Below are 57,671 nucleotides of genomic sequence, written 5' to 3'. Positions count from 1 at the left end.
ATATCGAACAAGCTGGCGTGCACTCTGGTGACTCGGCTTGCTCATTGCCGCCTTACTCATTATCAGATGAGCTTTGCGATAAAATGCGCGCGCAAACCGTGGCGATGTCAAAAGAGCTTGGCGTCGTCGGTTTGATGAACGTCCAGTTCGCGGTAAAAGGCGAAACGGTTTACATTCTAGAGGTGAACCCACGTGCCGCCCGTACCGTACCTTTCGTATCTAAATGTATCGGTACGTCATTAGCACAAGTCGCGGCGCGCTGTATGGCTGGTACGTCATTGAAAGATCAAGGTTTTACCACTGAAATCGTCCCAGCATTTTATGCGGTCAAAGAAGCGGTATTCCCATTTGCTAAATTTCCGGGTGTTGACCCAATCTTGAGCCCCGAGATGAAATCAACTGGTGAAGTGATGGGTGTGGGTAAAACCTTTGGCGAAGCATTCTACAAAGCGGTTATCGGTAGTAATGAGCGCCTGCCAGGTCTACCAACTGAGGGCGAAACCAAAACTGTCTTTATCTCGGTGCGTGATAGCGATAAAGAACAAGTTACTCCTATCGCTCGCCAGCTTCTAGATTTTGGCTTTAACATTGTTGCCACCACTGGCACGCAAAAAGTACTGGCGGAAAACGGTATTGAATGTAAGCAAATTAACAAAGTCACCGAAGGTCGCCCACATATCGTCGATGCCTTGAAAAATGGCAAAATTGACCTTATTATCAATACTACTGAAGGCAAACAAGCGCAAGAGGATTCATTCTCTATCCGCCGCAGTGCCCTACAAGGTAAAGTATTCTACGTCACGACATTAGGCGCGGCAGATGCAGTTTGTAAATCTTATGCGATTGACCTACCGTTTGATGTGTATAAGCTACAAGATTTGCATGAACAAGCAAAGACTATCGCTTAGTACTATTGACTTGGTGGTATAATTTCAGTAGATTAAGCATCATAGTGACGTTTATTTAAAAGCGTTGGCAAAAATTATGTCTGGTTTTTATACGACTATAGTACTTAAAAAAATTGTACTTTAGAAAAATAAAGTTTTTAAAAGATAAACCTAAAAAGCATAGTGGCTGAACTGCGACTATGCTTTTTATTACGTAAGGTTAAGGCGTCTTTTCGGTAAGTGTATCCGTACTGATAGTTAATCGCTAAGTGTGCAGTTACTTACGACGCAGCCTCAACCTCATTCTTTTTATATTACATACTCATTGCAACAACACTGACACCATCTCACTATTCACTAGGAGATGGTGTGGTGTTATTGGTTTAAGGAAAAAACATGCAACGTTATCCCATGACTCCACAAGGACATGCGGCGCTAGAAGCCGAACTAAAACAGTTAAAAAGTGTCGACCGTCCACGTATTACAGCGGCCATCGCTGAGGCGCGCGAACACGGCGACTTAAAAGAAAACGCTGAATACCATGCCGCTCGCGAACAACAAGGTTTTTGCGAAGCGCGTATACGTGATATCGAAGCCAAGCTTGGCGCTGCACAGGTCATCGACCCTACTACGCTACCAAATGATGGCCGAGTGGTATTTGGCGTGAGTGTGGTCATTGAAAATATGGATACCGAAGAAGAAAAACAATACAAAATCGTTGGTGATGACGAAGCTGACTTTAAAGCTGGCAAAATCTCAGTCAACTCGCCGATTGCGCGTGGTTTGATTGGCAAGTCTGAAGGCGACGAAGTCCGTATCGAAACGCCCAAAGGCATAGTCGAGTATGAAATCATGAAAGTGATTTACGATTAATCTTGCTTATTTTGTAGATAAATAGATCACCTTTAAGAAAAAGCTTTCGATAACAAAAGCTTTTTTTGTAGATAACCCCAGTTCGGGATAAGGGCTCAAAAAAAAGATAAAAAAAGAAGTCCAAAGTTGCTAAAGTAAGTTTACCAAGACCACTTAAGCAAAAAGGACTTCTTACATGGACAACCTAACCGAACTATACTGCCATATTGACGACTTTTATCAGCAATTCAAACCTGAGTTTGAGGCTCACTTAATCGCAACGGGACACCAAAGGTTAAGAGCATGCCAGATAAGTGTAGCAGAGATTATGACCATCTTGGTACTGTTTCATCAACTGCGGTATCGACAGTTTAAGTCTTTTTACTACCATCACATGCTTGGCATGATGAAGCGGGAGTTTCCAAATCTGCCGAGCTACTCGCGATTTATAGAGCTAGTGCCGCGCAGTATCATGCCACTGTGCAGCTACTTGCAAAGCATAATGGGTGACTGTACGGGTATCAGCTATATTGATTCAACCAAGATAGCAGTTTGTCATAACAAGCGTATCTACCGTCATAAAGTCTTTGAAAGAATGGCAACCCGAGGCAAAAGCAGCATGGGCTGGTTCTATGGCTTTAAGCTGCACGCCATTATCAATCATAAGGGCGAGCTTTTATCTGTTAAAGTCACTGCGGGTAATATCGATGACAGAGTGCCTGTTAAGGATATGGCAACGTCTGTGTTTGGCAAGGTGTTTGGGGATAGAGGCTATATCAGTAAAGCACTAAACGAGTGGCTCACAAAACACAGTGATACCATGTTGATCACCAAACTTCGGCGTAATATGAAACTCCAATTGCTTGAGCCTATAGATGAGGCACTACTCAATCATCGCTCTTTGGTTGAAACGGTGTTTGGAGAGCTTAAAAACTTGTGCCAAATCGAACACTCACGCCATCGTAGTGTCACGGGGTTTATCACAAACTTGCTGTCAGGTTTGATTGCTTATTGCTGGTTTCCCTATAAACCCACCATCAAAAACATGCCTCAGCAGGGACAGGTAGCCACATTGTAAATAGTATCAATGAGTTACAATGTGGCTTATCCCGAACTGGGGTTAGATAGGTATAGTTAATTAGATATAAAAACGATACAACTTTTCATTGAACGATTTGATAGCGACGTATCTAATTTATTTGTATTCAACTATATATTTTTAGTGCAACTTATAGATGCAAAAAATAGTACACAACGTCATTATTAGTAAAATATTAGTTACACAATGCAGCTTTTTTACTCAATTCTTTTTAGCGCATAATTGTTCACACATTAAGTGCTAAGCATTTGACTAAAATAATGATGGAATGATAGCAAGTGTTGGCTATCATAAGTACCTTTGCCCTCGTTATTTGACATGGTTTACATGCTCATTTGACGAGGGTTTTTTCTTATATAAGCGTTGTTTTTCTCAACCTTGTTTTTTTAAATTTTATTTTTTTGCTACTTCATTAGCGGCTTTATTTACTGCTACTTTAAAGGAATCTATTATGACCACGCCAATCAATACGCCAGCATTTCAGGCTACGAATAAAAAAGCGCTTAAACATGCCTTCATTAAAAAAAACACTATTCCTACAGCCATATCAATGGTCTTAGCGGGTAGTTTTCTGTCGCTAACTGCTGCCCATGCCGCACCTGAAGTCACGATCGTACCATCTGTGAGCAACAGCACCACAGTGGTCGAAAGTTACTCAGACGGCAAAACAGCGGTTATTACTGCAACGCCAAATGGCATTACCATGCAAGATGGCATGCCGTTTTACAGTACACAAGTGAGCAATGTGCCCCGTTATGTAGTTCGCTCAGGCGCTAATACTGTCGTTAATCAAGGCAATGCCACGGTCACGAGCGTACCTGTGACCAACCAAGTCACTAATCAAACTAGCAGAGTTGACGTCATAGCGGTTCCAACGACCAGCGTGACCGAAGTCTTACCTGTGACGCCGGTGACCCAGTTGCCCGTCATCAATGCACCAACGACCACCGTCGTCACTAACCAACCGGCAACGACGCAAATCGTTTCTACCTCTTTAGATACTCTGCAATTGACCCCAACTTTTAGCACGCCTGGTGTGGTTAATGCTCAAACCAAAGTCATGAAAATATTAAAAAATAAAGATGGTCGTGAAGTGGCCGTACCCGCCAATCATATCGCGCCTGGCGACGTCATCGAATATCACACCACTTATACCAACACTACCGCGCAGCCTGTTACTGATATCAATGCCATGGTTTCTCTGCCAAATGGTGTCCAATTAGTGTCACTAAACAGTCCATTACCAACGCTTGCCACTACGGGCGGCGATAGCTATCAAACTATTCAGCAAGTGGGCAATACAGTCGTGGTTAAAGAAAACTATTCTGGTCTTAAATGGAACTTGGTTGATCTAAGTCCAAACGCTGCTCAAACTGTGGTCATCCGCGCTAAGGTTCAATAAGAATTAGATTTTAGAGTATTATTATTTATAAATTCTAAAATTAATAAAAGGTCTTGCCAGCTAATACTTTAGTCGACAAGGCCTTTTTTTGCCGGCAGCTTGCTTATGAATATGGTAAGACGCTGCCTTAATTTTAGTATATAACTGCTTGATGCAGTTGCATAAATAGCTGAGCTTTTAGAAAATATCATTTTTCTTTATATAGAATTGGTCTATTGATCAAACTATTAAGTTTTGTCATAAAAAAAATAAAACTTAAACCTCCGAATAATGAAATTGCCCCTCTAATCATATTTGAATTAAAAATTAATTTTTTGGTATCTTCATAGGTTATTTGAAGATTTTTCTCTCCTCCTTCCACTTCTAAGGTTACTAGTTGCGGCAGTTTTATTGAGTTTCCCAAAAAACTAGGCTGATAATACCAACCAATTCTTGCATTCTTTCCAAGTCTGGGTTCAAGATATTTACCACCCATACAGGATCCAGATATGACAAATTAAATACATTATAACTACAGCCATATAAGGTTAGCTGATTCGGATCATTGAGAGACTGTAACGCTATACTAAATTCCGTATTAGCTATAATACCTTCACTGTAATGAAGCTCTGATTCTTGTGGGAAATCTCTACCTTGCCAGTCTAAAAAATTCCATGCAATAAAAAAAGTTATAAATAGTACATTTAAAATAGCGTCAAACTTTTGAGATGCTGATTTTTCTTTAAATTTCTTAAGCATAAGACTTTCTTTAAAATATTATTTTGATGAGTTTATAGACTCAAGGTTAGAATGGCTACTAGAAAATTGGCTTATGGATGAAGCTATAAAGCTTAGCTTCTGAATAAATGCGAAGCCAATGTTTACCATCTTACATGTTCACAGTACGACACTATCTGTCGCATTGTCTGCCAAATTCTCTTATAATTACAGTGACTTACAAGCCAATTTGCTAAAATAATAGCCAATAAATGAATTGGTAATCTTATGGCCACCATCAATTACGAAAGACTACAAGGCAAGCTCAATATCTTAGCGGACGCTGCTAAGTATGATGTCTCTTGCTCATCCTCCGCTGGTACGCGCAAAAACCAAGGCGGTGGTCTTGGTGATGCCTCCGCAACGGGTATTTGCCACAGCTACACCGAAGATGGTCGCTGCGTGAGCCTGCTTAAAATCTTGCTAACCAATCACTGTATATACGATTGCGCATATTGTACCTCGCGTAAAAGCAATGACACGCCGCGCGCCGCTTTTAGTGTCGAGGAAGTTGTTGATTTGACCATGCAATTTTATCGGCGTAATTATATCGAAGGGCTTTTTCTCAGCTCAGGTATCTTTAAAAGTGGCGATTATACGATGGAGCGCTTGGTCGAGGTCGCCAAGATACTGCGTACCCGCGAGCGCTTTAATGGCTATATTCACCTTAAGACTATTCCGGGCGCGTCAAAAGAATTGCTACTAGAAGCGGGATTGTATGCCGATCGCCTTAGCGTCAATATTGAGATTCCAACCAAATCAGGACTGGCTTTGCTCGCTCCAGAGAAGTCGCATGATGAATTAAAAGCGCCAATGGAAACGGTTAAAACTGAAATTATCACCATCAAAGAGAGCCGTAAAACCCATAAAAAAACGCCTAAATTTGTGCCAGCGGGTCAGACCAGTCAGATGATTGTTGGCGCCAGCAATGAGACCGATTTGCAAGTCATACAGCTATCGAGCCATTTTTATCAGCAATATGATTTAAAACGTGTTTATTACTCAGGTTACGTGCCGATGTTGTCCGATAGTCGTCTGCCAGCGATTGGGACGCCTGTACCGATGATACGTGAAAACCGTCTGTATCAAGCGGACTGGCTGATGCGTTTTTATGGTTTTGGTGCGCACGAAATCGTTGAGCCTGACTCGCCATTTTTAGATTTGGACTGTGACCCAAAGCTTGCTTGGGCAATCCGCCACCTTGAGCACTTTCCCGTTAATATTCAAACCGCCACTTACGAGATGATTGTGCGTATTCCCGGTATCGGTACCAAAACCGCTAAAAAGATAGTCAAAGCGCGTAAGTTTAATCAGTTGACGCTTTATCACTTGAAGAAAATGGGCGCGGCGGTCAATCGTGCCAAGTACTTTATTGCTACGACGGGTAAAAACGAGCATTTGGCGCATTTAACCCGTGATAACTTCCGTCAGTATGTACTGGCGCAAACGCAAACCAAATATAAAGACCAACGCAACGGACAATTGGCGCTGTTTTAATCAGCATGGTTTTAGTCGGCATGGTTTTAATTGCTACTATTTTAAATAGGAACATAAATGTCACAGCTGATGCAAAGTCACGATTACATTGTCGGTCATTTAACGCCTAGTATTGTGCTTTATGAGCCCAGTTTTGAAGGTTGGCTCAGCGCAGTATTTTATGTCTATGCCAATAAGTTACAGGATGATGAATCCCTACAACTAATTGCTCACGACTGCTATATACCATCGTTGATTGCGCAGGCAACAAGCGTAGCAATGGATGCAGACAACGCCGAACGTGTACTAACCAAGCTGCATAAACTCTTAGGTCGCTCAGGTATGCGCAATATCCTCTGGGGATTTTTATCAGAAAAAGCTCATATCGGCACCACTTTATTTCAAGTAATCAAATACGCCATTGACTACCCTAGCCGCCATATTATGGAAGATTTGGGTAACCTAAATGTTTTAGAATTGGTACAAACCGTCAAGTCTGTTGCCCGTGAAAAACATCGCATGGAAGCCTTTGTGCGCTTTGAGCATACCACTGACGATATCTACTTTGCCCGCGTTGAGCCTGACTTTAATGTCTTACCATTGATTGGTGAGCATTTTCGCCAGCGCTACCAAGACCAGCATTGGGCGATTTATGATGTGGCGCGCGGCTATGGTATTTATTATGACAAAAGTAAAAGCACGCCGTCGCGCCCTGCTGCCCTGCAAACCATCACTAACCTAGATGATGCGGTACTGCGTAATCCTGCCAGCATTCATAGTAAGGACGAACAGCGTTATCAAAAGTTTTGGCAAGGCTACTTTACTAATGTCAATATCAAGGAGCGTAAAAACCCACGGCTACATAAGCAATATCTGCCGCAGCGCTATTGGAAATATCTTAGTGAAAAGCAAGTGCTACCAAATGCTGAGCATTTACAAAAACGTCGCTAGTTTAGTAACGATACCTATTGCCAAATGCTTATTCTTAGCTAAAAAACTCTTACTCTCAGCTAAAAAAAGTATGGCAAATTTGACCTTATCTTTTTATCTTGGTGGTTGAGTTTTCAGTACTTTTAACTGACAATAGCAGCTTGATATCTTATTTGGTGACCGACGCTATTATGAAAGTTATGCGCTTACTGTCGTCCTTAAAGCATGATGAATCCGAGCGCGGCATTTTTCATCTGGGTCGCGCTTTGGTTAAAAATGGCCATACGTCTATCATTATCGCCAGCGCCGATGAAGAAAATGACTTGGTCAAACGCCTAAAGCGCGATGGTAATATTTACCATCAACTGTATATGAATAAGAAATCTTGGCTGTCGCTGCTACAAGTCGCCCCGCTGCGCCGCCTGATTGAAAAATATGACCCTGATGTCATTCATGTGCATTCGCGCACCCCTGCATGGATATTGCATTTGGCCTTGCGCCGCGCCCGCCTCAAGCGTCGTCCCAAACTGGTCTCGACCATGTACGGTTTTTATCCGATTAATAAGTACTCGCAAGCGCTGCTCGATGTCGATACCATCATCACGGTCTCCGATAGCGTCACCAATTATTTAAAAAAAGGCCTACGCCGTGAGGAGCTAGAACCTAAAGTTATTAAGCGCATCTACCGCGGTGTCGATACCCGTCGCTATCCGTATCGACACAACCCTTCTGTGTATTGGCTGCGGCATACGTTCGCCGAATACCCTGAACTTGAACATAAAAAATGGCTGGTTTTTCCGACTATTATTGGCAATGAATATGGGCAAGAATGGCTGATTGATATCTTGGGTAATCTGCAAGAACAATTTCCCAATATTCACGTCATTATTATGGACGATGATTACCGCGAAGGTGATGTGGCGCATGAAGATTTCCGCCAGCGCAGCAATACGCTTGGACTGTCTGAGCGCATAACTTACGTCGGCAGCAAACGTAATGACATGCGCGAATGGCTGTCGGCGGCCAATATCGTCATGGCGTTGGCCAACGAGCCAGAATCGATTGGCATCAATGCCCTGCAAGCAATTCACTTAGGTACGCCAGTCATTGGCTGGGATCAAGCGGCCTTTAGCGAGATACTACAGCCACTTTATCCGCAAGGATTGGTCAAAAAATACAACGCCAAAGCGCTCTGTAAAGCGGTGCGCAACCAGCTAGAGAGTGTCACCCGTCCTGAGATGACCAATAAATTCACCATGCGTGAGATGATTGAACAAACCCTACTCGTCTATCAAGAGTTATATGACCAATCGCTTGCAGAAGAACAAGCGCTGGCGGATGCAGCGGCGATTAAAAAAATTAAGAAAAGTCTGAAACCAACGATAAAACCTTTTGATAAACTTTCTGATCGTTTAGTCAATCAAGAGCCTGCGCTACCCATTACTCTCAAAAAGGATAAAATAATAGCGCAAGATAACGCGGTTATGAAATCTGATAAAGAAGTTGTGCAATATAAAGACAGTATCACTTTAAAGGATAAAAAACTGGATAATGCCTCTTTAGATAAGCACGCTTTAAAGAATGATGCGTTAGATAATAAACCGTTATAAAATGCCAATCTCGCTAACGGTTTGGTGCAAGATTATTGGTTGATAAGATTGATGCTGTGAATATGTAAAGAAAGCCTAACGCTTACGCTAGGCTTTCTTTATTTTGAACAAATCTTATTTTTATTTAGGCGGATTATCTTTCAACCATAGCTGATTGACGATTTTTAACTCGCGTAGCTCTTCTGCCATAATAGCTTCACTGATGCCTGGATATTTGACGACGGCATAGCTATAAAGACCGATACCGAGCGCTGTCCAACCAAAGAAAATCCACCACTCGATAGCGCTGAGCGCTGACGGCATACCCGGCATATATAAGATGAGCAAGCCAATGCCCAGTACGATGGTAAACATACCGACCAATTTGCCCGCTGGCACTCTAAACGGGCGCACCATATCTGGCTCACGGTAGCGCAAGACTAAGAAAGAGATGGCGACACAGGTATAAGCAATCACGATACCAAAACCACCAGCATCAACAATCCATACTAGCATCTTACGACCAAATAATGGCGCAAGCGTCGCTAGACCACCAATCAATAAAATGGCGTTTTTTGGCGTCTTATACTTCGGATGTAGCTTACCCAAAAATGCAGGCAACATATGGGCTTTTGACATGGCATAAAGTAAGCGACTGCCACCGATTAAAAACGCGTTCCAACTCGATAAAATGCCTAATACACCGCCAATGACTAGTAAAATACCCGCCCATTTGCCATGCCACGCATTGGTCATCGCGTCAGCGGTCGCCAAGGTTGAGCCTTGTGCTTGAATGAGCGGCAAAGTGCGACCGACACTCCATGCCACGCCGACATACCACATCACCGCAATAATAATAGAGACAATCAAAAACTTACCGATATTAGGACGGGTCAGATCAATCTCTTCGGCCGCTTGCGGAATCACGTCAAAACCAACAAACATAAACGGCACCATGACAATCACCGTCATCATACCGCCGATACCACCGATAAAGGCAGGCGCTTGCACAGCGGTTGAATTTGCAGGATTGTAAATTACCGCACCAATAAACAATAACGTACCGACAAATAAAATACCGAGTACGGCTGTTTTTTGGAACCAAGCGCTGACTTCCATGCCGCGAATATTAAGCCAAGTGACGATGATTGAGCCTAGCATACCGACGCCAACCCACGTGGCATAAACGTCCCAGCCCGCTATCGTCCACAGATAGCCTTGGTTATAATTGGGAATAAAATATTCAACTACCGTCGGCAGCGCTACTGCTTCAAAAGCAACGACCGAGAAGTAACCAAATAAAATACTCCAAGAGCAAATAAAGGAAACCGTGACCCCGAGCGCACGGTGGGTATAGGTATGCTCACCGCCCGTGACTGGCATTGATGACGCTAGCTCTGCATAGTTAACACCAATCATGATAACGGCCAGACCACCAATCATAAACGCTAACATCGCGCCCCATGTGCCCGCCGCTAAAATCCAGTCTCCTGCTAAAACGACCCAGCCCCAACCGACCATAGCACCGAATGCTAAAGCAATAATATCAAACATGCCTAGCGATTTTTTTAGCTCAGACATAACCTACTCCTTGTCCGTGTGTCATCCGTGTCAGCCCTTTTTAACGGTACTGATACCCACTATTTTTATGTAATAGGGCGCTGCCCTTTTTTATCTTTTACTGCCTATCGAGCGATAGGTTTAGTATTTAAAAAATGCTTAGCAGAGACAGCAACGGCGTCTTGATTTGCAAGGCGCCGTTGTAAAACTACCACTCAAAGCAGCACTGTCATTATCCTAAGCTTAAGCTTTCATTTTTTGAATTAACGCCTTGAGCGGTCAAAATACCTTTGATAATATCAAGGCCTTCTTGTAGCACTTCGTCCTCTACTGTGAGCGGCACCATCACACGAATGGCGTTGCCAAACATACCACAAGACGCAAGCAGCAATCCTTGCTCGAAAGCTTTGGCTTTTAGGTTGGCAGTCGCTGCCGCATCAGGCTTGCCATCGTTGTCGATTAGCTCAAACGCTAACATCGCGCCTTTATGGCGAATATGACCGATGCTGCTTAGGTTCAAATCTTTTAAAAATGCTTCGATTTTGTCACCAATCTCGATACTGCGCGCAAGTAAATCTTCTTCTTCAATCACTTCCATGACAGCAAGCGCAGCCACACAAGCCAATGGGTTTCCAGAATACGTACCGCCCAAACCGCCGACTTGCGGGGCGTCCATGATATCAGCGCGACCGATAACGGCAGAAATAGGATAGCCACCCGCTAAGCTTTTAGCACTGGTCATCAGATCCGGCTCAACGCCCAATTGCTCAGACGCAAACAAGGTACCGGTACGAGCAAAACCACACTGGACTTCATCAAAAATCAGCACGATACCATGCTCATCGCAAATCTCGCGCAGCGCTTTGGCAAACGATGGTGTCACTTGATGGAAACCGCCCTCGCCTTGTACGGGCTCAATAATCATCGCCGCCACTTCACTTGGATCGATGTCCGCTTGGAAAATCATCTCAAGGCTATGCAATGCTTGCGCTTCGGTAACGTTTAGCTCTTCTGCTGGGAATAACGCATGGAACACAGGGCCTGGCATCGGACCAAAGTTCTTTTTGTATGGCAATACTTTACCCGTTAGGCTCATGCACATTAGCGTACGACCATGCCAACCACCAACGAAAGAGATGACACCCGGACGACCGGTTTTTGCACGGGCAATTTTGATACAGTTTTCGACCGCTTCTGCGCCCGTAGTCAAGAACAAGGCTTTTTTCGGACCGCTGATAGGCGCTTTTTCGCAAAGCTTTTCGGCAAGCTCGACGTAGCATTCATAGTTAACCATTTGCGCGGCAGTATGGGTAAATTTGTCTAGCTGCTCGTGCACACGCTGGGTGATTTTTGGATGGCTGTGACCAGTATTCAGTACTGAGATACCGCCGACAAAGTCAATATAACGATTGCCTTCGATATCCCACACTTCTGAGTTTTTTGCTTTTTCGGCAAAAATAGGAAAGGCAATGCCAAGGCCTGTTGGCAAAACAGCTTTACGGCGCGCAAGTAATGATTGATTGGTAGTCATAAGAATATCCTTTTCTTTTTTCTTTACGTAGATGCCAATGATGGTATGGCGGTTTATAAAATAAGCCGTGGCTAAATTTGGGATTCATGCTGCTGAATCCCGTTAAATGCTAGGTGAAAATCTATAAAAACAAATGGTTAAAATATAAAACAGCTAACCATTAGCTTTAACTATTAACTAACATCAGAGCACCAGTATTTGGTCACGACATACTCTTCGATGCCGTATTTTGAGCCTTCGCGGCCAAAGCCTGATTGCTTGACGCCGCCAAATGGTGCGACTTCGGTAGAAATAAGACCAGTATTATGACCGATGATGCCGTACTCTAAACCTTCAGTGACACGCCATGAGCGTGCATAACTGCTACTATAGAAGTAAGCGGCCAAACCATAAATGGTATCGTTGGCTTGGCGAATGACGTCGGCTTCATCTTTAAAGGTAAAGATGGTGGCGATAGGACCAAAGATTTCCTCAGAGGCAATATCCATGTCACTACTGATATCGGTAATCACCGTTGGGTTATAAGACAGCTCTGATGCGCCGTTGGTGCTACCGCCTGTCACAAGGGTTGCGCCTTTATCTAGCGCGTCTTTGAGCAGCGCTTGAACTTTATCCAACGCTTTTTTGTTAATTAAAGGACCAATATCCACGCCTTCATCCATGCCATTACCGACATTAAGCTCAGCGACTTTTTTCACAAATACGTCGAGGAATTTATCTTTAATGCTGTCTTGTACATAGACACGATTAGCGCAAACACAGGTTTGACCCGCGTTACGATATTTAGAAGCGATTAAGCCTTCAGCGGCTTTTTCAAGATCGGCATCATCAAAGACGATAAATGGCGCGTTGCCGCCGAGCTCTAATGACAGTTTTTTGATAGTTGGGGCACACTGTGCCATCAAGGTACGACCGACTTCGGTAGAGCCAGTAAATGACAGCTTATGAATGCGTGGATCGCCGGTTAGGATATCGCCGATGGTTGACGATTTGCCCGTGACGACTTGAATAACGCCTGCTGGAATACCGGCTTGCTCAGCCAATACCGCTAATGCCAATGCAGAAAATGGCGTTTCGGTTGCAGGTTTGATAATCATGGTACAGCCTGCCGCGAGTGCAGGAGCTGCTTTACGGGTAATCATCGCTGCTGGAAAGTTCCAAGGCGTGATGGCCGCGCAAACACCGACGGGCTGTTTTAAGATGACATGGCGCAATTGGGTTTGATTGGCAGGGATAACATCGCCGTATACGCGCTTACCTTCTTCAGCAAACCAGCGGATAAAGCTATTGGCATAACCAACTTCCCCGCGTGATTCGGTTAAAGGCTTGCCTTGCTCGGCGGTCATAATGATGGCCAAATCTTCTTTATTGGCATCGATAAGGTCGGCCCACTTTTGCAGTAGTTCCGCACGCTCTTTGGCTATTTTGGCCGCCCACGTGATTTGCGCCTCATGAGAAGCAGCAACCGCGTCATTGACATCATCGGTCGTCAGGCTTGGCACGTTACCGATGACATTACCGTTAAAAGGATTGCTCACGTCGATAGTCGCGGCATCACTGGCATCATGCCAGCCGTCTTTGATAAAGCACTGCTGTTTGAGTAAGTCTGGATTTGCTAGCGTTAGCGTATTTGACTGTTGTGACATGTTGACACTCCTTGTCAGTGTTATTTTGCAAATAAGGTTTGCAGATTTATAGTGATAAACGAATAGCTAAAAATAGGAATGAAAATAAAAGGTTATGACTTAAATAATTATTGATAACTTGTTATTTGTTCAATATAATGAACATGTATTCTATATATGAAACATCATTATAAGAATGATAATCCCCTATTTGCAACCTTTATTATCAATTTTGTGCTGATTTATCATTTTATTTTGCTACTCCCTTAATTTTATCGTCTTTTATAGGTTTCTTATGAGCACCACTGCCGTTCCTGCTTTGGACAAAACTTTTCAGATTTTAGATTTAATAACTGACAGCGCCCAACCTTTAACGGCGGCGCATATTGCAAAAGCGCTTAACCTGCCTCGTAGCTCAACCCACAATATTTTGCAAAGTTTATTAGCCAAACATGTCATCTATAAAGACAGCGACAGCCGCTTTCATTTGGGCTCGTATTTGATGTATTGGGCGGGCAAATATGAGCAGCAGCAAGGCGTCATCCAGTTATTCAAAGACCTTATTGTCCAGTATCCTATTCTACTTCAACATACGGTGACTTTATCCAAGCTCGATTTTGGTGAAGTGGTGTTTTTGGCTTGTCATGAAGCGCCGGCGCCGCTTGGCTTTACCTTTCGCGCTGGTGTGCGCGTACCGGCAGTATTCTCTGCCACTGGTAAAGCCATGCTTTCCACCTTTTCTATGGACAGCATAAAATCCATCTATGCCAGCGGTTTCCCTACGCCTATTACCCAATATGGTGTCGATAATTTTGCAGATTTATCCACCGAGCTGACGGCTATTAAAAACAGTCGTATCTCACTTGATGATGGGCAACTGCGCGAAGGTATGTATTGCTTAGGTACTTATATTCGTAACGCTTCTGGCAATGCTATTGCAGGTATGGCAGTCAGCTTTTTACAAGCAGAATATGAATCCAAGCGAGCTGAGGTCAGTGCGGTACTGATTGAATTGGCAGAGCAAATTGAGCAGCGTTTGGGTTTTAAGGACGAGCATTAAACAGTTCCATCGGCTTTAAGCTTGGCGATCATCTCGCTGTCATAGCCCAAATCAGCAAGCGTACTATCGGTATGTTCGCTCAATTGCGGTGGCGGCGTACGATAAGTAACCGGTGAGGCGGATAACTTAATCGGGCTGCCTAGTGCGCGAACAGGGCTGCCTTGCGCAGCAAAATCAACCACCATCTCACGTGCCAGCGCTTGCGGCATCGCTAATGCCTCAGCAATATTATGAATCGCCCCGCACGGAATACCTGCTTTATCTAAAACCTCTAACCAATAGCTGCGCGGTTGCTTGGCAAATTTCTTGGTCAATTCATCACAAAGTAGTTCACGATTGGCAACGCGCTGTGGATTGGTCATAAAGCGTTCGTCCGTATTCCAATCAACGCCCAATACGTTACAAAGCTTGGCAAACTGACTGTCATTACCGCAGGCTAAGATAAAGTGCGACGCGCCTTTTGCCTCGAATACTTGATAAGGCACGATATTGGGATGCTGATTGCCTAGTCTTGGTGGGACTTTATCTGATGCCAAATAGTTCATGCCGACGTTAGCGAGCATCGCAAGCGCGCTATCAAGCAATGCCACATCGACATGTTGCCCAAGTCCGGTATGCTGACGCGCTAATAGAGCGGCTTGAATGCCAATGGTCAGCTGTAACCCTGCAAACAAATCAACGACTGCTACACCAACCTTATGCGGTTCGCCATCGCTTGGACCGGTGATGCTCATCAGCCCTGATAGACCTTGAATAATATAGTCATAACCGGGACGCTTGGCATCAGGCCCTGTCTGACCAAATCCCGTCAATGAGGCGTAAATAAGGCGCGGATTGTCTTGTTTTAAACTGTCATAATCTAAGCCGTATTTTTTTAAACCACCAACTTTAAAGTTTTCAACGACGATATCGCTATCGGCGACAAGCTGTTTGATAATGGTTTGTCCGGCAGGTGTGGTGATATCGACAGTGAGGGATTTTTTATTGCGGTTAATGGTGGCGTAATAAGCAGAAGTGTCATCGCTGAATTTTGGCGGCGCCCAATGACGCGTTTCATCACCGATATGAGGACGCTCAACTTTAATGACTTCAGCGCCAAGGTCGGCAAGTACTTGGGTACAAGAAGGACCGGCCAATACTCTCGATAAGTCGAGTACCTTAATACCGTGCAATGCACCTTTTGCCATATCCGTCATAATAATCCCTTATTGTGTCGCGTATTTTTTGATTTTTTGATGATAAAATTGTTCTTCATGATTTAATTGCCAAGCAGTTAAATGATGAAGAACAACTGAAAAACGTACGCTACTGTTTAAAATCTGCTTATAGGAAGCCAAACAGTAGCGCACGTAATTAGCTAATAACGATTAATAAAATGCTTGAATACCCGTCTGCGCACGACCTAGGATAAGCGCATGAATATCATGCGTACCTTCGTAGGTGTTAACCGCTTCTAAGTTCATAACGTGGCGGATAATATGGAACTCATCAGAGATACCGTTGCCGCCGTGCATATCACGCGCAACACGCGCGATATCAAGCGCCTTACCGCAGTTATTACGTTTAATGAGTGAAATCATCTCAGGCGCGGCATTGTCTTCATCCATCAGACGACCGACACGTAACGCCGCTTGTAAACCTAAAGCGATTTCCGTCTGCATATTGGCAAGCTTCAATTGCACAAGCTGGGTTGCAGCAAGTGGACGACCAAATTGCTTACGGTCTAGTGTGTATTGACGCGCCGCTTTCCAGCAAAATTCAGCCGCGCCCATTGCGCCCCATGCGATACCATAACGGGCTTTATTTAAGCAACCAAATGGCCCTTTTAGACCACGAATATCTGGGAAAGCATTGGCCTCAGGGACAAATACCTTGTCCATGACAATCTCACCGGTAACTGAAGCACGTAATGAAAACTTACCTTCAATCTTCGGCGCTGATAAGCCTTTCATACCTTTATCTAAAATAAAGCCGCGAATCTCATCGGCGTCGTCTTTTGCCCAAACGACAAACACATCAGCGATAGGGCTGTTGGTAATCCACATCTTATTGCCCGTCAGCTCATAACCGCCATCAACTGCGCGTGCACGGGTCGACATTGAGGCCGGATCTGAGCCTGAATCTGGTTCTGTCAGACCAAAGCAACCGACATATTCGCCAGTGGCAAGCTTTGGCAGATAGCGCTCTCTTTGCTCTTCAGTACCATACGCCCAAATAGGATGCATGACCAAGCTCGACTGCACGCTCATCGCCGAACGATAACCTGAATCCACCGCCTCAACTTCCTTGGCAATCAGACCATAAGCGACACTCGATAAACCAGCACAGCCATAACCGTCAATCGTCACACCAAGCAGGCCCATCTCACCCATTTGACGCATGATATTGCGATCAAAGTGCTCGTGACGATTGGCCTCTAAAATACCAGGCATCAGCTCTTTTTGAAAAAACTGACGGGCGCTGTCCGTGACCATGCGCTCTTCATCAGTTAATTGGTCGCGTAATAAAAACGGATCTTCCCAGTCGAAACTTGGACACTTAGATGTTGCCATGTGGAACTCCTTGTTATCAGTCTTCCTGACCGACGAGTAGTGATTAATGAGTAAATCGTTTGTATAATGGATTGACTTGTTAATTCCGCTATGCGAAACTTAGTTTCATAATTTAAATCTATTTAAGCAAAGTTTTACCGCGCTGTAAACCTTTATCAAAAAAAATGAGCATAAAATGACAAAAAATGTATCGGCAGCTCTGCCACTACTCGATCGAATGACCACTATTCTTGAGCAAAGTAAGGACGATAATGACCGGCAGTTTGTTACTGCTCTGGGGCGTGGACTGACTTTATTGGCAGCCTTTGAGCAGCATGAGCAGCTTAGTCATCAGCAATTGTGTCAGATGACCGCCTTGCCAAAAGCCACCATCACTCGGCTTATTCATACTTTGATGACGCTTGGGTTTTTACGTATAACCGAGCACGGACAATATCAGCTGGGCAGTAGCGCGGTGCGATTAAGTGCCACCGCGTGGAGTCGGCATGACATGGTGGCAACTGCTGAGCCGTTGCTACGACAGTTTGCTAGTAGCAATGAAGTATCGGTGAATTTGGCAACAGAAGTCGAAGGAGAAATGCGCTATCACGCTTGTTGTCGTAGCCCTGCTCGCCTATCGGTTAATCTGCAAGTTGGCTCAGCCGTACCTGTCGCCCGCACTGCCATTGGTCGCGCTTTTTATGCAGTAAGCTCGCCAGCGAGACAGTCGGTGATTCGTAATAATCTACAAGAGCATTTATCCAAAGAAGAGTATGACCGGGCACAATCTGCGTTAAGCGAGGCGACAGAGCACTATGTAAAATACGGCTATACGGTATCAGATGGGGAGTTTTCTACTGATATATTGGCAGTTGCCGTTGGCGTCTTTGACATCGCAACTGGGCAGTATGCATATTCGCTTAATGCTAGTGTGCCGAGTGCCAATTGGCAAGCGGAAGAATATGCAGCGATGATTGTGCCGAAATTGCAAGCGTTGGCTGAAAGGGTTGGCAGTGGGGTTTAGAAAAGTTGAGTGGATTTATTTATTTTTTAGCGCTGTATAAAGGTATCGATGATGTGTTGAGAGCACAAAATGATTTGGTAGAAGTGCTATATAGTTTTCGGCATATAAAAAAAATCTAATACAATTAAAATACTATAGATCTATCATTTAATAACTAATTCAATTTAGATCGATCACATCATAAACATTGTAAGTCGTTTGAGCGATAGGTTTTAAATCTGAATCAAACTGATAAAAGCGCACATCGTAACTACCTACTTGCCAACCATCAGTCGGGACAAAGCTTACCCAATTATGATCACTACTTGCTGAGATGTTTTTCTTTTCAAACAAGAGAACTTGTCCCGTTTGGTTATTTATCCATTTGACGAAGACGTATTTATCAGCAGGTACCTGACCACGGGTATCAAGATGCGCGTATATTTTCGCAAACTTAGTGACTTGGTTGGTATCGGCACTTACTTCTGGCATAAAGTAATCAAAACTTACTTTAGCAGTGCCAACTAGTTTTTGATTATCGTTTGGGTTATAAAGCTCTTCAATAGCACGTTCTGCAAATCGTCTTTTATCCTGAATAACATCAATTGAATCAACTGTCATAAATTTATTTATATATTGTTCAAGCGCATAATCAGGCATATTGTTTATAATTGCTTTGGCTTGCTCCTCAGAGTAATCATTAAGAATGATTTTACTACTATCGCTCTTATTAATTATTTTCTGCGGTAATGTACCAATATCCATATCATTCTGATCGCCATAATTATCAGCTAACTGACTAAATTGCGTTTCTTGATATATTGCTTTATTAGTAAATGCAGTATCCATTTGTTGCTTACTCATCGCAATATATGTGACAAAGACACCGAACAAAAATGAGAACAGAATAGTAGAAAATGTAAAGACGGTATTTTTCATAGAAACAATTACTTAAGCGCAAATGATAAGTATAAAAAAGGCACAACAGAATGGTTGCACCTTTTTATGAGCTACAAACTGACAGATTAACGACAACTAAATTTGTAGCCATTTAAAGTAATGCTACCGCCAGCTTTGATATTGTCACCTATACTAGCTCCACCACTAGCTGAACAATTTAAATTATATCTTTTGCCTTGGCTATTATTGAAGCTAGAAATAGGAATTAAACAAGCGCTACCCTTTTTACCATATACATTGACACCTTCTGTTTCACAAGGATTGGTAACAGAAGGATCAATAGGATTTGCTGGGTTGGCATTGGTAGCAATTAGCTTACAGTTAGCGGTGCAGGTTTTGTCATCGTCGCATAAACTATAAGCTTCTCTAGTAGAGCAGGTATACCTGTTACCACTTACCAAGGTCTTATTACCAATAAAACCCTGATTACTTGCATCTGACGAGCTATCACTATCACCGCCACAGGCTGATAAAAACAGTGCAGAACAAATGACAAATGAACTAAAAATATTTTTCAATTTACATTCCTTATAAAAAGTATAGGGCTAGAATTATGTTGATTATACTTCTAAACTTTTTCAAATTGAACTTCATTATGAAATTAATTTTTGATATCAATAATAAGTAAGAGTTAAAAACCTATAATAAATAAGAGAGAATAACCATGAAACTCGCCGAAGCCCTCCTCATCCGTAGCGATATGCAAAAAAAGCTCGCCCAAATTAAAGGGCGTATTCGTAGCAATGTCAAAGTCCAAGAAGGCGACGCGCCAAACGAAGACCCAAACGCGCTGATGATTGAAGCCAGTCAAGTCATTACTGAATTATCGGCTTTGATTGAACGTATTCACCGAACTAACGCTGTCGCTCAGACCAATGAAGGTCAATCGATGCTGACACTATTGATCGAACGTGATACCTTAGAGATGCGCCATAAGTTATTGATTGAGGCCATTGAAGCCACTGATACCGAGGTTGACCGTTATAGCCCTCGCGAGATTAAATGGCATATCATGGTTTCGGTTGCCGGTTTACAAAAGCAAGCCGACGACATCGCGATGAAACTACGCAAGATTAATATCGTCATTCAAGCCAATAACTGGCAAATTGACCTTGTTGAATAAGTATTTTTAAACCATTGATATGAGAATTTTCTGTCCGTTTTATTTATTTAACAATACTATTCGATAATAAACGGATAGACTGCCCCTTTGGAACCGACTGGGCGAGTGTCAGACCCCAAACCGCCACAGCAGGGGGTTGAAAACATACTGTAGTGGCTGCTACGCGTTGCGGGCAAACGCTTTTTTTACCATTCATGCCCTGCACCCGTCACAACTCACAAGGCACTATTTAGACCTTACTACCAGACACTGACAGTCGGTTTCAATCTTATTTTTAATGCTTTTCGTTATTGCCATTGAGTGCCTTTTCCTTATCTTCGTAGCCAAATCATCAGCAGAAAATCATTTGAAATAATCAATCAGAGCCGATTACGTCTAAAAATTGTTATTTTGAGCGCAACATTAGCACTCTGTTACCCAATTAAACCATCTCAGTGATATCATATGTGTATGATGTACGCGATAAATTTAAGCATTTAATCCATTCTTAATAACCATGTTTATGACATGGTTATTTTGTTATGGATATTTTGTTTTTTATCATTGCGTTTTTATTATTTACGTAACACTGTTGAGTATCGTTATGCCCCAATCTCGTACCAATCTAAACCCAAAACCCAAACAGGATTCTCCTTATTTAGTTGGCGTTATGTTGCGCTACAGTACTTTTGCCGCTGCAACCCTGCTGTTTATAGCAGGGCTGTTATTGATGAATTGGTGGCTGATTATTCTTGGCGGATTGGGTGTGGGTTTGGGGATTTATGATGTCATACAGGCAAAGCATGCCATCTTAAGAAACTATCCAGTTGCAGGGCATATTCGCTATGTGCTTGAAGATTTTCGCCCTGAAATTCGCCAGTATTTATTAGAAAATGACAAAGAACAAGTGCCGTTTTCACGCCAGCAGCGCGCGCTAGTGTATCAACGAGCCAAAAACGTCAGTGATACCAATGCTTTTGGTACGCTTGATAATTTATACGCGCACGGTAAAGAATGGTTTTTGCAATCAGCGGTCAGCCAACCGTTAGAAAATAAAGACTTTCGTATTATCGTTGGCGGCGAGCGATGTCAACAGCCGTATGATATGTCGGTATTTAATATCTCAGCGATGAGCTTTGGGAGTTTATCGGCCAATGCCATTATGGCGCTTAATCAAGGCGCTAAATTGGGCGGCTTTACTCATGATACTGGCGAAGGCGCCATCAGCCCTTATCATCGTAAGTTTGGTGGCGATTTAATCTGGGAGCTGGGCACCGGTTATTTTGGCTGCCGTGATGAGCTTGGCAATTTTGATCCGCAGTCCTTTGCCGAACAGGCAACCGATCCGCAAGTAAAAATGATTGAGATTAAACTCTCGCAAGGTGCAAAACCAGGTCAAGGTGGCGTACTGCCAGCAGAAAAAATCACGCAAGAGATTGCGGATACGCGCCACGTGCCGATGGGTAAAGACTGTGTGTCGCCCTCTTCGCACAGCGCCTTTAGCACGCCGCGCGAGTTGGTGACTTTTTGGCAGCAGCTACGTGATTTATCAGGCGGTAAACCAGTCGGCTTTAAGCTGTGTGTCGGTCAGCCATGGCAGTTTATGGCGATTGTAAAAGCTATGATAGAGATGGACAATTATCCTGACTTTATCATCATTGACGGCGCTGAAGGCGGTACAGGTGCAGCGCCCGTTGAATTTATGGACAACGTCGGTATGCCGATGGTTGAAGGCTTTATGCTCGTGCATAATACTTTGGTTGGTGCAGGTATTCGCGATAAGATTAAGCTTGGCGTTAGTGGTAAAATCGTCTCAGGCTTTGATATTGCGCGTATGATTGCGTTGGGTGCTGACTGGTGTAACTCGGCGCGCGGCTTTATGTTTGCCGTTGGTTGTATCCAATCGCGCTCATGTCATACCAACACTTGCCCGACTGGCGTTGCTACCCAAGACCCGTATCGCCAAAAAGCTCTTGATGTACCAAGTAAAGCTGAGCGCGTGGCAAGTTTTCATAAAAATACGCTAAAATCACTTGCCAGTATCGTTGGTGCGGTTGGTCTTCAGCATCCAAGCCAATTACAGCCGTATCATATCGCCCGCCGTTTAGACGATGGCCAGATTAAGCTGTTATCGAAGTTTTTTTACTTTGCCGACCAAGGCGCCCTGCTTGAGGAAAATGCTCGCGCCGACGTCTTTAACCAAATGTGGGTGATGGCAAATCCTGATAGCTTCCTTGCCAATAACGATGCGCTGATTGCTTATAACAAAGACTCGCGTGATAAAGGTAAAGAAACCAATGCCCCAACCACCCAGCACCCCGATGATTCGGTAGATCTCATCGATGGTGGTCTGTTAATTGGTAACGTCAATAATACTTTCCGCGAAATTCCGCCATTAGACGACTAAGAATTATGGCGTTTTTTAGACCATCTAACGTTACCCTATAAAAAGATAAGTCATCGATGCCAAGTTCTATATTTAGGTTTCCTTACTCATTGTTGGCGGCAGCGCTGGTTGCATTAAGCATCAGCGCTTGCCAGCCAGCAGAAGATAATAACCATGACACGATAAGTAGTGATGGCAAAAATTGGTCATGTCAGGCGCAAAACACGCCCTTTGCCTATAGCGTTTGCCGTATTGATGCAAAGGCGCTGACCGACACGCGTTATTCATTACAGCTATTTTGGCAACAGAGCGATAGCAATGCTGATAACAACCAGCCGCTACTGACTTTTGATGCTTTACTAGCGGCGCTGCCCTCTAATCAAACCCTTAACTTTGCCATGAATGCTGGCATGTATAATGAAAATTATGCGCCGATTGGCTATACGGTTATCGAAGGTAGGGAGCGACGCGCATTAAATATCAAAGAAGGCGGCGGCAACTTTCATCTGTTGCCCAACGGCGTCATGTGGTGGGATAAATCTGGCAAAGTACAGATTACCGAAAGCAAAACGCTAGACAGCCAGCTCAAAAATGGCAATACGCAGCCTTGGTATGCGACGCAATCAGGTCCTATGCTAGTCATCAATAATAAAATTCACCCGCAGTTTAAACCTGAGAGCAGCTCGCTTAAGCTACGTAATGGCGCCGGTGTTTGCAGTGATGGCAGTATACAATTTGTCAATAGCGAGGCGCCGGTGAGCTTTTATCAATTTGCCGCCTTGTTTAAAGATGAATTAAGCTGCCCAAATGCCCTATTTTTAGATGGCGGTATCGCTTCGGCACTCTACGCACCGACCATTGATAAGCATGATAAAAAAGAGATGGGTGTGATGATTGCGCTGATAGAAACGAAAAATTAGAAACAAAGAATTAGCAAAGCAAGAGTAAAAACAGAAATTAGAAATTAGAAATTAGAAATTAGAAATTAGAAATTAGAAATGAAAAAATAGCCGCTATATTTTATAACGGCTATTTTTATGCGTGTTTACAAAATAAATAAAGTAAATGATTCTTACAACTGTCCCTTAGCGCGCCAGATAATTGGTCATCTCTTCCACACCATGCAAGGTCATCGGATACATTTTATTGTCGAAGAGCTTTTTAATCTCAACGATGGTTTGGGTGTAATTCCAATACGCAGGATTTTCAGGATTGAGCCAAGCGACTTTATCAAAATGCGCCAGTACCCGTTTTAGCCAGACGATGCCCGCCTCATTATTCATATATTCTACACTACCGCCAACCGTCATCAGCTCATACGGCGACATCGACGCATCCCCGACAAATATCACCCGATATTCGCGACCATAGGTATTGAGCAGCTCATAAGTCGGCATCGGAGCGCTGTGGCGACGATTATTGTCTTTCCAAACATAATCATATAAGCAGTTATGAAAGTAAAAAAACTCTAAGGTTTTAAACTCGTTTTTGGCCGCAGAAAACAACTTTTCCAATGCTTCGACGTGAACATCCATACTGCCACCAACATCAAATAGCATCAGCACTTTGACGCGGTTGCGGCGCTCAGCTTGCATATGAATATCGAGCACACCTTTTTTGGCGGTACGCTTAATGGTTTCGTGAATATCTAGCTCATCGGCGCTGCCGGTACGGGCAAACTGACGCAAGTTGCGCAGTGCCATTTGGATTTGGCGCGTGCCAAGCTGATTGTCATCATCAAGATTGCGATATTTGCGCTGCTCCCACACTTTAGCAGCGCTGCGTTTACGTGACTCACCGCCGACGCGCACGCCTTCTGGATGGTCGCCATAGGCACCAAATGGTGACGTGCCGCCAGTGCCGACCCATTTACTGCCACCTTGATGACGCTCTTTTTGCTCTTTAAGACGCTCTTCTAGCGCTTTCATCAACTCCTCTAATGAGCCGTATTTTTTTAGCAAGCGCCGCTGCTCTTCGGTCAGATTTTTTGGATCAAGCTTTAAATCTAGCCATTCTTTCGGAATATCCGTCAACTTTGCAAGCAGCTCATCCATATCAAGACTATCGACGCCCTCAAAATAATCTGCCATAGCACGGTCAAATTTATCAAAGTGACGCTCGTCTTTGACCATACAAAGCCGAATCAGTCGATACATATCCTCGCGACTGGCAAAAGTAGATAGCTCTGGGTTTTCAGGATGCGGCTGCATCATCAGCCCTTGATCTAAGGCCGCGTTTAGGTCAAGCAGCTCACGCGTACTGACCGGCACGCCGTAGGTACGCAGGGTATAGAACAATTTGATAAACATAAAAGTCGCATCACTTATTGGCTGATAGAGTTACGAGTTGGACTGCTTCATTAGCGTCAATTATGACAAACGAGCTATCGCTTAACGACGCATCATATTGGCAAAACGCTGCAATAAACTCACATCGGCTTCGTTTTTGAGCAGCGCGCCATATAGCGGCGGAATAGACTTTTCCCCGCGTAAGTTTTCTTCCAGCTCGTTTTGTGCCATATCATCAGCCAATAATAGCGTCAGCCAATCGACCAATTCCGACGTTGATGGTGGCTTTTTAAGCCCTTGAATATTACGCAGTTTATAAAAAATATCGAGCGCATCATTGACGAGTTTTTCTTGGATATTCGGGAAATGCACCTCAATGATTCGGCGCATGGTATCTTCTTCTGGGAAATCGATATAATGGAAGAAACAGCGGCGCAAAAACGCATCTGGCAGCTCTTTTTCATTATTTGAGGTGATGATAACCACCGGACGCTGCTCAGCAGTGATGGTCTCGCCCGTTTCATAAACGTAGAAAGACATTTTATCGAGCTCATGCAGTAAGTCGTTTGGAAACTCGATATCGGCCTTATCAATCTCATCAATCAATAACACACTGCGCTCACTGCTCGTAAAGGCTTCCCACAGTTTACCAGGCTTGATATAGTTGCCAATCTCATACACCTTGTCGTCGCCCAATTGCGAATCACGCAAGCGCGATACGGCATCGTACTCATACAGCCCCTGCTCAGCTTTGGTGGTTGATTTGATATGCCACGTAATCAGCGGCATCCCTAAGCTCTCAGCAACTTCTTCAGCCAGTAAAGTTTTACCAGTGCCCGGCTCGCCTTTAATCAGTAACGGCTTTTGTAGCGTCATCGCCGCATTAACGGCCAGCTGCAAATCATCGGTAGCAATGTAGTTTTGCGTACCGGTAAAGCTTTTTTTCGTTTTATCAGTCGTGCTCATAATACATTCTCAGTTATTAGAAAAAGTTATTAAAATCAGTTATTGTTATCCGTTAAATATAGTAGAAAGCTTAGAGAAAGTCGTTAGCAGATACCTAATTATTTAGATTAGCACAGTGCCATTAATTGCCAAAGTACTCATGCGTTCGTAGTTATCATTGACTGGCTGTACAGCCGATAAATGAGTATAAAAAAAGACACGCAGGGTGTCTTTTGTCTAATAAATATCTACAGCAAAAAGCTTTATTACTCATATCTATTATTTGCGGTCTTTTTTTAAGCTAACCTCAGCTTTAGGCTTACTTAATTCAGTCCTAGCCAATTCAGGTTTAGACGACAATGCTGAATGGTCAAACGACTCTGATAAACCCGCGTCGTCTGCTAAATAATTACCAGTAGTCAATTGGGCAGTCGCTTGCGCATCATCCGCCGTACGGCTGCGAGCTTTATCCAAGCTGGACTCAAACGCGCCGCGAATCAGTTGCCAGACAAAACCCACAAACAAGCCCACGACCAACACCACTAAAATCGGCAGCATATTGGCTATCGCGCCAGCCGTATCTTTCATCATAATCGCATAAACGACACTGATACTCGCCGGCGCAATCACACTAGGATCACCAAGCGCCGTACCAGGCGCGAGCAAGACGGCAAACAATATCATCCAACTCATACCACCAAGCGGGCGCGGCAAAATACGAGCAACCAACAACCAGAGTATCAAAACGATAATGACGCCGCCAAGATACGCATACATAGGTAAGTCTGCGGGTGGCACATCTTTGACCAGTTGCCCCCACCAAATCGTAATCTCACCGAGGATATCACTGATAGCGCCTATCGGTAAGCTGTCTATAATGCCTTTTAACCAATCCATGCGTGTTTCTTTACCTGCGTTTATTACCTGCGGCGCGTAAAGCGTCAAGCGGTATAGGGTAAGTTTTGTCAGACTAACAGTGCGACAAAATACATAATCATCAACTGCACTTAATTATGCGTGTCTAATGGCGATTAGTTTATCACGACTTGCTAGCAAAATGCATAAGCGCAAATGTTTCGTCGCTTTTTTAGTGCATTTAGGCCAAGTCTCTTAATTTTAAAACATCTATTAATCGTAGATATTATCCTGCGCTTCACGGGCGCGTAGCTCAGCTTGACGGCGCATCACATCTTGCGGCGGCAACTGCACAAAATACCCTTGCGACTTTAGTTTTGTCAGCACTTCTTCTTTGTCAACGCGCGCCAATTTTGGCGTGCTCGCCAAGTCTAAATGCATAACAAACTGACTACGTCCTAAACTTGCCCGAAACTCTTTTGGCAGTACACCGAGCCAGTCCTTAATCTCATCGGTATCATCAGGATAGTCAGGGCGCGCAATGTAAACATACATATCGTCGTGTTTGGGAAATTTATAAATATCGCAATGCATAAAAACAACCTATCAGAAACTATCGCCATAGATTAGCATATTTGCGGCTGCAATCAGTAGTCGCTTTACGTTTTGCTATGGTAAATCACTGTAAAGTCCGCTTATTTAGTGACCTTTTACACATGCTATTTATTCATAAATTTGTCAGCTCTGCTGCTAAAAAGTTGTTTTTAACAACATTATCGACTTTAATGCGGCAGATGGCTTGTAAAAACAGCCTGAACCTTTCATAATAAAAGCGTTTTTCAGGAGAGAGTCTTGGGCATGATATTAAGTGAGCTTATATTTACGAGCTGCGCTAATCACTGCTTGATGACCACCGAAGGCGCATACACCCTGCCAATCGCTCAGGTAAAAGGACTGAAAAACATATGTCACAACTGTTTTATTGCTATCGCAACTGCATAGCAATAAAACATAAGGCATAACAAATCTGGAGAGCGGTAAGGACGGACGACGCCTTACCCACCGAAGGGGAGAAAATGCGACATCATTTGCTTGGACTTTTTAAGGCTTTTGCTTTAAAAAATCACCATGATGGTTCGTGTTGAAAATCTCAGGTTACAGGACAGATAGGGCTTTTGCTTAAACCGACGTTTGGCGTCTGTTTGGCTAATTGTTCTATTTTTTTGTACGACCCTTGGTTGCACTGCTTGCGCCCTGCAAGATTGCTACTCACTACTATGATAATGCACATCTGCCCTGCTACTTTGATATTTTATACCTGATTATCAAGTGCTGCTGATGTTCCATAAGGATTTGTTATGACCGACACTCACAATACCAGTTCTCAAAATACCAGCACTTCCGCCCCTAAACGCACGCCCCTTTACCAGTCGCACCTTGATAGTGACGGCAAACTGGTGGATTTCTCTGGTTGGGAATTACCAATCCATTATGGTTCACAAATCGAAGAACACGAAGCCGTGCGTACCGACGCCGGGATGTTCGATGTCTCGCATATGGTCGTTGTTGATGTTAAAGGCTCGGATGCCAAAGCATGGTTGCAAAAGCTCCTTGCCAATGATGTCGATAAATTAAAAACCGTTGGTAAAGCACTTTACTCTCCGATGCTCAATGAGCAAGGCGGTATCATTGACGATTTAATCGTTTATCTGATGAATGAAGACGCGAGCGAATATCGTATCGTGTCAAATGCGGCTACCCGCGATAAAGACATGGCACAGTTTAATAAAGTTGCCGAAGATTTTGAGGTTGCTCTAACGGAACGTGATGACTTGACTATGCTCGCGGTCCAAGGCCCGAATGCCGTTGCAAAGCTGGCACAAGTCAAACCGAGTTGGGCAGATACACTGGCTGCCCTTAAGCCTTTCGTTGGTGCTGATTTAACCGATATCGAAGGCAAAGATTGGTTTGTGGCGCGTACTGGCTATACAGGCGAAGACGGCGTTGAAGTGATCATGCATGGCGATGATGCACCAGCATTTTTTGAGCAATTAAAAGCCAATGGCGTCAAACCTGCTGGTCTTGGCGCGCGTGATACCTTGCGTATGGAAGCGGGCATGAACTTGTATGGTCATGATATGAATGAAGAAACCAGCCCTTACGAGTGCAACATGGGCTGGACACTGGCGCTAAAAGACGAGCGCGACTTTATCGGCCGTGAAGCCTTAGTAAATAAGCGTCAACAAGCGAAAGATGACAACAGTGCCATGAAGCAAGTCGGTTTGCTATTGACGACGCGTGGTGTGTTGCGTGAAGGCATGACCGTGACCATCAATCAAGGCACAGATAATGAACAAACGGGTCTTATTACCAGTGGCACTTTCTCCCCTAGCCTAAAAAACTCAATTGCAATCGCCCGCGTTCCTGCCAGCTTATCAGATGACGATAGCGTGCAGGTCGATTTGCGCGGCAAGGGTAAATTCGTCGACGTCCGCGTTGTCAAGCTGCCCTTTGTGCGTAATGGCAAGCAGCAATTTGACTGATATCCTTGTTACCTTTTATTATGAGCGTCCCTTGTTTTTATTAACCATTCTCTATCATTTAGGAGAGAGACCATGAGCAACATCCCAGCAGAACTAAAATACATCGCTAGCCACGAGTGGCTGCGCCTAGAAGACGACGGTACGATTACAGTTGGTATCACTGACCATGCTCAAGACTTGCTCGGTGACGTGGTGTTTGTTGAATTACCAGACGTTGGCGATATCATCGCGGTTGATGACGAAATCTCTGTGGTTGAGTCTGTAAAGGCGGCCTCTGACGTTTACGCGCCTATTTCAGGCGAAGTGGTTGCCATCAACGAAGCATTAGAAGATGATCCAGAAATCATCAACTCTGACCCATACGGCGAAGGTTGGTTCTTTAAAATGAAGCCTGACAATATCGCTGACTACGAAGCTTTGCTAAGTGCTGATGAGTACGAAAACGAGCTGTAATAGTAAGCTAATAGGCGCTAATTAATTAAGCTATCGCTATTTTTAATATTAAAAACACAACTTGTTATGACAGATATTGGCGTCAGCTGGTATCTGTGCGCTTTTTCTTAACATACTTAGCCTTAGGGCTTAATTTAGCATTTGCAATCGCCCGCTCATTTTTGGGCCGTACTCATTGAGCAAAGAATATTAACCACGCACTTCAAGTATCTCGACACACAAACTTAGCCAAGCACTCAATCCCAGCATGGATTTTCATATGACCCCAGATACTAATAAGCAAACCATTATTGCGACGCCTGATCATACCCCGCAGCTACAAGCCTTTCGCGATGTGGTTGAATCACGCCGATCTGTGCGTCGCTTTACCGACACCAAGATACCTGATGATGTGTTGGCTGACTGTCTGCGTTTGGCCATGCTCGCGCCGAACTCGAGCAATCTACAGCCGTGGGAATTTTATGTGATTGATGATGCGGATAAACGCAAACGCGCGATAAAAAACTGCATGAATCAAAATGCGGCGAAAACCTCAGCGCGCTTGATTGCGGTCGTTGCGCGTACCGATGTTTGGCACGATCACGCCAAGCAAATTTTACGCGAATATCCGGATACGCCAGTGCCCAAAAAGGTCAAAGATTACTACAACAAAGTTGTGACCATGGATTTCTTACGCGGACCGGTCAACGTTATATCAGCGGCCAAATGGGGTGCAACGCAAGTCGTCAGACGGGTAAAGGGTCCGATTAAATCACCTTATTATACCTTTGAAGACACCAAAAACTGGGCCACCAACAATACTGCTCTTGCAGCCGAAAACCTCATGCTTGCTTTACGCGCGCACGGTTTTGATAGCTGTCCGATGGGCGGCTTTGATGAGCCTGCGATGAAACGCTTATTAAATTTAAGCGACGATCACCATATCATTATGATGATTGGTGCCGGTGAGCGCGCTGATAATGGCGTCTACAACACCCAGTTCCGCTTTGACCAAACTCAATTTGTCCATTACGTCTAAAACCGTAAACCGTTATTATTTATTCGTTATTTTAGCCATCTCCTTTATCATCCCTTTTATCAAGGACTGTTATGACTATCTCTCAAAACCCAACGTTTGATACCTTTCAAGGTTTATTCAACGAAGCTGAATTTGTCTATCGTCATTTAGGCTCAAATGATGCCAAACAAGCCGACCTATTAAATGCCGTTGGTTATCAAGATATGGCAAGCTTTATCAATGATACCGTGCCTGAACCTGTGCGCTTGCATAAAGAGCTAGATTTACCTGTGGCCATGAGTGAACACGCCGCGCTTGCTAAACTACGTACCATGGCAGACGATATCACGGTTAATAAGAGCTATATTGGTCAAGGTTACTCGCCTGTGCGTATGCCAGCAGTGATTCAGCGCAACGTCCTTGAAAATCCAGGTTGGTACACTGCTTACACGCCTTATCAAGCAGAAATCGCCCAAGGTCGCCTAGAAGCACTGCTTAACTTCCAGCAAGTTTGTATTGATTTAACAGGTTTGGAGATGGCTGGCGCGTCATTACTTGACGAAGCAACGGCTGCGGCAGAAGCGATGGCCATGTCGAAGCGTGTGAGCAAAAGCAAATCAAACCAGTTTTTTGTGGATGAGCGTATCTATCCGCAAACCTTAGATGTCATCAATACTCGTGCCAAATATTTTGGTTGGGAAGTGGTGGTTGGTGATTTCGAACTGGCTAAATCAGGTGATTATTTCGGTGCTATCTTCCAATACGTCGGTGTTGAAGGCGATGTAAAAGACTTAACCGATGTTATTGCGGCGGTAAAGAAAAACAAAACTTATGTGAGCGTTGTCAGTGACATCATGAGCTTGGTGCTATTAAAGTCACCAGCCGATATGGGCGCAGACGTAGCACTCGGTAGCACTCAGCGTTTTGGTATTCCGATGGGTTTTGGTGGTCCACACGCCGCCTACTTTGCCTTCTCGGATAAAGCCAAGCGTTCAGCACCTGGTCGTATCATTGGTGTCTCTAAAGACTCGCAAGGCAATACCGCGCTACGTATGGCACTGCAAACTCGCGAGCAGCATATCCGCCGCGAAAAAGCCAACTCAAACATCTGTACCTCACAAGTATTACTTGCCAATCTAGCTGGTATGTATGCCGTTTATCATGGTCCAAATGGCGTTAAGCGTATCGCCACTCGTATCCATGCGTTTGCGACTGCCTTTGCTGATGTTATTAAAGGCGCTAACGATAGCAATTTAAATGTGGTACATGATCAATTCTTTGACAGTGTCGTCGTTGATTGTGGTTCAGAAAAAATGGCAACGCAGATTTTTGAAAACGCCGACAATATTGGCTACAACTTATGGCGTCTTGGCGACACCAAATTAAGTGTTGCCTTTAGTGAGACTAGCGATGCGCAAGATTTTAATGTCTTAACGCAACTATTTGTCAGTAAAGCTCATGACTTGCCAACAGAAGCTCGCGTGTCACTCGATGGCGCTCACTTGCGTAGCGATGACATCTTGACCCATCCAGTCTTTAACTCGCATCATACCGAACATGAAATGCTGCGCTACTTAAAATCGCTTGAAGACAAAGATTTGGCGATGAACCGTAGCATGATTTCACTCGGTAGCTGTACCATGAAATTGAATGCGACCAGTGAGATGCTACCGATTACGTGGCCTGAATTTGCCAATGTGCATCCATTTGCGCCACGCGGTCAAGTGACTGGCTACATTGCAATGATTGATAGCTTGCAAGAGCAACTCAAAGCCATCACAGGTTTTGATGAAGTGTCTATGCAGCCTAACTCTGGCGCTTCAGGCGAATACGCTGGTCTCTTAGCAATCCGTCGTTACCATGAGTCATTGGGCGAAACGGACCGTGATGTTTGCCTAATTCCAATGTCAGCGCACGGTACCAACCCTGCTACCGCCATGATGATGGGCATGCAAGTCGTCGTGGTGAAAACCGATGAAAACGGTAACGTAGACATCGATGACTTGACCGCCAAATGTGAAGAGCACAGCGCGCGTTTAGGTGCCTTGATGATTACTTATCCATCGACACATGGCGTATTTGAAGAAGGCATTCGTCATATTTGTGATTTGATTCATAAGCATGGCGGTCAAGTATACATGGACGGCGCCAATATGAATGCGCAGGTCGGCATGATGCAGCCTGCTGATGTCGGTGCAGACGTACTACATATGAACTTGCACAAAACTTTCTGCATTCCACATGGCGGCGGCGGTCCTGGCATGGGCCCTATTGGCATGAAAGCACACTTAGCACCATACATGGCCAACCATACGTTGAGCCCTGTACATAATGCGCAAAATGATTGCTCAGCTGTATCAGCAGCACCTTATGGTTCAGCGAGTATCTTACCTATCTCATGGATGTACATCGCGATGATGGGCCGTGATGGTCTGCTAAAAGCCACTGAGCTTGCATTATTAAATGCCAACTATGTTGCCAGCCAGCTGAAAGACCACTACCCTGTTCTTTATACGGGTAAAAATGGCCGCGTCGCTCACGAATGTATCATCGATATTCGTCCATTGAAGGAAGAAACTGGCATCAGTGAAAGCGATATTGCTAAGCGCTTGATGGATTATGGTTTCCACTCACCAACGATGAGTTTCCCAGTTGCAGGCACCTTGATGATTGAGCCCACTGAGTCTGAATCTAAAGAAGAGTTAGATCGTTTTATCAGTGCGCTACAATCTATCAAAAATGAGGCAATGAAAGCCAAAGCTGGCGAAGATGGTTGGACATTAGAAGACAATCCACTGGTCAATGCACCGCATACCGCGGCGATGATTACTAGCAGCCAATGGTCACATCCGTACAGCCGTGATACCGCTGCATTCCCACTGCCTTACATCCGCACCCATAAGTTCTGGCCGAGTGTGGCACGTGTTGATGATGCTTACGGCGACAAGAACCTCATGTGTTCTTGCCCAAGTATCGAAAACTATATGTAGTTTTCAAACAAAGATAAATAGTTGATATAAAAACAAACCTCCAAGTCAGTAGCTGATTTGGAGGTTTTTATTTTGTCTATTCTGGGCTAATAATTTAAAAGATCATGAGATTAACGTTTAAATTAGGGGCTAGAGCCTAATATAATAAAATATCAGTAAAATAACTTTTGGACAATAACATGCAACAAAAAAACCGCGTTATTCTGATTCATGGTCTGCATCAAACCGCTTGGATTATGCGGCCATTAGCCAAACGCTTGCAAGCCGCAGGATTTGATACTTATCAATTTGGCTATCGTAGTCTGCGTGATGGCATCAAAACCAATAGCGCACGGCTCAATCGTTGGCTAGAAGAAAACCACCATCCTGACCAGCCAATCGATTTAGTCGGTCATAGTTTGGGTGGTTTGATTATTCGTGATTTTGTTAATGAATATCCACAATGGCAAATTGGGCGCTGCGTAACGCTCGGGACACCGCATTTAGGTAGTGTTTGTGCAGATTATATTTGGCGCTTATCCCCAGTGGTAGTGGGGCGTTCGTACGTCGATGCGCTAGATGGAACCGTCGCGCCCTTACCGGAGCATATTACCTTAGGCGTGATTGCCGGTAATCGTCCTTATGGCTTAGGGCAGTTATTTTTGCAGTATCATAATCGCAAACTGCGTCGGACAGACAACCTGCCATCAGCAGAACATCTGCTACACGATGGCACAGTATATATAGAAGAAACCAAAATAGAGACAGCCACTGATCATATCGTATTACCAGTGTCGCATACTGGGATGCTGGTCGATAAAACAGTGGCCGCACAAACCAGATATTTTTTACAACATGGACAGTTTGACCATAGCGATTTTAAGCATTTATAGACACTAAACACTTATAAACGCTACTCTTTATCGTTTAGCGAACATTGATACCCATACCCTGCTGCAACTCGGTTTTATGCTCCTTAATCACTGGAATCAAGGTTTGCATCACCCACTCATTGCGCCAGCCTTTTAACCCTTCTGGCAATTCGCTTAGGTCTTTATCAAAGGCGATCACTTCATAGAGCTGTGCGAGCCATTTTTTACGCATCAAGACATTAGCAGGCACGCCGATTCTTTCTGCTTGCGCATCGATTGCTTGTTGCACTGCTTTTGATAAGACTTTGTTTTTTGAGCGATACGGTGGCAGTAGACAATCCGGATGCTCAGCAGGATGCAGGTTTTTGGCTTCTTTAATGACCTTGAGCAACTCTTCACCATAGAGGCGTAACATGCTACGGTGCATCGTGGTTTTGTGCGCAAGCTCGCGCATACTGCTTGGTTTTTCTGTAATAATCTCGCGTACTGCTTGTTTTTTTATCACAAAGGTACGCGGCTGATTGGTCGCGCGTGCTAGCTCCTCGCGCCATGTTGCCACTGCTTGCAATATCGCCATCTGCTCAGAGGTATAACGATAATCTGCCATCGTTAGATACATCTCATCATCGGCTACATGCTGTGCGTCATATAAGTCACTGGCATAAAGCTGGCAGTCCGCCCACACGTATTCAAACAGACCCTGCTTTTTCAGCTCATATTCAAGGCTTAGATAAAGCGCTGGCAAAAAACGCACGTCATCTATCGCATACTGCTCTTGCTCATCTGATAGCGGGCGTTGCAGCCAGTCTGATTGGCTTTGCTCTTTATCGATATGCATATCTAATTGGTCATCAAGCGCCTGCTGATAGCCCATTTGCAATTGGCCAGTTAAATATGACAGGGCAATTTGCGTATCAAAAATATTGGTCAACGGCGGGCAGTCAGACAATAGATAAAAAATCCCCAAATCTTCACCGCAGGCATGCCAAATCGCCACGTCTACTTTAGCCAACGCTTCCCATAGCTCGGCCAATTGCAACTGCGGCGCATCTAGTAAATACACATGATTGCCAGTATTCAGCTGCACCAGTGCCAAGCGCGGATAGTAGGTATCGCGCTTGATAAATTCAGTATCTAACGCCACCCGGCCGCAAGTTGCCAACGCATCGATAACTTCAGCCAAATCATCCTGCTTACGTACCCAGGTAACAGCCGCATCATCAGCGGCATCTAGCAATGCATCGATATTTGGCTTGGGTGGCAAATCTGTGGGCGCTACCGCGTCATTGACTGATGGTTTTGATAGCTCATCATCAGTAGCAGTATTATCTAAGCGGTTTGATTGGTTAGAAGTAGTTAAAGCTGTTGAAACATGGTTTGACACGGGCAGATACCTGCTGAAATAGAAGAAAATAAAACGCTAAACCGCGTCTTAATACAATGAAAAAAGAACTATAACAATATCATAAAATCAGATGAACAAAATTTTGTTTTAAAAAAGCAGTAATACCAAAGAGACAGAAATACTACAAAAATGAGCGATTTTGCATGGCTTGCCCAAGGGTCATACTATCAAGGTACTCAAGCTCGCCGCCCATCGGTACGCCTTGCGCCAAGCGGGTGACTTTATTGACATGACGACCAACCGCCTCACTGATAAAGTGTGCCGTCGTTTGACCTTCGACCGTCGTACCAGTCGCTAAAATTAGCTCTTCAACCGGCTCTTGCTTCACCCGCCAGACCAGCTGATCGATATTTAGATCATCGGCGCTGATACCGTCTATGGGCGATAAATGCCCGCCCAACACAAAATAACGCCCACGATAGCCTGCGGTTTGCTCGATAGCCATCACATCGGCGGCGGTTTCGACCACGCATAACAAGCCATCATCACGCCGTGGATCTTGGCATAATGGACAAACTGCCTCGTCGCTAAAACTATGGCAGCGCTGGCATTCGACAATATCACGCATCGCCTCATCAAGTGCTTGCGCGAGCGCCATGCCTTGGGGGCGTTTTTTGGTAAGCAAATGCAATGCCATACGTTGGGCACTTTTTTGCCCCACGCCCGGCAAAATACGTAGCTGTTTGACCAGCTGATCAAATTTGGCTGTCAGCAAAGTAACTTCCTTTATTTAACTTAATTTATAAATCGTAGCTATAAAAATGGGGTCGTATCGTGTCGATAACAACCCCATTTTTGTGGTCAATCAGCAGTTTTTAGCGCTTATAGTCCGCTATTTAGAACAGACCTTGCATGCCTGGTGGTAAGCCCATACCTGATGTTGCGCCAGCCATGGTTTCTTCATACAGCTCATCCGCTTGACGCACGGCATCATTGATGGCAGCAGCGATTAGGTCTTCAATCATATCTGGCTCGTCTTCCAATAAACTTGGATCAATGGTCAAACGCTTAACGACGTGGCGACCAGTCATAGTGACTTTAACCAGACCACTGCCCGCTTCGGCTTGCACTTCTTTATTGGCCAATTCTTTTTTAGCGTTTTCAACGTTTGCTTCGACTTTCTTTTGCATCGTTTGTGCTTGTTGCATCAATGCTTGAATATTCATAGTTGCCTCTTTTATTTTGTCTTAATGCGTATCATTATAAAGCGTTATTCATCACTAAATCTGATGTTAATGGCGATTATACCTTGATCTTTACAAACTGTCTAAACCACGCGCCAAATCTTTGATGATATCTTCCACATCTTCTAAGCCTACCGACAGGCGGATGAGACTATCATTAACGCCTGCTTCTGCGCGCGCCTCAGGCGTCAAGCGAAAATGGGTAGTAGTCGCGGGATGGGTAATGGTGGTTTTGGCATCGCCCAAATTATTGGTGATAGAGACCATTTGCGTTGAATCAATCACATGCCAAGCCGCGGCTTTTGAATCAGTACCCTTTGAATTAGGGCTAGTCGACGATTTAACTTCAAAACCCATGATAGCACCATAGCCACCTTTCATATGATGTTGGCGCGTCGCAAGCTCATGTGCAGGATGGTCGCTTAATCCTGAAAAGTGCACGGTGCTAACATTGGGATGATTGACCAAAAATTCTGCTATTTGATTGGCATTTTGACAATGCGCTTGCATACGTAATTTCAGCGTTTCAAGCCCTTTAGTAAAGACCCATGCGTTAAATGGGCTCATACTGATACCACCTGAACGAACCACAGTAAACGCCTCTTGCATCAGCTTATCGCTACCGACTAAAGCGCCGCCTAATACCCGACCTTGACCGTCTAAATATTTAGTTGCAGAATGAATGACCACATCCGCGCCCAAATCTAATGGGCGCTGCAAGGCTGGTGTGGCAAAGCAATTATCAACGACCAATAAGATATCATTGGCTTTACACAGCTCGCTCAGATAGCCGATATCACAAATTTGTGCAAGCGGATTGCTCGGGCTTTCACAATAAATAACCTTGGTATTTGGCCGCACAGCTTTTGCCCAAGCGTCATTATCGAAGCAATCGACATAGCTGACTTCAACGCCAAACTTTGCCATATAGTTATTAAACAAACCAATCGATGAGCCAAATAATTGATTGGCGGCGAGCAAATGATCGCCAGCTTTAAGATACGCCAAACACATGGTCAAAATCGCGCCCATACCTGAGGCTGTCGCCACCGCACGCTCGCCGTTTTCGAGCGCCGCCAAACGCCGCTCAAAGGTGCGCACGCTCGGATTGGTATGGCGCGAGTAAACGTTACCCGTTTTGCTACCATTAAAATGCGCGGCAGCGTCCACCGCTGATTCATAGACATAAGAGCTTGTGGTAAAAATAGCCTCTGAATGCTCGCCTTCATCAGTGCGATGCTGCCCTGCTCGTACGGCGATGGTTTGCATGCCATAATCGAGTTCTAGATTGAGCGCGTCATCGCGCCAGTTAGGGTCTACTTTATTTGTCTCTGTTTTATTTGCATTGCTATCATCATACATTTGCGACTGACTCATAAATTTTCCATTGCACTGGTTATTATTAAACATACGGCCTATTTTGATTATAAACACTCTTTATTCGCGTTATCATAGCATGGCAACTTATTCCAAACAGCTGGTTTCAAAGCCATGCTAAATATTATTTTTGCATAGCGGCTAGTCGTTATTTATCATTAAACCCTTGTAATTAAACTGCTTACATCAAACACCTGAGCCAAAATAGCGTATTACATTTCTAATGACACATTGCAAGCGCAAACGGTGACTGCGCGATATGTAAATCACGGCCAAATAAATCGCCGCAACCGAAAAAAATAACGTATTTACAATAGGCATAGATGGCGTCAGCTGTTAAGCTTAGCGGCGCTGCGAATATTGCTTTGAGCAATAGGACTTTTAAACAATATAATTATACGCGCCATACTCAGTGCTACCATCGGTAAAAATAGCCAATAAATCAAGCCCACTTTTAACCCGTGCTTTATACAATTCAGGTCCACTAAGGTCACTCATTTATGTCGATGTTCAGTATAGAACCAAGTAACTTATCGTTGAGCTTAACTCTCGGCCTTACCTTAGGTCTTAGTGGATGTCAGAGTTTGCCAAAGCAGCCGCATTTGCCTGAAAGCCAAGCTTTATCCGCGCGTATCGACGCTTTATATCAACAAGAGGGTCACGAGCAAAATAGCAATCAGAAAGACGGCCAACAAAACAGCCAAACTACCAATACAAAAACGGATAGCACTGACTTAGTCGCCGCTATCAGTGAACAGAACGAGATTCACCCTGATTTATCGGGTTATCATCCGATTGTGACAGGTGCCAACGCTTTTGCTTCACGCAGTATTTTGACCAGCATGGCCACGCGTAATATCGACGCCCAATATTATATTTGGCACGATGACCAAGCCGGACAGCTGATGCTAAAGGACTTATGGGACGCGGCCGAGCGCGGCGTCATCGTTCGTTTGTTGTTGGATGATTTTAATAATAGCGCCAAATTTGATCAGCATTTATTACGTTTTGCCAGCCACCCGAATATCGCCGTACGTATTATCAACCCATTGATGTACCGCAAATTTCAAACCTTAAACTTCGTAACAGGTCTACCGCGCATTAATCGGCGCATGCACAATAAAAGCATGACCTTTGATAAGCAAATCACTATTATTGGTGGGCGTAATATTGGTGACGAATACCTAAGCAATGACAAAAACAGCCAATTTGCCGATTTAGACGTTTTGCTCATCGGTAAAGTAGTCGCTGACATTGACAATAGCTTTGCCAGTTATTGGTCAGCGCCAATTTCATTTGATATCCAAACCCTTGCCACCCTTGATAAAGGTGAAACCACGGATTTTTTGGAAGGTTTGGACAAACTCAGAGCTGATGAAAAAAACAACAGTAAGAGCAGCTTAGACGTCTATAAAACGGCTATCGAAGATTCCTCTATTGATAGTGACTTAATCAATAAGCGCGTGCCCTTTCGCTGGACTGACATGCAGTTTTTAAGCGATGACGTCGGCAAATTGACCAAGACTGTCCCAGCCGATACCAATTTGGTACATCAGCTGCGTACTTTATTGGGCAGTCCAACCAAACGCCTGACGATTATTTCATCCTATTTTGTCCCCACCAAAGACGGGGTCAATACACTGGTCGAGCTGGCAGAAGCTGGTATTGATATCAAGATTTTGACCAATTCCTTTGATGCCACTGATGTGACCGCGGTGCATTCTGGCTACAGTCAATGGCGCCCAAGCTTATTGCGAGCTGGGGTAAAAATCTACGAGCTAAAATCAACCGCTTCTGAAGAAAAACGCGAAAACAAGCTTTGGAAAGCGCGCAGTCAATCGTCTACCAGCCTGCATGCCAAGACTTTTGCCGTTGACGACTACCAAGTATTTATTGGGTCATATAATGTCGATCCGCGCTCCGCCAATATTAATACCGAGATGGGCGTCATTATCAATGACGAGGAGCTGGCAAAACAATTGCATAGTGCGCTCAGCGATGAATTATTGGGTCAAGCCTATGAAGTTAAGTTGTTAGAAAATGGCAGCTTGCAATGGCATACCGTAGAAGCTGGTGAAAAGGTTGTTTACGATTCAGAGCCGCGCGTCGATATTAGTGATCATGTTTGGTTGGCCATCATGTCATGGCTACCGATTGATTGGTTGTTATAGATAGCCAATACTTTTATCGCACGACTGTTATTTCATACGCTTTATTTACCCATTCTAATCAACCCCTCTTTAAGTGGATGCGTGATCTATTATGCCTTCTCGTTCTCAATATGCTCTGATGTCTTCTAAAGATAGAAACGCTGTGCTTTTTATCTGCTTTAGCAGCGCAGTCGCGTTCTTTGATTTTTTGATTTACTTATATCTTGCTGATATCATCGCTGCCGCCTTTTTTCCTGCTAATACCAGTGCGGCGATGGCTAAAATACAAGGGCTTGGGCTATTTGCGATTGGGTATTTGGCACGTCCGTTTGGCGGGGTTATCTTTGGGCGCTTTGGTGATATCAGTGGACGAAAACCGATATTATTAATGAGTATTTTGGTGACCGCTGCAAGCTTGCTGGCGATGGCCTGCTTGCCAACGTATGCGCAATGGGGTATGGCTGCGCCTGCTTTATTCATTATTTTACGCCTGATACAAGGAATGGCGTTTGGGCTTTTTGCACCGCTGGCTTGGGTTTTTGTGTCAGAGCATGTGCCGCGCCAATATTTGTCAGTCGCCTGTAGTTATGTAACGGCAAGCTTTTTTGTCGGTGTACTATTTTCCAACGCCTTTTTTCTTTGGCTAACCAACTCCATGACCACCGAGCAACTGGCCGCTTATGGCTGGCGGGTACCATTTTTTATGGCGGCCATCCTAAGCGTGGTGCCTTTTTTGGCGTGGCGCTGGATAGATGAATCGCCGTTTTTCATCGCCATGAAAGCTGCAAAGCCGCGTGATTATATTGCCAAACCCTTTATCCTGCTCTTTAAGCATTGTAAGCATTCTATCTTTATCGGCTTGCTACTTACCTTTATCATAGCCAGTATCACCACCGTTATCATTCTACTCCTACCCGATTTAATTGAGCTGCGTTTTACTTTGGATAATGATTTATTTGGCTTTTCACACAGTTTAGGCATCGTATTTATGATTCTCGGCTGTGTGTTTTACGGAATCATATCCAACCATCAAAACTTTGGTAAAGTATTGGCCATTGGTTCTATCTTGTTGATTGCGCAGATGTTTGCATTCTTTTATCATCTACAAGCAAGTGGCGATTACATTCTTATCATGTATGCGCTGTTAGGGTTTTGTGCGGGTATTGTGGGCATGGTTCCGGCCATTTTGGTACAATTATTTCCCACCAACGTGCGCCTGACAGGTATGGCACTTTGTTATAATGTTGCTTATGGGATTGTCGGAGTGTTGGTGCCTTTTGGGCTTGGTTACGCCACTTTATATATCAGCTTTTCGCCTGCGCTATACATTGCCTTTGTAGGCTTTATCGGCATTATCATGGGCATTTATTTTTATAATTTGCCTGAATTCAAAAAAATTGATGAAGTGATTTAGAGAATAATTACTGAGCTTTTCCCTATTTTTGCTTTGTTATTGATTTTCCTATTATTTAACTTATATGGATAGAATAATCAAAAGGCGTCATGAAAATAACACTCATGGCGCTTTATCTATTCTCCTTTTAAACACATTTAAAAATGCACGTAAAAGCAAGGTCGGTTCGCAATAAAATTGGCAAATTGATGAATATCGACGTGAGACTGGTATAACGATTTTAAAACGACCTACTATATGCATGCATAATAACGAGGCTTTACCCTAATGGTTGATATGACCAACAAACGACTCTCTGTTGCGCCCATGATCGACTGGACAACGACAGATTATCGCTACTTTGCACGGCTGTTTAATCCGCATGTTTATCTTTATACCGAGATGATTAGTACTGGTGCGCTGCTCTATGGCAATCGCGCGCGGCATCTGCGCTTTGATACGCTTGAGCATCCACTGGTGCTACAGCTTGGCGGTGCCGATAGTAGCGAGATGGCCCAATGTGCCCAATTTGCGCAGCAGCATGGCTACGATGAGGTCAATATCAACGTCGGTTGCCCCTCTGATCGCGTCCAGCACAATAAAATTGGCGCCTGCCTCATGGCAGAGCCGCAGACGGTCGCTGATTTGGTCAAGCACATGCAGGCAGCGGTCGATATTCCGGTGACCGTTAAACATCGTATTGGTATCGACGATTTTGATAGTTATGAGTTTATGGTAGATTTTGTCGAAAAAGTCGCAGCGGCAGGTTGTACACGCTTTATTGTTCATGCCCGTACGGCGTGGCTACAGGGCTTGAGCCCGAAGCAAAATCGCGAAATACCGCCACTGCGTTATGATGATGTTTACCGTCTCAAACAAGACTTTCCAACGCTTGATATCGAGATTAACGGCGGTATCGAAACGGTTGCTGATATTAAAGCCCATTTACAGCATGTCGATGGCGTGATGATTGGACGAGCGTTTTATCACAATCCGTACCTACTGGCAGAAACCAACAGTTTATGGGGCGCGCCGATTCCTAAGCGCTCGGATATTTTAGCGCAATTGTACCCTTATCTAGAAAAACAAAGCGCTAAAGGTGAAGCACTACCAACGATGACGCGGCATTATTTAGGGTTGTTTCAAGGCTTAACAGGTGCGCGCAAGTGGCGACAGGCATTGAGCGGTAAACCGCAGCTAACAATTGATGATATTAAACGAGCCGCTGAAGAAGTCTTAGCCTTAAATCCAAATGCTTAGTCATCAATCACTATAAACATAAAATAACAGCTAATGGGTGCATAGCTAATTGATAAAGACATTCATCAATTAGCTATTTGACGTTTATATATAAACCTTTAACTAATTTCCGCTAAATACTGCGCCATCGCGGCGCCATTATTAATAATATGTAACAGCATCGGTAATACTAGCGAGCCTGATTTGATACGCGCATAGCAAAATATCAATGCCAATACCACAATAGTGCTGATCTCATACATGCCATATTGCAGATGAATCGCTGCAAATATCACGCTGGTCACTAAACTTGCAACTAATGCGCCGCGATGCTCTGCGTTGGCTACGTTTGAGAACTGCTCAGCAATAGCCGACCATAATAATCCACGAAATATCAACTCTTCATAAATCGGCGCGACAATCACCATGGCAAATATCAATAACCAGACTGAGCTGACAGACTGATATAAAGGGTCGACGAAGACCAACGGTGATTCATTGAGCAGGTAAGTTAACGCTTGACTGCCAATCATAAATATCAGCAATAACCCTAACATACCGATGCCAACCGACCATGAAAACGGCTTGAGCGCTAGATACTGTTTTACATTGCCGCCCCTCACCCGAATCAATAAAACGCTGACTGCCACCAGTAAGATACAGCCAATAATGATAGAAAGACTAACCACCGTACCATCATTGCTACCAAAAAAGAAAATATCGCCCATAGTGGCATTCTTAGTAGCGGGCAATACCATTTTGCCTGCAATATAGACGCCGATTAATTGACTGATAAAGAACGTCACTACCATGACTATCACTAACAGCAACGCACCCAAGCGTGAAAATAGCGGCGCAGGTTTAGACACTGTGGTCTTAATAGTTGCGGTGGTCGCTTTTTTTAGCATAAATCGTCACTCAAAAAAGTGTGCTAGCTGCTCACATTACATTTATCCTAACTTCTAGGATTCACAACCATCGTTTATTTTGGCAATTGCTTTTTGATAAGCTCAAGCACTTGACGCGCCACCGACTCTGGGTGCTCAAGCGGGAACATATGTCCGCCAGTGTGGGTTTCATAATCGATATTCAGGCGTGATTTGATTTGCTGCGGGAAGCGGCGCTTAAGAAAGATACTGTCTTCACCAATGATGAGCGTCACTGGCGGTTTAGGTGCACGGTTTGGGGTCAGCCAATACCATGACGGATTGGTACGAAACACCTCAACTTCACTGGCTTTAGGGATTGCCAGTGTGACTTTGCCGTCCGCACGCTCATGTAAACCATGCTCGATATAGCCTTGAAAACTACGCTCATCGAAATCTTTAAAAAAGCCTTTATGACGCAGCTTATCATAAGCGTCTTCGCGGCTATCCCAGACATCACGGCGATGCTTGGACACGCCCGCTGGCGACAGCTTATCCATCAAGCGATTATTCATCAGCGGTAATCTATCGGCGTTTTTTGCCAAATGCCACAGCAGGCTTACTTTGCCATAAATCCACGGTGGATCCATCAGCACCGCTTGCGCAAATATCTCCGGCGCACGGTATAACGCCTGCATAGTACACATGGCACCAAGCGAATGCCCAACGCCTACTAACTGACTCACCCCATGCTGCTCACACGTGCGTTTAACGCTATCAATAATCTGCTGGGTCAGGCTTTGCCAATGGTTATCTACTGGATAATCGGGCGTATTACCCAGCATAGGGATATATTCAATGGTAAAAAATTCAGCAAGCGGGGCAAAAAACGGCGTATAAACGGCGCTTGGCATACCATTGGCATGGGCAAAATGAATGACAGGTTTTTGGGTTATCTTAGACTTGGGTAGTGACGCAAAGGTCTGTGGATTAATGGCACTCATGACAAGCTCTCAGTAATTTAAATAGCTGTTTATTATAATAATCGAAATTTATATACAATTAAGGCTGAGCATAATCATATACTCAGCCTTAACAATCATACACATTAAATCTAAAATATAAAGCGCTTAGCGCATCTGCGCTTGACCCTCTTCTTGTGGTAACACGTCAAGCTTGATACTTGAACCAAGACCGGCGCCTAACTTAACGGCAAAGCGATCCATAAACAAGCTAAATGGGTCGGTTGGCGTATAATTAACGACGTTATCAAGCTTCAACTTCTTCTCTAAAGTCGAAATACTGCCCTTTTTGTCAGCTAAGCCAAGCTCAATCGACTGCTCACCGGTCCAAAATAGCCCTGAAAACAGTTTATTTTCCTCAGGATTTTTTAGACGATCGCCGCGACCTTCTTTGACCGCATTGATAAAGTGCTTATGAGTATTGTCCAGCACTTTTTCGACATGCTGCTCTTCATAGTCAGTCAGCGGACGTGACAAGCTTAAAATATCTTTATACTCGCCTGCGGTAATGGTGCGGTCTTTAACGCCAAATTTATCCATTAAGCCTTCGATATTATAGCTTGGCATAATTACGCCAATCGAACCGACTAAGCTTGATGGATTGACATAAATCTCATCCGCAGCTGAAGCGATATAATAAGCGCCCGAAGCACCCATATCACCAATCACCGCGTAGAGTTTTTTGTCAGGATATTCTTGACGCAAATCCATCATCGTCTGCCAGATTTCATCAGACTGTACGGGTGAGCCGCCGGGCGAGTTGATGTCAAGCGCCACGGCTTTGGCATTACTGTTTTCAAAAGCGCGAGTTAAGGCCTCATTAACATCGTAAGCATTGGCGACATCACCACTACTAATCGTTCCTTGGATTTCAACCACCGCCAAATGCGGCTTACTGGTATCAACGCCTTCAAGCCCGGACGGTGTTTTGGTACTACAACCGCGACCAATGGTCAAAAATATCAATAAAATATAACCAAAGGTCAATAGCTTAAAGAAAATACTCCAGCGACGGGCGCGGCGCTGCTCAACCACACTGGCTAATAACGTATTTTCAAGCAGTCGCCACTCTTGTCCGCTCGGCTGATTTTGCTGCTGCATCGGCGTTGGCTGGTTGGCCGAGTTGTCAGGACGTTTGTTAGGGTCTGGTGGCCAGTTGGGCATATAACTTCCTAAGTCAGAAACAATGTAAAACGATAAAAGAGAAACTCTAAAAAATTACATAATAAGAATTAAATATTTTTACTTAAACAAGCAGTTTTTTTTAGAACTTCAATAATAAGAATAATAATTAAATAAGCTACTAAGTATGGTGGCATTTCGCTCATGGTTCAATAGCAGAACTGTGAAATAGCTTGATATTATAAAGGCGACAGGTTATAGGAGCGAGATGTTTTATAAGGATGATACCAATAAGTCAGATTATAAGGTTAATCCTTACTATCGGCCTCAAAAGCTAGAGCGGCATCTAGTGACTTATTATCATAAGTGATTGTCTCATCGATTTGTTGCGCCCTTATTGCATCTGCAGAGATATGCGAAGTGCTATACCCAAGCCATGTTGTGCTATTCATAGCACTATTTAAAGAGTTTTTTAAAGTGTCATTTTTAGTATTCGGTTCAATCGCGCATAATAACGACCACATTTGCCACACGCGCGGATGGGTATCGACATTTAAAATCAAACGTGATTGAGCATTTTTAGTATGAGAAGGTGGCGCTTTGTTATCGGACTGAAGTGTTTGTACTTTAGTAGCTAATGATTTGAGCGGGTCAGCAGCATTATAACTGACAATTTGAATAGGTAATCGACTATCAAGCGCAAGCGTACAGTCCCAGACACTGGCATCGTTTATTTTGCTCCAACCTGTGATAGCTTGCAACGTTAAATCACCATTGGCGAGTTGCCAGGTTTTACCTTGCTCACAAGCTTGGGCACTGATGGTTGCCTGAGTTTTATTTTTACCAGATTGACTGGTGAGTTGATAAGCGCGCTGGAGCTCGGGCCAACGCTCGCTACGCCCGGCTTGCCAATACTGAGCGGTTGGGAGACGTTGACTTAACTCAGCGACGGTCATTGGTAGCAGCTCAGAGTCGTTTGGCTTATAGATGGTCGGCTGCAATGACTGACGGTTGTTATTTGTTAATGTCACTAAAGATGTCGTCAAGGCCGCGCTACTGCTTTGGACTACCATACCTTCTAGACGCTTGATAGATAAGCTGCGTAGTTGTTGCTCTAATGTCGCAGATAGCTTGTCAGCGGTTAGCGTGCTTGGCATCGTACGAGTAACATAAGGCCTATGATCGGCTAAAATTAACCAGCTAACGTTTGTCTTATTATCTTCATTATTTAGCACAGGGTATTGTAGCACCGCCGCGCTTAAATATTGGTCGCCCGTTGGCAGAATATAGAGAGTCGGAGTCATGGTTAACGACTGCTGATTGGCGTATACCGTCATAACCAGTAGCGTTAACGGCGCTAGCGCGAGCCAACGACTGATAAGGCCACGCGGTAATAGCCACGGCAACATCGCCAATAATACCATCAGCAAAATTGCCATATTCACTGGCGTATAAAGCCATGCCCCTGAGAATATCGGTAACGCCGTTAGCCACGTGATAAGCTCGTGTAAATGAGCGACGAGAGCAATCACCAGTGCCCAAATAGTATCAGCTAGCGCAGGCGAGATAAGATAGCACAGCCCAGCCAGTAAATTTAGCGGTACAATCACCCAACCAAATAATCCAATAGCAAATAAATTAACGATAAGCCCTAACAGTGATGCCTTACCGAATAACAATAAGGTTATGGGTAATAGCGCAATAAATAGCCAGAACTGTAACTTAAACAACCTTTTAAACCCTAGCCATAAGCGTTGAATTATCTTCGCATTTTTATTGTCATTAGAGTTCGTGGTCGTTAAGCTTGCAGACTCTGCTTGACTCCATGCTACTGAACTATCTTCGTACTTTAATAGCAGCGCTACCGCTATAAAGGACAGCCAATAACCAGCCTGCCACAGTACATACGGGTCGAACCATGCCATCAGTATCGCCAGCGCCAACAATATACGCATGGTACTAATTGGCAGTAGCGTTAAGCGTATCAAACCTATGGCTAATAACATCCACGCGGTACGCGCAGCAGGGACATCAAACCCAGTAAACAAGGCATAAATAAAAGCCGCGCTCATCATAACCCACCAGCGCAATTGCCAGCGCGGGATATGACGATAGAGAGAGGGGTAAAAACGATTCAACAGTAAGACTGCCAATCCCGCTAACACAATCGCTAAAAATAAAACATGCGTTCCTGAGATGGCCAATAAATGAGAAATACCTGCCAGCTGATATAAATCTTTGGTAGCGCGATTGATTAAACTGCGATCACCGGTCAGTAAGCTTAAAGTCACTGCTTTTGCTTGCTGCTCTGCGGGAGTTTGCCCTGCCCAATCTTGATAAAAATGCTGACGTAGTTGCCAACGTCCTTGGTCGATAGCGGTACGCAAACGGTATAGATAAGAATCGTCCGCTTTAGACAATGCTGCTGAGTCATTAAACGGAATAGTTGAGGTACTGGTCGCTAATATCGTGGCAACCCCATCGATATGTCGCCCTCGCAACCACCGATAACTATCAAATCCCGTTGGATTGTTCAACGCTTGCTCAGAGTTAGCAAGGGGCGCTAGTGTCAAAGCCATCAATAACTGATCACCTGGCTGCAAATCATTTAAGTCTATAGTCTGCGATTTATTGTCAGTACTTTTTTTAGAAGGTTTTTTAGAGAAAGATTTTTTTGGATAAGCATTTAGCAGTATACGATATTGTTTATTTTCGAAATATTCGAAATTATCTCCGTTTAAGTTATTTTCTTTATTGCTTAGGCTATTATTAGTCACCTCTTTATAATTGGCATTGTAATTTACGCTCAGTTTGTCCAAATCCTGCGACGTTAGCTCGGACAGTAAAGGCGATATATGGCTAATGGTAGCAACCTGCCGATAGCCACTATTACTTGCGTCATCATAGACACTATCACTGATGCCTTCGATGCTCACCAACGCTTGCACGCGCACAGTTTGTTTGATGGCATTACTTTGCGCCTGCTGCTGACTTATCAAAGCGAGCAGCCCACAACCAGTAATCAGCGCTAACGCTAATACTGTCGTTAATAAATAATGAGCAAATTTATAGAGTAATGGTGATGTAGAAGATGGGGTTTTAGCAGAATTTTGAACAGCAAGATTTTGAGCAGAGGAATTTTTAACATACCTCTTTTTAGCGTCAATCGAGGGTGCAAACGCAATGTAACGCTGATTGATAAACAGCAGAACAATGGTCAAAGCCATTAATAATAACGGCAAGATAGAAGATGCGCTGAGGTCTGCTGGTAATAAGGAGCCAATAGGCAGCGGCATAGTATCCGCGACGGCCAAAACCCCCATCATAACGATGATTATCAAGCTACCAATTAACCAGTACACCAGCGCTCCTCGCTTGCTTGATAGCTCGTCCATTGCATATAATTTGCATGATGGATAATGACCGTTCTAAACATTGAACCAACCACCAAGTGCGCAAACCGTCAAGCGATGGCATTTATGTGGCTATTACCCTATACTTACCAGAAATATTGCAATAGTGATTATTCAACATTATCTAGCCGCTTTTCTGATAACATTTATAGCTATATTTTTTATTAATAATATCACTGTATATCATCCCATCAATATGATTGAGCGGGTTGAAGTTAACATGTAAAGGCGATTCTGTGCCAAACAAACGTCTAAAAGACCTACTCCCTACCCCTGAAAAAATCTTAGAAAGTCGCTCATTAAAACTATTTGCGCCGCAACTCGCCGACCCGCGTTTATGGCATTTTAATCGCCATAGTTTAAATAAAGCGGTTTATATAGGCGTGCTCAGCGCATTTTTCCCGTTGCCAGGACAGATGTTGCTGGCCTTAATCGGCGCGCTTATTTTTCGTGCCAATGTGCCGATGGCGCTTGGTCTGACTTGGATTACTAACCCGCTGACGACCCTGCCGGTGTTTTATGCTGGCTACTATATCGGTGCCAAAATCCTTGATGTGCCGATGATAAGCTTGCGCATTATCGGTCGCATGATTTCAGATTTTACCTTATGGATTATCTCTGATGGCGCCAATCCTTTTATTACTTATAAAGGTACGGTATCTATCGCCGCTTTTTGTCTAGGATTAACAATTTTAGCGGTCATCAGCAGTATTGTCTGTGGACTGGCGTTTAAAGCCATCTGGCGCTATAAAACTGTCACCAGCTGGCAAAAACGTCAGAAAGACTCTGCTGAAAAAACCAGCAAGCATGAATAGCGTGAATCCTTAATAATCAATTTTGCCGCGTCAGTCATCTTATAAAAATAGCAGCATTCTATAAAGTTGGAAATATCTTATAAAATCATTACCCAATTCATAAGCGACCTTATAACTCGCCTTCTTCCTCTTTATGCTTGTCGATAGCGTTTTTAACATTATCAGCCAGATTATTATCCATCACAAAGATATCTATCACCTTCTCATCTTTTAGCAGCGTATAACGTTTTCCCGTGGCGCTATCTTGCGCCTTTAAATCGTAATCTGCACCCGCTAAGGTAATTGAGTCGAAAACCGGCGTCAGCAAGTCTATTTGTGCTTGTTTATCAATGGTGTCAAATAGCGTCGGATCCATATAAGGCTTTAGTGGTTCGTTACCTTCTTCAGCACTACCAAACGCTTCAATCGGATCATCATTTTTATCCATTTCATTATTCCTTATTTAGCATTTTAGTTATGGTTTTATCTACTTGTTAAAGCTGCTAGATACAGTCTGTTTTTTTCGTCGTTTTTATCAGTAACTTTTATAAAAAAGCTAACGGTATCATGCTGCTGCTCAGTAACAGCAGTTCTACAGTTTATTGAAAAAAAGTATTAAAAATGACGCCTTTAGTAATCTTCCCAATGCCCATTACGGAGTAGGAGCTGACGGTCAGCAAGGCCTGCCAAACTACGGTCATGCGTCACCATCAATAGCGCCGTTTGCATGGTGCTTTGTAGCTCGGATAACAGCCCAAACACACTTTGGGCGTTGTCATAATCTAAGTTACCAGTCGGCTCATCGGCCAAAATAAGTGATGGTTTGGTCACAAGCGCGCGAGCAATCGCCACACGTTGACGCTCACCGCCTGATAGCTCACCGGGTCTGTGCGCCAAACGATGCTCCAAACCGACACTTTTTAAAATATCTATCGCTTGTTGACGTGCCTCGGTCGTCGATACTTTTGGGCGCATCAGTAGCGGCATAGCAACGTTTTCAACCGCGGTAAATTCGGCTAACAAATGGTGAAACTGATAAATAAACCCCAAGTGTTTATTACGCATCGCCCCGCGCTCGGTCTCATTCATACTATTTAATAGCTGCCCGTGTAGCCAAACCTCCCCGCTACTTGGGGTATCAAGTCCGCCAAGCAAATGCAGCAAGGTACTTTTTCCCGAACCACTGGTACCAACAATCGCAATGCGCTCACCAACATTGACGGTCAAATCCAGACCGGTCAATACTTGCGTGCTCACCGCCCCTTCATCATAAATTTTATTAATATTGGTCGCTTTCAAAATTTCAGACATGGTACTTCCTTTGTTTTCTTTATCATGGCATTGACGATTGACGCCTGTAGATTACTCGTAACGCAACGTTTGTGCAGGCTGAATTTTCGCTGCTCGGCGCGCTGGATAAATGGTCGCCAAGAAGCTCAGTATAAATGACGCACTGGTAATCAGCACCACATCGGTCAAACGCAGCTGCGATGGCAGATAATTTACAAAGTAAGCATCAAACAAATTGAGGCCAAAGGTTTGATTGATAAAGCCCAAAATATCACTGACGGTCAGGGCAAAGATAACACCAAGTATCGTGCCCGCAATGGTACCAATAAAGCCAATAACGATGCCCTGTACCATAAACACATGGGTAATCAGACGCGGTGAAGCGCCAAAGGTTTTTAAAATAGCAATGTCTGCTTTTTTGTCGGTGACTAGCATCACCAAACTTGAAACGATATTGAAAGCGGCAACAAGGATAATTAAAAACAGCAGCAAGCCAACCATGGCTTTTTCCATTTGGATGGCACCAAATAGGTTGCCGTGCGTTTGTGTCCAATCGCTAGGATAAAGCTTGTCAGGCGCAATAGCAGCCGCTTTTTGGGCCGCCATCGGTGCGTTAAAGATATCGTCAAGCTTCATACGAATACCCTGCGCGCCCTCTGGCAGACGCAGTAATTTTGCCGCATCACCCATCGGAATAAACGCCATTAGGCTATCTACTTCGGGACTGATGGTAAAAATACCTGTCAAAGTAAAACGCTTAAAGCGCGGTATCACCCCTGCTGGCGATGGCGACGCTTCTGGCAGCACCAAGGTCACTTTATCACCTAAGCGCAGCCCCAAAGACTGCACCATCTCTTCACCAAGGACAATACTGAATTCACCATTTTGCAGCGTATCAATACTGCCTTCTATCATATGCTCGTTGATGATAGAAACGTTTTTCTCATACTCTGGATCAACGCCGGTGACCATAATCCCAGCCACTTGACCGTTGGAGGTCAGCATACCTTGCAGCTGAATAAAGGGTGCGACGGCAGCAACTTCGGGATCTTCTTTAATTTTATCAGCCACCTCTTTCCAATCGCCGATAATCTCGGTTGAAATAACCGTCGCTTGTGGCACCATACCCAAAATACGCGTTTTGAGCTCGCGATCAAAACCATTCATGACCGATAGCACCGTAATCAGTACCGCCACGCCAAGCGTCAGACCAATCATTGAAATCAGCGAGATAAAGGAGATAAAACCATTACTACGCTCTGCTCGGGTGTACCGTAAGCCGATAAATAACGCTAAAGGACGAAACATATTCAAACTCTTTATCTTATCTACGTGCGACTTTATTTATGTTATAAAATCCAATGCAGCAACCGCCTTTTAGCATGACACTCACTAAGGCCGTCGCCGCAAAAACATATCAATCGAACAAAAAACAGGGGATTATGAGCAGCAAAATACCGCTGTCAAAAGGGAGCTAGTTTGACACAATTTGACTTATATGTGCCAGTCATTAGCGCAAACTGCCGGTATTTTTTGATAAAAACTCAACTTTTCATATTATTTTTCGTGAGGGGCTTGCTATTAGTTGCGTCTATACCTATATATTGTATGCTAAGGACAATTGTCATTAACCCCTCATTGTTGTTTGTTGCCTCTTTACTGACGACATTGCTGGTTATCATAAACCAATCCGCTCATATATTGGATAATGGTCAGCAATCACAGTTTTAGACCCAAACTTCATGGCTGACTTAAGTTTGAGTATATTCATGACCATTAATTATCAATATAAAAACATCCAATCCCCTACCAAAATCACCTTAACTGACGAGCAATCTGCCGGTCACGCCGATCATTGGCGCATTTTGACCGATGACATGAGTCAAGACGTGCCAGAATGGCTGCAAAAGATGATTGAAAAAGCGGCGATGCCAAAAGGCCTCAACAGCAATGTCAGCGCTAAAGACAGCTGCTTATTGCTATCTGAAGACCAGCCTTGTCATATCAATCAAGTGCTGGCGATGAAAGACGGCAAGCCTGAATGCTTTATTAATGCTTACCCTTGTGTCGATAGCCCTTATGGTTTGACGTGCAAAATCGAGCGCATGATTGTCAATGACAACACTCACGATACCGTCTTACGCTTACGCACCGCTGATGGCAGCATTATTTATGCTTTCGACCAGCTGTACACCGCTAACCGCCATTTATATCAGCAAGATACCGCCTATTATGTGAACTTTAGTGCGTGGGCGCATGAGATTAAGCTGAGTGAACAAGACGAAGTGATTATGGTCGAAGACCAAGAAGCCATTCGCTACCATCGCGCTTTTAACGACATCGTTGCCGCTAATGATGGAAAAATGCCTGACGATTTACAAGAGCAAATCAAAGCATGGCAGCCTCAAACCAAAGAACAAATGGCGCCCGTCGAGATTAATCTCGGTCATATGTGCGCGTATTTGTTCGGCGATACCATAGGGCAAGAAGATGAAGCTTGGTGTCAAGGTCAGGTGCTTGGTAAGCAAGAAACACTATTTAATGGTCAGACCATTATCTTATTTGATGTGGTGGTACTGCGTGAACAAGATGCAGATCCTTTTGTCATTCGCATTGGCGCACCTAAAACCGAAGCCACCGTTGCTATTGAAGTGCATGACTATGTACAGGCCAATATCTGGTTACAAGCGGCGATTTACAAAGAAAATCAAAAACCACAAACAACTGCGCAACAATCAAAAGCCAGTTAATTTAGAAGTTACTTTACTGTTAAATTCTCCGACGAAAAAGCCCTTAATTCATATTAAGGGCTTTTTTTATGCTAAACGTTATTGATACAAAAATGAAAAACAAGTCATTAAGCTAAGGTAGTCATTGACTTGATATTACTATAAAGCTCTTTTTGCTCAGCACTTGGACGCGCGGTTTGTACTGCCATCAATTGTGACATATCACCTTCGACACGAATTTTACCGGCCATAAAAGCGCCCATGATTTCATTGGTATCAAAGTTGGTAATGATAGATTGCAGCAGGCTACGATCCAACAATAAGGTTGTGGTTGCCTTATCATTCAAACCGCGATGCAATAAGCCGTCAGCAAAGCTTGCTTCGATATCTTGCTCCGTATCGGTAACTTTTAAGTTCACCACCATATTAGCAAGCGCTGGTGGTAAATTTAATTCACCGGCTTCTTGACCCATTTTCTCAACTTGCTCAAACCATTCGTCTGTCAAAAAAACTGCCATATTATTATCCTTAATACCTATTATTTATGAAGGTAGGCTTGTGCCAGCATACGGCTAAGCCTAACCACTATTTAAAAGTTCAAAATATTCGTTAATATCAGTATAAAGCACTTGGTTAGCGATAATACAAGGCGTCATTATAAGGTGCGATTCGATGATAAGTAAAACTTATTTATAGCGCAAATGCTGCCATTGTTACAAAACCACCGCTTAATTGTATTTTTTGCGCCAAAAAGCACTATCTTTTTTCACCCCTAGAATAGTAGGGAAATTGGGTATAAAATAGGTATATAACGCTGAAAGATTATATCGTTCGTAACTATTTTTACCAAAGAGTTTGTATTTTGGCGCATAGTTCTGATGATATTTGATTAGGTTTGCGTTACAATACCCTTAAACAGAGTCGGGAGTTTTAACTAAACATTACGTAAACATGGTTTTTGTCAGCCGCCGCTAGCATACATTGATGGTGTATAAGTTTTTTATCACCGATTGAATATCAGTATCTATCTTCGTTCATACTGGCTTTTTAGCAGTAATAATTAAGATACATACTCAGCCTCAATAGATGTTTGATGCTCAAGGAAGGCACATTATCTTATCAAATTTAACCGTTTATTATTTATTAATCATCCTATTATCGTCCAGCTGTGAGCGCCGTGCATTTATATCGCCGCCCTCTACTCAGCAGTAACCGCTGATAACTAGTGTAGGTTTGACTTAATAGTAAATAAGGTCTCGATAATAAGATTTGGCAAAAACAACATGTACCGCAACCATAATCTGCTTATAATTTTTTATAATATAGAGGCTGCGGAGAGTTAGTTAATTCTGTTGATAATTCGGGCTGTAAAGGAATCATCCAATGAGTTTACAAAACACAGCAGTCGCCCCAATTGACCGTGAGTATGAAATCACTGTCGTAAGATTCTTTACGATAATGGCCGTGATATGGGGCATCGTCGGCATGAGTATTGGTGTGTTCATTGCTTCACAGTTAGCATGGCCAGCACTAAACTTTGACATTCCATGGCTGACATTCAGTCGTCTAAGACCGCTACACACTAACGCGGTTATCTTTGCATTCGGTGGCTCTGCCCTGTTCGCAACCTCTTATTATGTGGTACAGCGTACCTGTAAGACGAGACTATTCGCCCCTTATTTAGCTTGGTTTACCTTTTGGGGTTGGCAAGCGGTTATCGTCGCAGCGGTGATTACTCTTCCTTTAGGTCTGACATCGACCAAGGAATACGCTGAGCTTGAGTGGCCAATCGATATCTTGATTGCTTTGGTATGGATTTCTTATGCCATTGTGTTCTTCGGTACGCTCATCAAACGTAGAACTTCACACATTTATGTGGCTAACTGGTTCTTTGGCGCATTTATTATTACGATTGCTCTACTGCATATCGTAAATAGTATGGCCATCCCTGTTAGTGCGTTTAAATCTTACTCATTATTTGGCGGTGCGACCGATGCGATGGTGCAGTGGTGGTACGGACATAATGCGGTAGGTTTTTACTTAACGGCCGCGTTCCTTGGGATGATGTATTACTTCGTTCCAGTTCAGATTGGTCGTCCTATTTATTCTTATCGTTTGTCTATCGTTCACTTTTGGGCATTGATTGCTTCATACATGTGGGCTGGTGGTCACCATTTGCATTATTCAGCGCTTCCAGATTGGACGCAGTCTCTCGCTATGGTGTTCTCAATCATCCTATTTGCGCCATCTTGGGGCGGAATGATTAACGGTGTCCTAACGCTATCAGGCAGTTGGGATAAGCTGCGTACCGATCCGATCATTCGCTTTATGATTGTGGCATTGTCGTTCTATGCAATGTCAACGTTTGAAGGTCCGATGATGTCTATTAAGACCGTCAACGCGTTATCGCATAACACGGACTGGACAGTCGGTCACGTACACTCAGGTGCACTTGGCTGGGTTGGTATGATTACCATTGGTTCGCTATATGTATTGTTACCACGTATCTATAACAAACCAAAAATGTATTCTATTAGCTTAATCACCACGCATTTCTGGTTAGCAACAGCGGGTACTATCTTCTATATCGTTTCTATGTGGATTTCAGGTATCGGCCAAGGCATGATGTGGCTTGCGACCAATCCAGATGGTACGTTGGTATATAGCTTCGTTGATACCGTTGAGTTCTCACATTTCCCATATATTGGTCGTGCTTTTGGTGGCCTATTGTATGTATCGGGTATGTTTGTTATGGCATATAACGTTTATAAAACACTGCAAATGCCAGAAGGTAAGCCTGTAGATATCGCTGACCCAACGGATCATGAACCTAGTGTTGATAAACCTTCGGCAGCTAACGTATAAGGAGCGATCATGTCTGGTACACCGCATGAAATTATTGAAAAAAATACCGGCTTGTTGGTTATCGGTATTGTCATTGCCATTAGCTTTGCAACGCTCGTTGAAATCGTACCGCTGATTTATGATAACAAGGGTCCTGAAGAAGGTGGGGTGA

48 protein-coding genes and 2 riboswitches (2 of these 50 only partly in view) are annotated in these 57,671 nt (G+C 43.9%); of the genes, 24 read left to right on the top strand and 24 right to left on the bottom strand.

The annotated features are described in order from the left end of the window. The 4 genes from carB to RAH45_RS04560 form a co-directional block, all read left to right on the top strand. Nucleotides 1-908 carry the 3' end of a carbamoyl-phosphate synthase large subunit gene (carB, locus tag RAH45_RS04575; protein WP_306495604.1) on the top strand. Its footprint begins 2,347 nt before the window's first position, so the window shows 908 of its 3,255 coding nt (coding positions 2,348-3,255); the start codon falls outside the window, past its left edge; it ends in the stop codon at nt 906-908. A gap of 375 nt (nt 909-1,283) precedes the next feature. Next, a complete protein-coding gene (greA, locus tag RAH45_RS04570) occupies nt 1,284-1,760 on the top strand; it encodes a transcription elongation factor GreA (RefSeq protein ID WP_144297093.1) in 477 nt (158 codons plus the stop codon). 175 nt (nt 1,761-1,935) lie between these two features. Then, nucleotides 1,936-2,817, top strand: a complete 882-nt coding sequence (locus RAH45_RS04565; RefSeq protein WP_306495603.1) for an IS982 family transposase — start codon at nt 1,936-1,938, stop codon at nt 2,815-2,817. 472 nt (nt 2,818-3,289) lie between these two features. Further along, nucleotides 3,290-4,240, top strand: a complete 951-nt coding sequence (locus RAH45_RS04560) for a hypothetical protein (RefSeq protein WP_306495602.1) — start codon at nt 3,290-3,292, stop codon at nt 4,238-4,240. Nucleotides 4,241-4,627: 387 nt separating this feature from the next. On the opposite strand, the gene RAH45_RS04555 is transcribed toward RAH45_RS04560, so the two are convergent. Continuing rightward, the gene (locus RAH45_RS04555) at nt 4,628-4,978 is read right to left on the bottom strand and encodes a hypothetical protein (protein WP_306495601.1); all 351 of its coding nucleotides are present in this window, start codon (nt 4,976-4,978) and stop codon (nt 4,628-4,630) included. Nucleotides 4,979-5,224: 246 nt separating this feature from the next. On the opposite strand from RAH45_RS04555, the gene RAH45_RS04550 reads away from it, so the two are divergent. The 3 genes from RAH45_RS04550 (at nt 5,225) to RAH45_RS04540 (ending at nt 9,012) form a co-directional block, all read left to right on the top strand. Then, nucleotides 5,225-6,493: a putative DNA modification/repair radical SAM protein gene (locus RAH45_RS04550; protein WP_306495600.1), complete on the top strand. Its 1,269-nt coding sequence runs from the start codon at nt 5,225-5,227 to the stop codon at nt 6,491-6,493. A gap of 57 nt (nt 6,494-6,550) precedes the next feature. Beyond that, nucleotides 6,551-7,423, top strand: a complete 873-nt coding sequence (locus tag RAH45_RS04545) for a TIGR03915 family putative DNA repair protein (RefSeq protein WP_306495599.1) — start codon at nt 6,551-6,553, stop codon at nt 7,421-7,423. Between the two features lie 170 nt (nt 7,424-7,593). Next, nucleotides 7,594-9,012, top strand: coding sequence for a glycosyltransferase (locus RAH45_RS04540; protein WP_306495598.1), 1,419 nt, complete (start codon nt 7,594-7,596; stop codon nt 9,010-9,012). 120 nt (nt 9,013-9,132) lie between these two features. On the opposite strand, the gene RAH45_RS04535 is transcribed toward RAH45_RS04540, so the two are convergent. From RAH45_RS04535 to RAH45_RS04525, 3 genes are all read right to left on the bottom strand, one after another. Further along, nucleotides 9,133-10,572, bottom strand: coding sequence for an APC family permease (locus tag RAH45_RS04535; RefSeq protein WP_193030807.1), 1,440 nt, complete (start codon nt 10,570-10,572; stop codon nt 9,133-9,135). Between the two features lie 211 nt (nt 10,573-10,783). Further along, nucleotides 10,784-12,082, bottom strand: a complete 1,299-nt coding sequence (gene gabT / locus RAH45_RS04530; RefSeq protein ID WP_306495597.1) for a 4-aminobutyrate--2-oxoglutarate transaminase — start codon at nt 12,080-12,082, stop codon at nt 10,784-10,786. Between the two features lie 173 nt (nt 12,083-12,255). Further along, nucleotides 12,256-13,728, bottom strand: coding sequence for an NAD-dependent succinate-semialdehyde dehydrogenase (locus tag RAH45_RS04525; protein ID WP_306495596.1), 1,473 nt, complete (start codon nt 13,726-13,728; stop codon nt 12,256-12,258). 274 nt (nt 13,729-14,002) lie between these two features. Between RAH45_RS04525 and RAH45_RS04520 the strand changes: the two genes are divergently transcribed. Then, on the top strand, nt 14,003-14,767 hold the full coding sequence (locus RAH45_RS04520) for an IclR family transcriptional regulator (RefSeq protein ID WP_193030813.1): 765 nt from the start codon (nt 14,003-14,005) through the stop codon (nt 14,765-14,767). Here the strand turns inward: RAH45_RS04520 and RAH45_RS04515 are convergent. Further along, entirely contained in the window at nt 14,764-15,963 is a 1,200-nt protein-coding gene (locus RAH45_RS04515; protein ID WP_306495595.1) for a CaiB/BaiF CoA transferase family protein, read from the bottom strand. The genes RAH45_RS04520 and RAH45_RS04515 overlap by 4 nt on opposite strands. 171 nt (nt 15,964-16,134) lie before the next feature. Continuing rightward, a complete protein-coding gene (locus tag RAH45_RS04510) occupies nt 16,135-17,319 on the bottom strand; it encodes an acyl-CoA dehydrogenase (protein ID WP_306495594.1) in 1,185 nt (394 codons plus the stop codon). A gap of 175 nt (nt 17,320-17,494) precedes the next feature. Between RAH45_RS04510 and RAH45_RS04505 the strand changes: the two genes are divergently transcribed. After that, nucleotides 17,495-18,322, top strand: a complete 828-nt coding sequence (locus RAH45_RS04505) for an IclR family transcriptional regulator (protein WP_306495593.1) — start codon at nt 17,495-17,497, stop codon at nt 18,320-18,322. A 159-nt stretch (nt 18,323-18,481) separates the two neighbouring features. On the opposite strand, the gene RAH45_RS04500 is transcribed toward RAH45_RS04505, so the two are convergent. Both RAH45_RS04500 and RAH45_RS04495 read right to left on the bottom strand, forming a co-directional pair. Next, complete coding sequence (locus tag RAH45_RS04500; protein ID WP_144297102.1) at nt 18,482-19,240, bottom strand: hypothetical protein; 759 nt, start codon at nt 19,238-19,240, stop codon at nt 18,482-18,484. An 86-nt stretch (nt 19,241-19,326) separates the two neighbouring features. Then, on the bottom strand, nt 19,327-19,779 hold the full coding sequence (locus RAH45_RS04495) for a hypothetical protein (protein ID WP_144297103.1): 453 nt from the start codon (nt 19,777-19,779) through the stop codon (nt 19,327-19,329). Between the two features lie 146 nt (nt 19,780-19,925). On the opposite strand from RAH45_RS04495, the gene RAH45_RS04490 reads away from it, so the two are divergent. The 3 genes from RAH45_RS04490 to RAH45_RS04480 all read left to right on the top strand — a co-directional run bounded on the left by RAH45_RS04490 (nt 19,926) and on the right by RAH45_RS04480 (nt 23,669). Then, complete coding sequence (locus tag RAH45_RS04490; RefSeq protein ID WP_102076625.1) at nt 19,926-20,384, top strand: DIP1984 family protein; 459 nt, start codon at nt 19,926-19,928, stop codon at nt 20,382-20,384. Between the two features lie 583 nt (nt 20,385-20,967). Then, the gene (locus RAH45_RS04485; RefSeq protein ID WP_102076647.1) at nt 20,968-22,770 is read left to right on the top strand and encodes an FMN-binding glutamate synthase family protein; all 1,803 of its coding nucleotides are present in this window, start codon (nt 20,968-20,970) and stop codon (nt 22,768-22,770) included. A 56-nt stretch (nt 22,771-22,826) separates the two neighbouring features. Further along, nucleotides 22,827-23,669 carry a phosphodiester glycosidase family protein gene (locus RAH45_RS04480; RefSeq protein ID WP_306495592.1) on the top strand — a complete coding sequence of 281 codons (843 nt, stop codon included), beginning with the start codon at nt 22,827-22,829 and terminating at the stop codon, nt 23,667-23,669. 165 nt (nt 23,670-23,834) lie between these two features. Here RAH45_RS04480 and RAH45_RS04475 read toward each other — a convergent pair whose 3' ends face one another. The 4 genes from RAH45_RS04475 to RAH45_RS04460 all read right to left on the bottom strand — a co-directional run bounded on the left by RAH45_RS04475 (nt 23,835) and on the right by RAH45_RS04460 (nt 27,431). Then, nucleotides 23,835-25,058: a vWA domain-containing protein gene (locus tag RAH45_RS04475; RefSeq protein WP_288726240.1), complete on the bottom strand. Its 1,224-nt coding sequence runs from the start codon at nt 25,056-25,058 to the stop codon at nt 23,835-23,837. An 81-nt stretch (nt 25,059-25,139) separates the two neighbouring features. Further along, nucleotides 25,140-26,003 carry an AAA family ATPase gene (locus RAH45_RS04470; RefSeq protein ID WP_144297108.1) on the bottom strand — a complete coding sequence of 288 codons (864 nt, stop codon included), beginning with the start codon at nt 26,001-26,003 and terminating at the stop codon, nt 25,140-25,142. Between the two features lie 258 nt (nt 26,004-26,261). Then, on the bottom strand, nt 26,262-26,879 hold the full coding sequence (locus tag RAH45_RS04465; RefSeq protein ID WP_144297109.1) for a hypothetical protein: 618 nt from the start codon (nt 26,877-26,879) through the stop codon (nt 26,262-26,264). 231 nt (nt 26,880-27,110) lie between these two features. Further along, the gene (locus RAH45_RS04460; protein WP_102076631.1) at nt 27,111-27,431 is read right to left on the bottom strand and encodes a YcgL domain-containing protein; all 321 of its coding nucleotides are present in this window, start codon (nt 27,429-27,431) and stop codon (nt 27,111-27,113) included. Nucleotides 27,432-27,667: 236 nt separating this feature from the next. Beyond that, a riboswitch (glycine riboswitch) is annotated at nt 27,668-27,804 on the top strand. Between the two features lie 50 nt (nt 27,805-27,854). After that, a riboswitch (glycine riboswitch) is annotated at nt 27,855-28,013 on the top strand. A gap of 182 nt (nt 28,014-28,195) precedes the next feature. On the opposite strand from RAH45_RS04460, the gene gcvT reads away from it, so the two are divergent. From gcvT to RAH45_RS04435, 5 genes are all read left to right on the top strand, one after another. After that, on the top strand, nt 28,196-29,380 hold the full coding sequence (gcvT, locus tag RAH45_RS04455; protein WP_306495591.1) for a glycine cleavage system aminomethyltransferase GcvT: 1,185 nt from the start codon (nt 28,196-28,198) through the stop codon (nt 29,378-29,380). Between the two features lie 72 nt (nt 29,381-29,452). After that, nucleotides 29,453-29,833, top strand: coding sequence for a glycine cleavage system protein GcvH (gene gcvH, locus RAH45_RS04450; protein WP_068404068.1), 381 nt, complete (start codon nt 29,453-29,455; stop codon nt 29,831-29,833). A gap of 259 nt (nt 29,834-30,092) precedes the next feature. Continuing rightward, nucleotides 30,093-30,851, top strand: coding sequence for a nitroreductase family protein (locus tag RAH45_RS04445; RefSeq protein ID WP_286796989.1), 759 nt, complete (start codon nt 30,093-30,095; stop codon nt 30,849-30,851). Nucleotides 30,852-30,922: 71 nt separating this feature from the next. Further along, on the top strand, nt 30,923-33,820 hold the full coding sequence (gene gcvP / locus RAH45_RS04440) for an aminomethyl-transferring glycine dehydrogenase (protein ID WP_201588929.1): 2,898 nt from the start codon (nt 30,923-30,925) through the stop codon (nt 33,818-33,820). A 179-nt stretch (nt 33,821-33,999) separates the two neighbouring features. After that, on the top strand, nt 34,000-34,692 hold the full coding sequence (locus tag RAH45_RS04435) for an esterase/lipase family protein (protein WP_306495590.1): 693 nt from the start codon (nt 34,000-34,002) through the stop codon (nt 34,690-34,692). Nucleotides 34,693-34,726: 34 nt separating this feature from the next. Here RAH45_RS04435 and RAH45_RS04430 read toward each other — a convergent pair whose 3' ends face one another. The 4 genes from RAH45_RS04430 to RAH45_RS04415 all read right to left on the bottom strand — a co-directional run bounded on the left by RAH45_RS04430 (nt 34,727) and on the right by RAH45_RS04415 (nt 38,637). Next, the gene (locus RAH45_RS04430) at nt 34,727-36,055 is read right to left on the bottom strand and encodes a ribonuclease D (protein ID WP_306495589.1); all 1,329 of its coding nucleotides are present in this window, start codon (nt 36,053-36,055) and stop codon (nt 34,727-34,729) included. A gap of 142 nt (nt 36,056-36,197) precedes the next feature. Then, entirely contained in the window at nt 36,198-36,791 is a 594-nt protein-coding gene (gene recR, locus RAH45_RS04425; RefSeq protein ID WP_144297116.1) for a recombination mediator RecR, read from the bottom strand. Between the two features lie 121 nt (nt 36,792-36,912). Then, the gene (locus RAH45_RS04420; RefSeq protein ID WP_068404078.1) at nt 36,913-37,242 is read right to left on the bottom strand and encodes a YbaB/EbfC family nucleoid-associated protein; all 330 of its coding nucleotides are present in this window, start codon (nt 37,240-37,242) and stop codon (nt 36,913-36,915) included. Nucleotides 37,243-37,332: 90 nt separating this feature from the next. Beyond that, nucleotides 37,333-38,637, bottom strand: a complete 1,305-nt coding sequence (locus tag RAH45_RS04415) for an O-succinylhomoserine sulfhydrylase (RefSeq protein ID WP_306495588.1) — start codon at nt 38,635-38,637, stop codon at nt 37,333-37,335. 500 nt (nt 38,638-39,137) lie between these two features. Here RAH45_RS04415 and RAH45_RS04410 point away from each other — a divergent pair, with 500 nt between their 5' ends. The 3 genes from RAH45_RS04410 (at nt 39,138) to dusA (ending at nt 43,440) form a co-directional block, all read left to right on the top strand. Continuing rightward, a complete protein-coding gene (locus RAH45_RS04410; protein WP_306495587.1) occupies nt 39,138-40,808 on the top strand; it encodes a phospholipase D family protein in 1,671 nt (556 codons plus the stop codon). 91 nt (nt 40,809-40,899) lie between these two features. Continuing rightward, nucleotides 40,900-42,201, top strand: a complete 1,302-nt coding sequence (locus RAH45_RS04405; RefSeq protein ID WP_198327927.1) for an MFS transporter — start codon at nt 40,900-40,902, stop codon at nt 42,199-42,201. A 267-nt stretch (nt 42,202-42,468) separates the two neighbouring features. Beyond that, a complete protein-coding gene (dusA, locus tag RAH45_RS04400; protein WP_306495586.1) occupies nt 42,469-43,440 on the top strand; it encodes a tRNA dihydrouridine(20/20a) synthase DusA in 972 nt (323 codons plus the stop codon). Between the two features lie 98 nt (nt 43,441-43,538). Here the strand turns inward: dusA and RAH45_RS04395 are convergent, their stop codons facing one another. From RAH45_RS04395 to RAH45_RS04380, 4 genes are all read right to left on the bottom strand, one after another. After that, a complete protein-coding gene (locus tag RAH45_RS04395) occupies nt 43,539-44,327 on the bottom strand; it encodes a CPBP family intramembrane glutamic endopeptidase (protein WP_306495585.1) in 789 nt (262 codons plus the stop codon). 74 nt (nt 44,328-44,401) lie between these two features. Next, nucleotides 44,402-45,289, bottom strand: coding sequence for an alpha/beta fold hydrolase (locus RAH45_RS04390; RefSeq protein ID WP_306495584.1), 888 nt, complete (start codon nt 45,287-45,289; stop codon nt 44,402-44,404). 126 nt (nt 45,290-45,415) lie between these two features. After that, the gene (sppA, locus tag RAH45_RS04385) at nt 45,416-46,471 is read right to left on the bottom strand and encodes a signal peptide peptidase SppA (RefSeq protein ID WP_306495583.1); all 1,056 of its coding nucleotides are present in this window, start codon (nt 46,469-46,471) and stop codon (nt 45,416-45,418) included. A 266-nt stretch (nt 46,472-46,737) separates the two neighbouring features. Beyond that, nucleotides 46,738-49,791, bottom strand: a complete 3,054-nt coding sequence (locus RAH45_RS04380; protein ID WP_306495582.1) for a ComEC/Rec2 family competence protein — start codon at nt 49,789-49,791, stop codon at nt 46,738-46,740. A gap of 287 nt (nt 49,792-50,078) precedes the next feature. On the opposite strand from RAH45_RS04380, the gene RAH45_RS04375 reads away from it, so the two are divergent. Next, on the top strand, nt 50,079-50,657 hold the full coding sequence (locus tag RAH45_RS04375) for a DUF2062 domain-containing protein (protein ID WP_223808538.1): 579 nt from the start codon (nt 50,079-50,081) through the stop codon (nt 50,655-50,657). Nucleotides 50,658-50,766: 109 nt separating this feature from the next. Here the strand turns inward: RAH45_RS04375 and RAH45_RS04370 are convergent, their stop codons facing one another. The 3 genes from RAH45_RS04370 to RAH45_RS04360 all read right to left on the bottom strand — a co-directional run bounded on the left by RAH45_RS04370 (nt 50,767) and on the right by RAH45_RS04360 (nt 53,234). Then, nucleotides 50,767-51,084 (bottom strand): hypothetical protein, encoded by a 318-nt coding sequence (locus RAH45_RS04370; protein WP_144297123.1) that lies wholly within the window; start codon nt 51,082-51,084, stop codon nt 50,767-50,769. Nucleotides 51,085-51,266: 182 nt separating this feature from the next. Next, nucleotides 51,267-51,947 carry a lipoprotein-releasing ABC transporter ATP-binding protein LolD gene (gene lolD, locus RAH45_RS04365; protein ID WP_306495581.1) on the bottom strand — a complete coding sequence of 227 codons (681 nt, stop codon included), beginning with the start codon at nt 51,945-51,947 and terminating at the stop codon, nt 51,267-51,269. Between the two features lie 51 nt (nt 51,948-51,998). Next, nucleotides 51,999-53,234 carry a lipoprotein-releasing ABC transporter permease subunit gene (locus tag RAH45_RS04360; RefSeq protein ID WP_306495580.1) on the bottom strand — a complete coding sequence of 412 codons (1,236 nt, stop codon included), beginning with the start codon at nt 53,232-53,234 and terminating at the stop codon, nt 51,999-52,001. A 461-nt stretch (nt 53,235-53,695) separates the two neighbouring features. Here RAH45_RS04360 and RAH45_RS04355 point away from each other — a divergent pair, with 461 nt between their 5' ends. Then, nucleotides 53,696-54,676 (top strand): hypothetical protein, encoded by a 981-nt coding sequence (locus RAH45_RS04355; RefSeq protein ID WP_306495579.1) that lies wholly within the window; start codon nt 53,696-53,698, stop codon nt 54,674-54,676. Nucleotides 54,677-54,783: 107 nt separating this feature from the next. Here RAH45_RS04355 and RAH45_RS04350 read toward each other — a convergent pair whose 3' ends face one another. Further along, nucleotides 54,784-55,173, bottom strand: a complete 390-nt coding sequence (locus RAH45_RS04350) for an SCP2 sterol-binding domain-containing protein (protein WP_068408139.1) — start codon at nt 55,171-55,173, stop codon at nt 54,784-54,786. A gap of 865 nt (nt 55,174-56,038) precedes the next feature. On the opposite strand from RAH45_RS04350, the gene ccoN reads away from it, so the two are divergent. Both ccoN and ccoO read left to right on the top strand, forming a co-directional pair. Then, nucleotides 56,039-57,520 (top strand): cytochrome-c oxidase, cbb3-type subunit I, encoded by a 1,482-nt coding sequence (ccoN, locus tag RAH45_RS04345; RefSeq protein WP_191690616.1) that lies wholly within the window; start codon nt 56,039-56,041, stop codon nt 57,518-57,520. 9 nt (nt 57,521-57,529) lie between these two features. Then, nucleotides 57,530-57,671: the beginning of a cytochrome-c oxidase, cbb3-type subunit II gene (ccoO, locus tag RAH45_RS04340; protein ID WP_191690614.1), read on the top strand. 497 nt of this gene lie beyond the right edge of the window; 142 of the gene's 639 nt are visible here — the first part of the coding sequence; its start codon is at nt 57,530-57,532; the stop codon falls past the right edge of the window.

Source organism: Psychrobacter sp. van23A (genome assembly GCF_030845275.1).
GTDB lineage: Bacteria > Pseudomonadota > Gammaproteobacteria > Pseudomonadales > Moraxellaceae > Psychrobacter > Psychrobacter faecalis.
This window is presented reverse-complemented; position numbering and strand designations above follow the sequence as displayed.

Excerpts from the sequence above, each read along its gene's own strand:
- greA (WP_144297093.1), top strand. The coding sequence starts at position 1,284 with ATGCAACGTTATCCCATGACTCCACAAGGACATGCGGCGCTAGAAGCC.
- RAH45_RS04565 (WP_306495603.1), top strand. The coding sequence starts at position 1,936 with ATGGACAACCTAACCGAACTATACTGCCATATTGACGACTTTTATCAG.
- RAH45_RS04560 (WP_306495602.1), top strand. The coding sequence starts at position 3,290 with ATGACCACGCCAATCAATACGCCAGCATTTCAGGCTACGAATAAAAAA.
- RAH45_RS04555 (WP_306495601.1), bottom strand. The coding sequence starts at position 4,978 with ATGCTTAAGAAATTTAAAGAAAAATCAGCATCTCAAAAGTTTGACGCT.
- RAH45_RS04550 (WP_306495600.1), top strand. The coding sequence starts at position 5,225 with ATGGCCACCATCAATTACGAAAGACTACAAGGCAAGCTCAATATCTTA.
- RAH45_RS04545 (WP_306495599.1), top strand. The coding sequence starts at position 6,551 with ATGTCACAGCTGATGCAAAGTCACGATTACATTGTCGGTCATTTAACG.
- RAH45_RS04540 (WP_306495598.1), top strand. The coding sequence starts at position 7,594 with ATGAAAGTTATGCGCTTACTGTCGTCCTTAAAGCATGATGAATCCGAG.
- RAH45_RS04535 (WP_193030807.1), bottom strand. The coding sequence starts at position 10,572 with ATGTCTGAGCTAAAAAAATCGCTAGGCATGTTTGATATTATTGCTTTA.
- gabT (WP_306495597.1), bottom strand. The coding sequence starts at position 12,082 with ATGACTACCAATCAATCATTACTTGCGCGCCGTAAAGCTGTTTTGCCA.
- RAH45_RS04525 (WP_306495596.1), bottom strand. The coding sequence starts at position 13,728 with ATGTCACAACAGTCAAATACGCTAACGCTAGCAAATCCAGACTTACTC.
- RAH45_RS04520 (WP_193030813.1), top strand. The coding sequence starts at position 14,003 with ATGAGCACCACTGCCGTTCCTGCTTTGGACAAAACTTTTCAGATTTTA.
- RAH45_RS04515 (WP_306495595.1), bottom strand. The coding sequence starts at position 15,963 with ATGACGGATATGGCAAAAGGTGCATTGCACGGTATTAAGGTACTCGAC.
- RAH45_RS04510 (WP_306495594.1), bottom strand. The coding sequence starts at position 17,319 with ATGGCAACATCTAAGTGTCCAAGTTTCGACTGGGAAGATCCGTTTTTA.
- RAH45_RS04505 (WP_306495593.1), top strand. The coding sequence starts at position 17,495 with ATGACAAAAAATGTATCGGCAGCTCTGCCACTACTCGATCGAATGACC.
- RAH45_RS04500 (WP_144297102.1), bottom strand. The coding sequence starts at position 19,240 with ATGAAAAATACCGTCTTTACATTTTCTACTATTCTGTTCTCATTTTTG.
- RAH45_RS04490 (WP_102076625.1), top strand. The coding sequence starts at position 19,926 with ATGAAACTCGCCGAAGCCCTCCTCATCCGTAGCGATATGCAAAAAAAG.
- RAH45_RS04485 (WP_102076647.1), top strand. The coding sequence starts at position 20,968 with ATGCCCCAATCTCGTACCAATCTAAACCCAAAACCCAAACAGGATTCT.
- RAH45_RS04480 (WP_306495592.1), top strand. The coding sequence starts at position 22,827 with ATGCCAAGTTCTATATTTAGGTTTCCTTACTCATTGTTGGCGGCAGCG.
- RAH45_RS04475 (WP_288726240.1), bottom strand. The coding sequence starts at position 25,058 with ATGTTTATCAAATTGTTCTATACCCTGCGTACCTACGGCGTGCCGGTC.
- RAH45_RS04470 (WP_144297108.1), bottom strand. The coding sequence starts at position 26,003 with ATGAGCACGACTGATAAAACGAAAAAAAGCTTTACCGGTACGCAAAAC.
- RAH45_RS04465 (WP_144297109.1), bottom strand. The coding sequence starts at position 26,879 with ATGGATTGGTTAAAAGGCATTATAGACAGCTTACCGATAGGCGCTATC.
- RAH45_RS04460 (WP_102076631.1), bottom strand. The coding sequence starts at position 27,431 with ATGCATTGCGATATTTATAAATTTCCCAAACACGACGATATGTATGTT.
- gcvT (WP_306495591.1), top strand. The coding sequence starts at position 28,196 with ATGACCGACACTCACAATACCAGTTCTCAAAATACCAGCACTTCCGCC.
- gcvH (WP_068404068.1), top strand. The coding sequence starts at position 29,453 with ATGAGCAACATCCCAGCAGAACTAAAATACATCGCTAGCCACGAGTGG.
- RAH45_RS04445 (WP_286796989.1), top strand. The coding sequence starts at position 30,093 with ATGACCCCAGATACTAATAAGCAAACCATTATTGCGACGCCTGATCAT.
- gcvP (WP_201588929.1), top strand. The coding sequence starts at position 30,923 with ATGACTATCTCTCAAAACCCAACGTTTGATACCTTTCAAGGTTTATTC.
- RAH45_RS04435 (WP_306495590.1), top strand. The coding sequence starts at position 34,000 with ATGCAACAAAAAAACCGCGTTATTCTGATTCATGGTCTGCATCAAACC.
- RAH45_RS04420 (WP_068404078.1), bottom strand. The coding sequence starts at position 37,242 with ATGAATATTCAAGCATTGATGCAACAAGCACAAACGATGCAAAAGAAA.
- RAH45_RS04415 (WP_306495588.1), bottom strand. The coding sequence starts at position 38,637 with ATGAGTCAGTCGCAAATGTATGATGATAGCAATGCAAATAAAACAGAG.
- RAH45_RS04410 (WP_306495587.1), top strand. The coding sequence starts at position 39,138 with ATGTCGATGTTCAGTATAGAACCAAGTAACTTATCGTTGAGCTTAACT.
- RAH45_RS04405 (WP_198327927.1), top strand. The coding sequence starts at position 40,900 with ATGCCTTCTCGTTCTCAATATGCTCTGATGTCTTCTAAAGATAGAAAC.
- dusA (WP_306495586.1), top strand. The coding sequence starts at position 42,469 with ATGGTTGATATGACCAACAAACGACTCTCTGTTGCGCCCATGATCGAC.
- RAH45_RS04395 (WP_306495585.1), bottom strand. The coding sequence starts at position 44,327 with ATGCTAAAAAAAGCGACCACCGCAACTATTAAGACCACAGTGTCTAAA.
- RAH45_RS04390 (WP_306495584.1), bottom strand. The coding sequence starts at position 45,289 with ATGAGTGCCATTAATCCACAGACCTTTGCGTCACTACCCAAGTCTAAG.
- sppA (WP_306495583.1), bottom strand. The coding sequence starts at position 46,471 with ATGCCCAACTGGCCACCAGACCCTAACAAACGTCCTGACAACTCGGCC.
- RAH45_RS04370 (WP_144297123.1), bottom strand. The coding sequence starts at position 51,084 with ATGGATAAAAATGATGATCCGATTGAAGCGTTTGGTAGTGCTGAAGAA.
- lolD (WP_306495581.1), bottom strand. The coding sequence starts at position 51,947 with ATGTCTGAAATTTTGAAAGCGACCAATATTAATAAAATTTATGATGAA.
- RAH45_RS04360 (WP_306495580.1), bottom strand. The coding sequence starts at position 53,234 with ATGTTTCGTCCTTTAGCGTTATTTATCGGCTTACGGTACACCCGAGCA.
- RAH45_RS04355 (WP_306495579.1), top strand. The coding sequence starts at position 53,696 with ATGACCATTAATTATCAATATAAAAACATCCAATCCCCTACCAAAATC.
- RAH45_RS04350 (WP_068408139.1), bottom strand. The coding sequence starts at position 55,173 with ATGGCAGTTTTTTTGACAGACGAATGGTTTGAGCAAGTTGAGAAAATG.
- ccoN (WP_191690616.1), top strand. The coding sequence starts at position 56,039 with ATGAGTTTACAAAACACAGCAGTCGCCCCAATTGACCGTGAGTATGAA.